The organism is Rhodoblastus sp. (assembly GCF_019449565.1).
Classification (GTDB): domain Bacteria; phylum Pseudomonadota; class Alphaproteobacteria; order Rhizobiales; family Beijerinckiaceae; genus Rhodoblastus.
Map to the genome: position 1 here is coordinate 1 of NZ_JAGRPM010000073.1, position 47926 is coordinate 47926.

At 62.6% G+C, this 47926-nt stretch carries 46 protein-coding genes; 30 read left to right on the forward strand and 16 right to left on the reverse strand.

Annotated features, from left to right (window positions below; translation table 11 throughout):
• Nucleotides 1–2447, reverse strand: a 2447-nt coding sequence (locus tag QZ409_RS16625; RefSeq protein WP_296713520.1) for a DNA translocase FtsK, incomplete at its 3' end; no start/stop codon positions are given.
• 284 nt (nt 2448–2731) lie between these two features.
• Nucleotides 2732–4030, reverse strand: coding sequence for a crotonyl-CoA carboxylase/reductase (gene ccrA, locus QZ409_RS16630; RefSeq protein WP_296713521.1), 1299 nt, complete (start codon nt 4028–4030; stop codon nt 2732–2734).
• A 427-nt stretch (nt 4031–4457) separates the two neighbouring features.
• On the opposite strand from ccrA, the gene QZ409_RS16635 reads away from it, so the two are divergent.
• Nucleotides 4458–6440 carry a protein meaA gene (locus QZ409_RS16635; RefSeq protein ID WP_296713524.1) on the forward strand — a complete coding sequence of 661 codons (1983 nt, stop codon included), beginning with the start codon at nt 4458–4460 and terminating at the stop codon, nt 6438–6440.
• 83 nt (nt 6441–6523) lie between these two features.
• Nucleotides 6524–7399, forward strand: a complete 876-nt coding sequence (locus QZ409_RS16640; RefSeq protein WP_296713526.1) for an undecaprenyl-diphosphate phosphatase — start codon at nt 6524–6526, stop codon at nt 7397–7399.
• Between the two features lie 34 nt (nt 7400–7433).
• On the opposite strand, the gene clpB is transcribed toward QZ409_RS16640, so the two are convergent.
• The 4 genes from clpB to htpG all read right to left on the reverse strand — a co-directional run bounded on the left by clpB (nt 7434) and on the right by htpG (nt 14412).
• Nucleotides 7434–10073 (reverse strand): ATP-dependent chaperone ClpB, encoded by a 2640-nt coding sequence (gene clpB, locus QZ409_RS16645; RefSeq protein WP_296713528.1) that lies wholly within the window; start codon nt 10071–10073, stop codon nt 7434–7436.
• Between the two features lie 199 nt (nt 10074–10272).
• Entirely contained in the window at nt 10273–11229 is a 957-nt protein-coding gene (locus QZ409_RS16650) for a DUF4167 domain-containing protein (protein ID WP_296713530.1), read from the reverse strand.
• Nucleotides 11230–11635: 406 nt separating this feature from the next.
• Nucleotides 11636–12478: a peptide chain release factor N(5)-glutamine methyltransferase gene (gene prmC, locus QZ409_RS16655; RefSeq protein WP_296713531.1), complete on the reverse strand. Its 843-nt coding sequence runs from the start codon at nt 12476–12478 to the stop codon at nt 11636–11638.
• A 41-nt stretch (nt 12479–12519) separates the two neighbouring features.
• On the reverse strand, nt 12520–14412 hold the full coding sequence (gene htpG / locus QZ409_RS16660) for a molecular chaperone HtpG (protein WP_296713533.1): 1893 nt from the start codon (nt 14410–14412) through the stop codon (nt 12520–12522).
• A 453-nt stretch (nt 14413–14865) separates the two neighbouring features.
• Between htpG and QZ409_RS16665 the strand changes: the two genes are divergently transcribed.
• Nucleotides 14866–15210, forward strand: a complete 345-nt coding sequence (locus QZ409_RS16665; protein ID WP_296713535.1) for a DUF2794 domain-containing protein — start codon at nt 14866–14868, stop codon at nt 15208–15210.
• A gap of 7 nt (nt 15211–15217) precedes the next feature.
• On the opposite strand, the gene coaA is transcribed toward QZ409_RS16665, so the two are convergent.
• From coaA to hisB, 7 genes are all read right to left on the reverse strand, one after another.
• Nucleotides 15218–16171: a type I pantothenate kinase gene (gene coaA, locus QZ409_RS16670; RefSeq protein WP_296713598.1), complete on the reverse strand. Its 954-nt coding sequence runs from the start codon at nt 16169–16171 to the stop codon at nt 15218–15220.
• A gap of 63 nt (nt 16172–16234) precedes the next feature.
• Complete coding sequence (locus QZ409_RS16675) at nt 16235–16558, reverse strand: phosphoribosyl-ATP diphosphatase (protein WP_296713538.1); 324 nt, start codon at nt 16556–16558, stop codon at nt 16235–16237.
• A 13-nt stretch (nt 16559–16571) separates the two neighbouring features.
• Nucleotides 16572–17345: an imidazole glycerol phosphate synthase subunit HisF gene (gene hisF, locus QZ409_RS16680; protein ID WP_296713540.1), complete on the reverse strand. Its 774-nt coding sequence runs from the start codon at nt 17343–17345 to the stop codon at nt 16572–16574.
• 32 nt (nt 17346–17377) lie between these two features.
• Nucleotides 17378–18127, reverse strand: coding sequence for a 1-(5-phosphoribosyl)-5-[(5-phosphoribosylamino)methylideneamino]imidazole-4-carboxamide isomerase (hisA, locus tag QZ409_RS16685; RefSeq protein WP_296713541.1), 750 nt, complete (start codon nt 18125–18127; stop codon nt 17378–17380).
• Nucleotides 18115–18765 (reverse strand): imidazole glycerol phosphate synthase subunit HisH, encoded by a 651-nt coding sequence (gene hisH, locus QZ409_RS16690; protein WP_296713544.1) that lies wholly within the window; start codon nt 18763–18765, stop codon nt 18115–18117. The genes hisA and hisH overlap by 13 nt, the downstream gene beginning before the upstream one ends.
• A gap of 2 nt (nt 18766–18767) precedes the next feature.
• Nucleotides 18768–19262 carry a DUF2628 domain-containing protein gene (locus tag QZ409_RS16695; protein WP_296713545.1) on the reverse strand — a complete coding sequence of 165 codons (495 nt, stop codon included), beginning with the start codon at nt 19260–19262 and terminating at the stop codon, nt 18768–18770.
• Between the two features lie 16 nt (nt 19263–19278).
• The gene (gene hisB / locus QZ409_RS16700; RefSeq protein WP_296713547.1) at nt 19279–19869 is read right to left on the reverse strand and encodes an imidazoleglycerol-phosphate dehydratase HisB; all 591 of its coding nucleotides are present in this window, start codon (nt 19867–19869) and stop codon (nt 19279–19281) included.
• A 247-nt stretch (nt 19870–20116) separates the two neighbouring features.
• Between hisB and hslV the strand changes: the two genes are divergently transcribed.
• From hslV to QZ409_RS16775, 15 genes are all read left to right on the forward strand, one after another.
• Nucleotides 20117–20686 (forward strand): ATP-dependent protease subunit HslV, encoded by a 570-nt coding sequence (gene hslV, locus QZ409_RS16705; protein WP_296713548.1) that lies wholly within the window; start codon nt 20117–20119, stop codon nt 20684–20686.
• Nucleotides 20687–20718: 32 nt separating this feature from the next.
• Nucleotides 20719–22020, forward strand: a complete 1302-nt coding sequence (hslU, locus tag QZ409_RS16710; RefSeq protein ID WP_296713549.1) for an ATP-dependent protease ATPase subunit HslU — start codon at nt 20719–20721, stop codon at nt 22018–22020.
• Nucleotides 22021–22119: 99 nt separating this feature from the next.
• Nucleotides 22120–23154, forward strand: a complete 1035-nt coding sequence (gene trpS / locus QZ409_RS16715; protein ID WP_296713551.1) for a tryptophan--tRNA ligase — start codon at nt 22120–22122, stop codon at nt 23152–23154.
• Nucleotides 23155–23256: 102 nt separating this feature from the next.
• Entirely contained in the window at nt 23257–23817 is a 561-nt protein-coding gene (locus QZ409_RS16720; RefSeq protein ID WP_296713553.1) for a NifU family protein, read from the forward strand.
• A 51-nt stretch (nt 23818–23868) separates the two neighbouring features.
• The gene (tsaB, locus tag QZ409_RS16725) at nt 23869–24558 is read left to right on the forward strand and encodes a tRNA (adenosine(37)-N6)-threonylcarbamoyltransferase complex dimerization subunit type 1 TsaB (protein WP_296713555.1); all 690 of its coding nucleotides are present in this window, start codon (nt 23869–23871) and stop codon (nt 24556–24558) included.
• Nucleotides 24555–25037, forward strand: a complete 483-nt coding sequence (gene rimI / locus QZ409_RS16730) for a ribosomal protein S18-alanine N-acetyltransferase (RefSeq protein ID WP_296713556.1) — start codon at nt 24555–24557, stop codon at nt 25035–25037. The genes tsaB and rimI overlap by 4 nt, the downstream gene beginning before the upstream one ends.
• A 61-nt stretch (nt 25038–25098) precedes the next feature.
• Nucleotides 25099–25893 (forward strand): lysophospholipid acyltransferase family protein, encoded by a 795-nt coding sequence (locus tag QZ409_RS16735; RefSeq protein WP_296713558.1) that lies wholly within the window; start codon nt 25099–25101, stop codon nt 25891–25893.
• 92 nt (nt 25894–25985) lie between these two features.
• The gene (miaB, locus tag QZ409_RS16740) at nt 25986–27413 is read left to right on the forward strand and encodes a tRNA (N6-isopentenyl adenosine(37)-C2)-methylthiotransferase MiaB (protein WP_296713560.1); all 1428 of its coding nucleotides are present in this window, start codon (nt 25986–25988) and stop codon (nt 27411–27413) included.
• Between the two features lie 2 nt (nt 27414–27415).
• Nucleotides 27416–28486, forward strand: a complete 1071-nt coding sequence (locus QZ409_RS16745; protein WP_296713562.1) for a PhoH family protein — start codon at nt 27416–27418, stop codon at nt 28484–28486.
• Nucleotides 28483–28986: an rRNA maturation RNase YbeY gene (gene ybeY / locus QZ409_RS16750; RefSeq protein WP_296713564.1), complete on the forward strand. Its 504-nt coding sequence runs from the start codon at nt 28483–28485 to the stop codon at nt 28984–28986. Before QZ409_RS16745 ends, ybeY begins: the two co-directional genes overlap by 4 nt.
• 88 nt (nt 28987–29074) lie before the next feature.
• Entirely contained in the window at nt 29075–30010 is a 936-nt protein-coding gene (locus tag QZ409_RS16755; protein ID WP_296713566.1) for a hemolysin family protein, read from the forward strand.
• 181 nt (nt 30011–30191) lie between these two features.
• Nucleotides 30192–31757, forward strand: a complete 1566-nt coding sequence (gene lnt, locus QZ409_RS16760; protein WP_296713567.1) for an apolipoprotein N-acyltransferase — start codon at nt 30192–30194, stop codon at nt 31755–31757.
• 56 nt (nt 31758–31813) lie between these two features.
• Nucleotides 31814–32227 (forward strand): helix-turn-helix transcriptional regulator, encoded by a 414-nt coding sequence (locus tag QZ409_RS16765; RefSeq protein WP_296713569.1) that lies wholly within the window; start codon nt 31814–31816, stop codon nt 32225–32227.
• A 318-nt stretch (nt 32228–32545) separates the two neighbouring features.
• The gene (metK, locus tag QZ409_RS16770; protein WP_296713571.1) at nt 32546–33742 is read left to right on the forward strand and encodes a methionine adenosyltransferase; all 1197 of its coding nucleotides are present in this window, start codon (nt 32546–32548) and stop codon (nt 33740–33742) included.
• 12 nt (nt 33743–33754) lie between these two features.
• Nucleotides 33755–34465, forward strand: coding sequence for a tRNA (guanine(46)-N(7))-methyltransferase TrmB (locus tag QZ409_RS16775; RefSeq protein ID WP_296713572.1), 711 nt, complete (start codon nt 33755–33757; stop codon nt 34463–34465).
• Here QZ409_RS16775 and QZ409_RS16780 read toward each other — a convergent pair.
• Both QZ409_RS16780 and mutM read right to left on the reverse strand, forming a co-directional pair.
• Nucleotides 34452–35309 carry a SprT family zinc-dependent metalloprotease gene (locus tag QZ409_RS16780; protein ID WP_342394855.1) on the reverse strand — a complete coding sequence of 286 codons (858 nt, stop codon included), beginning with the start codon at nt 35307–35309 and terminating at the stop codon, nt 34452–34454. The genes QZ409_RS16775 and QZ409_RS16780 overlap by 14 nt on opposite strands.
• Nucleotides 35306–36178 (reverse strand): bifunctional DNA-formamidopyrimidine glycosylase/DNA-(apurinic or apyrimidinic site) lyase, encoded by an 873-nt coding sequence (gene mutM, locus QZ409_RS16785; protein WP_296713574.1) that lies wholly within the window; start codon nt 36176–36178, stop codon nt 35306–35308. The genes QZ409_RS16780 and mutM overlap by 4 nt, the downstream gene beginning before the upstream one ends.
• 90 nt (nt 36179–36268) lie before the next feature.
• Here mutM and ubiE point away from each other — a divergent pair, with 90 nt between their 5' ends.
• The 9 genes from ubiE to QZ409_RS16830 all read left to right on the forward strand — a co-directional run bounded on the left by ubiE (nt 36269) and on the right by QZ409_RS16830 (nt 44222).
• The gene (gene ubiE / locus QZ409_RS16790; protein ID WP_296713576.1) at nt 36269–37060 is read left to right on the forward strand and encodes a bifunctional demethylmenaquinone methyltransferase/2-methoxy-6-polyprenyl-1,4-benzoquinol methylase UbiE; all 792 of its coding nucleotides are present in this window, start codon (nt 36269–36271) and stop codon (nt 37058–37060) included.
• A 17-nt stretch (nt 37061–37077) separates the two neighbouring features.
• Nucleotides 37078–38637, forward strand: coding sequence for a 2-polyprenylphenol 6-hydroxylase (ubiB, locus tag QZ409_RS16795; protein WP_296713578.1), 1560 nt, complete (start codon nt 37078–37080; stop codon nt 38635–38637).
• Between the two features lie 12 nt (nt 38638–38649).
• Entirely contained in the window at nt 38650–39882 is a 1233-nt protein-coding gene (gene coaBC, locus QZ409_RS16800; RefSeq protein WP_296713580.1) for a bifunctional phosphopantothenoylcysteine decarboxylase/phosphopantothenate--cysteine ligase CoaBC, read from the forward strand.
• A 1-nt stretch (nt 39883) separates the two neighbouring features.
• Entirely contained in the window at nt 39884–40345 is a 462-nt protein-coding gene (gene dut, locus QZ409_RS16805; RefSeq protein ID WP_296713581.1) for a dUTP diphosphatase, read from the forward strand.
• A gap of 105 nt (nt 40346–40450) precedes the next feature.
• Nucleotides 40451–41434, forward strand: a complete 984-nt coding sequence (gene cysK / locus QZ409_RS16810) for a cysteine synthase A (protein ID WP_296713583.1) — start codon at nt 40451–40453, stop codon at nt 41432–41434.
• A 66-nt stretch (nt 41435–41500) separates the two neighbouring features.
• Complete coding sequence (locus QZ409_RS16815) at nt 41501–42274, forward strand: enoyl-CoA hydratase (protein ID WP_296713585.1); 774 nt, start codon at nt 41501–41503, stop codon at nt 42272–42274.
• 155 nt (nt 42275–42429) lie between these two features.
• Nucleotides 42430–42702 carry a 30S ribosomal protein S20 gene (rpsT, locus tag QZ409_RS16820; protein WP_283367662.1) on the forward strand — a complete coding sequence of 91 codons (273 nt, stop codon included), beginning with the start codon at nt 42430–42432 and terminating at the stop codon, nt 42700–42702.
• A gap of 116 nt (nt 42703–42818) precedes the next feature.
• On the forward strand, nt 42819–43907 hold the full coding sequence (gene hrcA / locus QZ409_RS16825; RefSeq protein WP_296713587.1) for a heat-inducible transcriptional repressor HrcA: 1089 nt from the start codon (nt 42819–42821) through the stop codon (nt 43905–43907).
• 33 nt (nt 43908–43940) lie between these two features.
• Nucleotides 43941–44222, forward strand: a complete 282-nt coding sequence (locus QZ409_RS16830) for a SemiSWEET transporter (protein ID WP_296713590.1) — start codon at nt 43941–43943, stop codon at nt 44220–44222.
• A 3-nt stretch (nt 44223–44225) separates the two neighbouring features.
• Here QZ409_RS16830 and QZ409_RS16835 read toward each other — a convergent pair whose 3' ends face one another.
• Entirely contained in the window at nt 44226–44804 is a 579-nt protein-coding gene (locus QZ409_RS16835; RefSeq protein WP_296713592.1) for a L,D-transpeptidase, read from the reverse strand.
• A 97-nt stretch (nt 44805–44901) separates the two neighbouring features.
• Between QZ409_RS16835 and mepA the strand changes: the two genes are divergently transcribed.
• The 3 genes from mepA (at nt 44902) to QZ409_RS16850 (ending at nt 47849) form a co-directional block, all read left to right on the forward strand.
• Nucleotides 44902–45849, forward strand: a complete 948-nt coding sequence (gene mepA / locus QZ409_RS16840) for a penicillin-insensitive murein endopeptidase (RefSeq protein WP_296713594.1) — start codon at nt 44902–44904, stop codon at nt 45847–45849.
• Nucleotides 45850–46025: 176 nt separating this feature from the next.
• Nucleotides 46026–47414, forward strand: a complete 1389-nt coding sequence (locus QZ409_RS16845) for a malonyl-CoA decarboxylase (protein WP_296713595.1) — start codon at nt 46026–46028, stop codon at nt 47412–47414.
• A 174-nt stretch (nt 47415–47588) separates the two neighbouring features.
• On the forward strand, nt 47589–47849 hold the full coding sequence (locus tag QZ409_RS16850) for a hypothetical protein (RefSeq protein WP_296713596.1): 261 nt from the start codon (nt 47589–47591) through the stop codon (nt 47847–47849).
• Nucleotides 47850–47926: the final 77 nt, after the last annotated feature.

A 47926-nucleotide genomic window follows, 5' to 3' on the forward strand; every position in this document is an offset into this window, starting at 1 on the left:
GCGAGAATTGCGCGCTTTCCGGCGTGGTTGGCGGGGCCGACCACGCCTTCCTTCTCCATGCGCTCGACCAGTGACGCCGCCTTGTTGTAGCCCACCGAAAGACGGCGCTGGACATAGGAAGTCGAGCATTTCTTGTCGCGCAGCACGATCGCCACCGCGCGGTCGTACAGGTCGCCGCCCTCGTCGTCGGCTGCATAGGACGCAGCGTCGGCCTCGTCGTCGTCCGGCTCGTCCTCCACCGTCACCGAGTCGAGATAATCCGGCTGGCCCTGCATCTTCAGATGCGCCACCACCTTCTCGACATCGGCGTCGGACACGAAGGGGCCATGCACGCGCGAGATCCGCCCGCCGCCCGCCATATAGAGCATGTCGCCCTGGCCCAGCAGCTGCTCCGCGCCCATCTCGCCCAGAATGGTGCGGCTGTCGATCTTCGACGTCACCTGGAACGAGATGCGGGTCGGGAAATTGGCCTTGATCGTGCCGGTGATGACGTCCACAGACGGCCGTTGCGTGGCCATGATGAGATGGATGCCGGCGGCGCGGGCCATTTGCGCGAGGCGCTGGATCGCGCCCTCGATCTCCTTGCCCGCGACCATCATCAGGTCGGCCATTTCGTCGACGATGACCACGATATAGGGCAGGACGGAGAGGTCCATCTGCTCCTGCTCGTAGATCGCCTCGCCGGTCTCGCGGTCGAAGCCGGTCTGCACCACGCGCGAGATGATCTCGCCTTTGGATTTAGCCTCGGTCACGCGGGCGTTAAAGCCGTCGATGTTGCGGACGCCGAGCTTGGACATTTTCTTGTAGCGATCCTCCATCTCACGCACGGCCCATTTGAGGGCGACGACGGCCTTTTTGGGGTCGGTGACGACGGGCGTGAGGAGGTGCGGAATGCCGTCATAGACGGACAGCTCCAGCATTTTGGGATCGACCATGATGAGCCGGCACTCCTGCGGCTTGAGCCGATACAAGAGCGAGAGGATCATGGTGTTGATGGCGACCGACTTGCCGGAGCCGGTGGTTCCGGCGACGAGCAAATGCGGCATCTTGGCGAGATCGACGATGACCGGCTCGCCGCCGATGGTCTTGCCGAGCGCGATGGCCAGCTTGTGCTTGGTCTCGGCGAAATCGGGCGAGGCGAACAGCTCGCGTAGATAGACGGTCTCGCGGCGCGGGTTGGGCAGTTCGATGCCGATGGCGTTGCGCCCCGGCACCACCGCGACGCGGGCGGAGACCGCCGACATGGAGCGCGCGATATCGTCCGCCAGCCCGATCACCCGCGACGACTTGATGCCTGGCGCGGGTTCGAATTCGTACAGCGTCACCACGGGGCCGGGATAGACGCTGACGATATCGCCCTTGACGCTGAAATCCTCAAGGACTCCTTCCAGCAGCCGAGCATTTTGCTCCAGCGAATCCTGAGCGATGCCGCTGGCCACTTTCTTCCCGACAGCGAGAAGATTGATGGCAGGGGCAGTATAGTGGCCCGGTGGGGTGGCGTTCCGAATGGAGTCGCTCGCGTCCGGCGATCCGCGACGAGGCCTGCCCGCGGGGCGAGGGACGCGAGATTTCTCGCCCGGAAAGGCAGCCGCCCCCTCGTCCCCGAAGCCCGGCTCGCGTCTCTCCACATTCGAGCGGGCCAGCCCGAGTTCGTCGAATTGACGCGCGGCGATATCGTGCTCGACCGGCGATATCTGGCGCGCCTCTTGATGATTCCGGCGAAAAACGGACTGAAGCCATTGTTTCACCGGATGGCGCCTTGCGCCTTCAGGCGAAATCCTGGCCTCGGCGGCTTGATTGAAGATCGCCCTGTCATCGACCGGCGTCGCGACGAGGCCGGAGAACCGCGTGGACTGGCCAGAGTCTTCGGCATCATCGGGATCGAGAGACGGCTGGGCCCCCATGCCCAGTGAGGCGGACAAGGCGAGTATCGCGATCGAAAAATAGACCAGCCCGCTTAGAGTGAGTCCGAAAGGCGAAAAATAGCGCTTTGGCAAGGCGACGAGCGCGTCGCCAACGACGCCGCCAAGGCCCGTAGGCAGGGGCCACCCGTCGGTTGTCGGAAGAAGCGAGGCGACGGCCGCGGCGCTGAATGTTCCGACGAGCCAATAGGCGAGATAGCCGGCTGTGCTCCCGGTGCGGCGATGAGAAAGGACTTTCCAGCCGAGCAAGCCAAGCGGCGCAAGCAAGATAATCGAGCTGATGCCGATCAATTGCATGATGAGATCGGAAACCATGGCGCCCTTCACGCCGAGCGCGTTGCGGACCGGGGCGTCCGTCGCATGATTCAGGCTGGGGTCGGCGATCGACCAGGTCGCGAGCGCCAGGCCCAAGGCTGCGGTGAACGCAATGATCGACAGTCCGGCGACTTCCTGAAGCCGCCGTTGGAAGAATACACGCGCCGATTCGGGCAGCACTTCGCCGATCGGCAATGTCGTCGTGCGCATGGGGTAGGTTCCGACCCGCTCGAATGATAATGGCGGAGCAAGGTTAAGGGCGTTCAGTTAACTTTGGCTTAACCTTATCGAAATCGTAAATTTTCGCCGCTCGCGATGCAATTCGCGAGCATAGGATGCGGCGTCCTTGGAAGTTTGGTTTAATTCTGAAAAAAAGCATCGGAAAGCCGCCCGCTGAATTCGCGGTGGCGCGGTTCGTCATAGCTAAAAAGGTCGATTGGGCGTCGACTGAAAAGGGCGGGACTTCATCCCGCCCTTCTGTCTGATTTTTTTACTTAGCCGGCTTTTCCGGCGTCGATCACATCTTCCAGCGTGCGAAGTCCGGTCTGCGTCGCGTTGACCAGGACGGCCATATTGCCCGGCGCGTGCTGGTTCTTCCACATCTTGGTGTGGGCGAGCGGAATTTTCGCCCAGGGGAAAACTTCCGACATGCAGGGATCGACGCGGCGATCGACGACGAAATTATTCGCCGCCGCCGCTTGCTTCAGATGCGCGAAATGCGATCCTTGGATGCGTTTCTGCCGCATCCAGACATAACGGGCGTCGAAGGTCAGATTGAAGCCCGAAGTGCCAGCGCAGAACACGATCATGCCGCCGCGCTTGCATACGAGCGTCGAGACCGGGAAGGTCGCTTCGCCGGGATGTTCGAAAACGATGTCGACGTCCTTCTTGCCGGTAATGTCCCAGATCGCCTTGCCGAACTTGCGGGCTTCCTTGGTCCAGTCCGCATATTCCTGCGAATTGACCTTGGGCAGCTGGCCCCAGCATTTGAAGTCCTTGCGGTTGATCACGCCCTTCGCGCCGAGCGAAAGGACATAATCGCGCTTGGATTCATCGGAAAGGACGCCGATGGCGTTGGCGCCGGCCGCCGCGATGAGCTGAACGCCGAACACGCCAAGGCCGCCGGAGGCGCCCCAAACCAGCACGTTGTCGCCCGGCTTCAGCCGATGGGGCTCATGGCCGAACAGCATCCGATAGGCGGTGGCGAGCGTCAGCGTGTAGCAGGCGCTCTCTTCCCAGGTCAGATGCTTGGGACGGATCATCAGCTGGCGGTCCTGCACGCGGCAGAATTGCGCGAAGGAGCCGTCCGGCGTCTCATAGCCCCAGATGCGCTGGGAGGAGGAGAACATCGGGTCGCCGCCGTTGCATTCCTCGTCGTCGCCGTCGTCCTGGTTGCAATGCACGACGACTTCGTCGCCGACCTTCCAGCGTTTCACCTTCGAGCCAATCGCCCACACGATGCCCGACGCGTCGGAACCGGCGATGTGGAAGGGCTGCTTATGCACGTCGAAGGGCGAGATCGGCTCGCCGAGGCCAGCCCAGATGCCGTTATAGTTGACGCCAGCGGCCATCACGAGGACGAGCACGTCATGGCTGTCGAGGGTCCAGGTTGGAACCACCTCGAGCTGCATGGAGGATTCCGGCGGGCCATGGCGATCCCTGCGGATGACCCAGGCGTGCATATTCTTTGGCACATGGCCAAGAGGCGGAATCTCGCCAATATCATAGAGGTCCTTCAGGACCGGTTGGTTCGCGGCATTCGAGCCGCTCGCCGCTGGCGATGGATTGCTCAACGCTGACTCCTGTCATAAATGGCCATTATGGATGAAGTGGCCCGACCCCCATTGCGGGCTCCGGCGATGCTCGACTCTTCGTTCTCGGTCCACAATAGATGAATCGCCGCGCCCGAACTCCGCTCCGGTTCGTTTGCTCGCCTTGGTGCTTTCTGCGCCAATATACATAATATTGCCGCTTGGCGAGCGTCCGCACAATTTTTTTGCTTCGTGCTAAAGTCGGCCCTTGTTTTGTTCTCTTTGCGTTGTCGTTGAAGGTATGAAATATTGCTTTATAAATCAATTGGTTGTCGAGATGGAGTCAATATGGTCGGTTTTCGGCCCCGCCCCGTGAGCCGATTGTGCTCCGCACCAAAGTAAGGCAAAGCAATGGTCCGGTCTTTGGCCCGACGATAGAGCCCTGCACCATGATCAAAGTGAGGTTCCGATGACGAAGACAGCCACCGGTCGCGACAAGCCCTGGATTTTCCGCACTTATGCGGGTCATTCGACCGCGACGGAGTCCAACAAGCTGTATCGCGGCAATCTCGCGAAAGGCCAGACCGGCCTGTCCATCGCCTTCGATCTGCCGACCCAGACGGGCTATGATTCCGATCACCCGCTGTCCCGCGGCGAGGTTGGCAAGGTCGGCGTCCCGATTTCGCACCTCGGCGACATGAACACCCTGTTCGACGGCATTCCCATCGCCCAGATGAACACGTCGATGACGATCAACGCCACCGCGCCGTGGCTGCTCTCGCTTTATATCGCCGCGGCCGACGCCCAGGGCGCGCCGCGCTCCGTCCTTCAGGGAACGACCCAGAACGACATCATCAAGGAATATCTTTCGCGCGGCACCTATGTGTTCCCGCCCGGCCCGTCGCTTCGGTTGACCAAGGACGTGATCCTGTTCACGACCAAGGAAGTTCCGAAATGGAACCCGATGAACGTCTGCTCCTACCATCTGCAGGAGGCCGGCGCGACGCCGGTTCAGGAGCTTTCCTACGCCCTTGCCACGGCGGTCGCCATTCTCGACATGGTGAAGAAATCCGGTCAGGTCTCGGAGGAAGATTTCGGCGAGGTCGTCGGACGCATTTCCTTTTTCCTTAACGCCGGGATGCGCTTCGTCACCGAACTCGCCAAGGTTCGCGCCTTCACGGAATTATGGGATGACCTCACGCGCGATCGCTATGGCGTCAAGGATGAGAAGCACCGTCGCTTCCGCTATGGCGTTCAGGTCAATTCCCTTGGACTGACCGAGCCCCAGCCGGAAAACAACGTCTATCGCATTTTGATCGAGACGCTGGCCGTCGTCCTGTCGAAGAAGGCGCGCGCCCGCGCGGTTCAGTTGCCGGCCTGGAACGAGGCTCTGGGCCTGCCGCGGTCCTGGGACCAGCAATGGTCCCTGCGTTTGCAGCAGATTCTCGCTTATGAGACCGATCTTCTCGAATATGGCGACCTGTTCGACGGCAGCCTGGAGCTGAGCAAGAAGGTCGACGAGCTGAAAGCCGAGGCTCTCGCCGAGCTTGCCGCGATCGACGCCATGGGCGGCGCGGTGGCGGCGGTTGAGACCGGCTATCTCAAGTCCAAACTGGTCGAATCGAACACGCGTCGCCTCGAAGGCATCGAATCGGGCGATCAGATCGTCGTCGGCGTGAATAAGTTCCTTGAGACGGAGCCGTCGCCGCTGACGACGGGTGACGGCTCGATCCTGGTCGTGCCCGAACATGTTGAAGCGGAGCAGATCGAGCGCCTGAACGCCTGGCGCAGGCAACGCGACGCCAAGGCCGTGGCCAAGGCGCTCGAGGAGTTGCGCGCCGCGGCGGTCGAGGACCGAAACATCATGGAGCCTTCGATCGCCGCCGCCAAGGCTGGCGTGACGACGGGCGAATGGGGCCAAACCCTGCGCGAGGTGTTCGGCGAATTTCGCGCGCCCACGGGCGTCGGACGCAGCGCGCGCCAGGCTGGCGGATCGCTCGATCCGGTCCGCGCCGAGGTCGAGCGCGTCTCAAAGAAGCTCGGTCGCCGGATCAAGTTCCTGGTTGGCAAACCCGGTCTCGATGGCCATTCCAATGGCGCCGAGCAGATCGCCGTCCGCGCCCGCGACGCCGGCATGGAAGTGGTCTATGAGGGCATCCGCCTGACGCCCGCCGAAATCGTCAACGCCGCTCTCGAGGAAGGCGTTCATGTCGTAGGGCTCTCGATCCTGTCGGGCTCACATGTGCCGCTGGTTCGCGACGTGCTCGAGCGCATGAAGGCCGAGGGCATTTCGGACGTCCCGGTCATTGTCGGCGGGATCATCCCGCCCGAGGATGAAAAGTTGCTGCTCTCGGAAGGCGTCGCGGCGGTCTATACGCCCAAGAATTACGAATTGAACACGATCATGGCCGATATCGTCCGGGTCGTCGAAAGCCGCGCGGCGCAGGGCTGAGCCGGGTTCGCCGAGATTGAAAGCCTCCGACATGTTTGTCACAACGGTCGGAGGCTTTGTTTTGATTCGACAGGAGAAACCTTATGTCGGCTGAGGCCTGCACCCAGGGACTGGATACCGGATTCATCGAACTGGGAGCCGCGAAAGTCGCGGCGCTCGGCGTCGTACAGGGCATTACGGAACTCCTGCCGATCTCCTCGACCGCGCATATGCGGATCGTTCCGGCCCTTCTGGGTTGGCGCGACCCGGGCTCCGCATTCTCCGCGGCGATGCAGATGGCGGCGCTGGCCGCCGTGATCTCTTATTTCTGGACCGACGTTCGGGGATTCGTTTTCGGTTCGATCGCGGCCGTCCAACGCCGCGATTTCAAGGACTGGCAGTATCGCTTTACGACCTGGATTTTCCTTGCGACCCTGCCACTCGTCGTGTTCGGGGTCCTGCTGTCGAAAACGTTAAATACCTGCGGTTCGCCCTTGCGAAGCCTTTGGGTGATCGGCGCGGCTTGCATTGTCATGTCGGTCGCGCTGGCGCTGGCGGAAAAATACTGCACGCATCGGCGCACGCTCGACAATGTTTCGCTCAAGGACGCCATGCTGGTGGGGCTCGCCCAGGTCGGCGCGCTGATTCCCGGCGTGTCGCGGTCCGGCTCGACGCTGACTGCCGCCCTTTTCCTCGACCTCAAGCGCGAGGAGGCCGCGCGCTTCTCTTTCCTGCTGGGTCTTCCGGCGATTTTCCTCGCCGGCGTCAAAGAGTTTTACGAATTGTTCAAGGCGGGGCTTTCGGCCGAAGGCTGGATGATTCTCGGCGTCGGACTCTTCGTCGCCTCCATTTCCGCCTTTGCCGCCATCTGGGGCCTGATGCGGATCCTGGAACGCTTTTCGTCCTGGCCCTTTGTCGTTTACCGGTTCCTGATGGGCGTATTCCTGCTGACCGCCGTCTGGCAAGGCTGGCTGCAATAAGAAAGGGCGGCTCAGGCCGCCCTTTCTTGCTGGATCAATTCAGCCGCGCCGGAGGCGTCTCGAAGTCGGGTTCGGCTTTTGCGGACGCTTTGCCGATAGGCTTGCCGTCAAAGGTCAGTTCGCCGTTCGCGGCCGAAATGTCGAGGGTCTGGCCCTCGACGAATTCGCCTGACAGCAACATTTCCGCCAGCGGGTCCTGAACGTTCTTCTGGATGACGCGCTTCAAGGGACGCGCGCCATAGGCGGGATCATAGCCCTTCTCGGCGAGCCAGGCCCGGCCGGCCTCGCTCAGTTTCAGGGTGATCTTGCGATCTTCCAGCAGGCGTTCGAGCCGCTTGAACTGAATATCGACGATCGCGCCCATGTCCTGCCGCCGTAACCGGTGGAACAGGATGATCTCGTCGATCCGGTTCAGGAATTCCGGCCGGAAATGCGAGCGGACCACTTGCATGACCTCGCCATGGACCGCCGACGAATCCTCGCCCTCGTTCTGCATGACAAGGAATTCCGACCCGAGATTCGAGGTCATGATGATGACCACGTTGCGGAAATCGACGGTTCGCCCCTGACCGTCCGTCAGACGTCCATCGTCCAGCACTTGCAGCAGGACGTTGAACACGTCGGGATGAGCTTTCTCGATCTCGTCAAATAGCACGACCTGATAGGGGCGCCGCCGGACCGCTTCGGTCAAGGCGCCGCCTTCCTCATAGCCGACATAGCCCGGAGGCGCGCCAATCAGCCGCGAAACCGAATGCTTCTCCATATATTCGGACATGTCGAGACGCACCATGGCGGTCTCGTCATCGAACAGGAACGAGGCCAAAGCCTTGGTCAGCTCTGTCTTGCCGACGCCGGTCGGGCCGAGGAACATGAACGAACCGATCGGCCGGTTCGGATCCTGAAGGCCTGCACGAGCGCGACGAACCGCCGTCGCCACGGCCGCAACCGCTTCCCGCTGGCCGACAACGCGTTGCGCGATCGCGTCTTCCATTTTCAGTAGTTTGGCGCGTTCGCCTTCCAGCATCTTGTCGACGGGCACGCCGGTCCAGCGCGAAACGATCTGCGCGATATGATCCGGCGTGACGACCTCATCGACCAGGACTTCGCCGCTCTTCGCTTCAGTTTCGGCAAGTTTCTGCTCGAGCTCGGGAATGACGCCATAGGTCAGCCGTCCCGCTTCCGCATAATCGCCCTTGCGTTGGGCGATCAGCAGATCATTGCGGGCTGCTTCCAGCTTTTCCTTCATCTTCTGCGCCGCGCCGAGCTTGTCCTTTTCCGCGCGCCAACGCGTCGTCAGCTCAGCGGATTTTTCCGTGAGATCGGCCAGTTCGCCCTCAAGCTTTTTCAGGCGGTCCTTCGAGGCCGGGTCCGTTTCCTTCTTCAGCGCTTCCTGCTCGATCTTGAGCTGGATGATGCGCCGGTCGAATTCGTCGAGCTCCTCAGGCTTCGAATCGACCTGCATCCGCAGACGCGAGGCCGCCTCGTCGACGAGGTCGATCGCCTTGTCGGGGAGGAAGCGATCCGCGATATAGCGGTTCGACAAGGTGGCGGCCGCGACCAGCGCGGAATCGCTCACCCGCACGCCATGGTGCAGCTCGTATTTTTCCTTCAGGCCGCGAAGGATCGAGATGGTGTCCTCAACGGTCGGCTCGCTGACGAAGACCGGCTGAAAACGCCGGGCGAGAGCAGCGTCTTTTTCGACATGCTTGCGATATTCATCGAGCGTGGTCGCGCCCACACAATGCAATTCGCCGCGCGCGAGCGCCGGCTTCAGCAGGTTGGAGGCGTCCATCGAGCCGTCCGTCTTGCCGGCGCCGACGAGCGTGTGCATTTCGTCGATGAAGAGGATAATCCCGCCCGCCGCCGCGGTGACTTCATTCAGGACGGCTTTCAAGCGCTCCTCGAATTCGCCGCGATATTTCGCGCCCGCGATCAGTGCGCCCATGTCGAGCGCCAGCAGGCTCTTGTCGCGCAGGCTTTCCGGCACGTCGCCATTGACGATGCGCAGCGCCAGGCCCTCGACGATCGCCGTCTTGCCCACGCCCGGCTCGCCGATCAGAACCGGATTGTTCTTGGTGCGACGGGAAAGAACCTGAATTGTGCGCCGAATCTCTTCGTCGCGGCCAATGACGGGATCAAGCTTTCCCTCTCGCGCCGCCTCGGTCAGGTCGCGTGCATATTTCTTCAAGGCGTCATAGGCGTTTTCGGCGGAAGCGGAATCGGCGGTGCGTCCCTTGCGAATATCCTCGATGGCGCGGTTCAGACCCTGCGGATTGACGCCCGCATTGGCGAGAATCTTTCCGGCCTCGGAATTCGTGTCCATCGCCAGCGCAAGCAACAGCCTTTCCACCGTAACGAAGGAATCGCCGGCTTTCTGCGCGATCTGTTCCGCGGTGTCGAACAGGCGGGCTGTTGCCGGGGCGAGATAGAGCTGGCCCGCGCCCGCGCCTTCGACGCGCGGCAATTTGGCGAGTGCTAGCTCGCATTGCTGCAGGGCGTCGCGCGAACGACCCCCGGATTTGTCGATCAATCCGGCGGACAGACCCTGCTCGTCGTCGAGCAGCACCTTGAGAAGGTGAAGCGGCGTAAATTGCTGGTGACCTTCGCGAAGCGCCAGAGACTGCGCCGATTGCACGAAGCCCCGCACCCGCTCGGTCAGCTTTTCAATATTCATTACGATCCTCCTATGCCCACGTACGTCTCCCAGAAGGCGAGAACGCCGCGTCACCAATTTGGCCCCTGAACGGCGGCCTGACCGGTGATATGGGAACGCAATTCGAGCTTGAAAAGGTCAAGCCAAAGAATGGGAAGGCCGTCCTGAATAAAAAAAAGCGGCGCTCGAGGCGCCGCTTTTGATTAAGGATTAGGGGGGCTCATTCGGCATCAGCGGAATTTGCTTCGGCTGCCGGCGCCGCGGCGTCTTGCTCACCGGCGATTTCCGCCCGTGTGCGCCGGCGGCGGCGCGGACGCAAATGAAACCGCGCTTCGTCGGCCTCGCCTTGCGGCGCATTGAGCTCGGGCGTCTGGCCGCTGACCGGCGGCTGGGCGCCGAAGCCATCCGTCTGGGGCTCTGGCGCGTTGGCGGCGACGGCGTTTGTGGGGACCGGGGCGGCGGGAGGCGCGGCGACGCGGGTCGGAGCGGTGATGAAAGCTGGCAGGCCCGGCGTGACGGCGTCGAAATTCACGCGGGGTTGTTCCTGAGCCGCAGGCGGCGGCGCATCGAAGCGGGGTTGTTGATCGCGGAAGTTCTGCCGGCCTTGGCCCTGCTGATTGAAGCGCCGGTCATTGCGCGGCTGGCGTTCCTGACGCTCGCCGTGATGGTTGGAGTGGCGCTCGCCGGATCGTTCACCGGATCGTTCCTGACGCTCGGCGCGTTCAGGCCCCCGTTCCGCCATGTCCGTCCCATAGGCCGGACGGTCGAAATAAGGCTGAGGCTGGCCGGCCATGCCGACGGGGGCGATATTCGGCTGCGCCTGATGCGGAGCAGGGCTTGGCGCCTGGCGTTCCAGAGGCGAGGAGAAACGGTCGGGCAGCGCCACGAAATCGTCGTCGTCGTCGAGCTCTTCGAGCTCGTCGCCATTGCGGCCATAGCCCATCTGGGCTTGCTGCTGGGCGGTCTGAGCAGCTGCGATGATGCGGAAATAATGCTCCGCGTGCTGCAGTAAATTCTCGGCGACGACAGTGTCGCCGGATGACTGGGCGTCGCGCGCGAGCTGGAGATATTTCTCCGCGATGTGCTGGGCCGTGCCACGAATCTTGACGTCAGGTCCGTTCGATTCGTAGGTCCTGGTGAGGGGATTCGGACCCTTGCGATTATTACGACCACGCATACGCTTGTTTTGACCAGGTCTCATCGATAATCCCTGAGTAATAAAGTCGTCCGCGCTAGGATCCGCGCGACGCTTCACCGCTGTTTCATTGCAAATTTGGATGGCGCGGAAATCCCGGCGCCTTTGCCTCACCGGCCCTGTTTGCGGCTCTCCGCAAACTTGCTTTCAATCTTCCAGATCCATTGAGGGAAACGGCGATCGTACCACGTCGCTCAAACCGCATGCCTAAGTGGCCGGTCTTGGGAAGGTCTGAAACGCCGCAACGTGCGGAACCATTCTCCAGCCGAGCCTTGCTGCGGTCTAATCAAGCGCAACCAGGTATTTGCTGCGGTGCAGACTAAATGTTTTTTGACGCCGCGCCAAGTCCAAACTTTCCGGGAATGTCCAGAAAAGAGCGATTAGGCGCTCAAGGCCTGCTGAACGCGATGACGCGGTCGCGGCCGCCACTGTCCCGAGCGACTTCCGCGACGCCGAGCCCTTCGGCTTCGAAGATGTTCGCCACATCCGCCGCCTGCCGCCAGCCGATCTCGAAAAGCGCGCCGCCGCCCGGTTTCAGCAATCGCGGCAGGTCGGGGGCGAGGCGCCGATAACAGTCGAGTCCGTCCGAACCGCCATAAAGCGCCAATGCCGGATCGTGATCCGCAACCTCTTCCGCAAGTTCGCTCTTTTCCGTCAGCGCAATATAGGGCGGGTTGGAAACAATCAGGTCGAATGCTCCCAGGAGCGCTTCGGCCCAGTTTCCGCACATTATGGAGGCGCGATTCGCCAGACCGCATCGCGCGAGATTGGCTTGCGCGATCCGGCAGGCTGACGGCGAAAGATCGACGCCAATTCCAGTCGCATCGGGGAGCGCATCGAGCAGAGCGCATAGGATGGCGCCGGAGCCCGTCCCCAGATCGAGGATTTTCGGCTGCGTCCATCGGCGGGATCTCGCGAAATCGAGCGCGGCGTTGACCAGGGTTTCCGTATCGGCGCGCGGGTCCAGCACATCGGGGGTGACGAGCAGATCGAGCCCGTAAAATCCGCTGCGGCCGAGAATGCGCCCGACGGGCGCTCCGGCGATTCGGCACTCCATGAAGCGCTGCAAGCGTTCGGCGCGCTCAAGACCAAGAGGTTCGTCGCCGCGCGTCAGCAACTCAAGTGAATTCAGGCCTGACGCGCCCTCCAGCAGATGGCGCGCCTCCAGCGCGGCAGGCTCCTTGCCAGCGTCGGCGAGAGCCGACGCGAGCAGTTTGCGCGCCTGCGCCAAGGTGTCGCCGGCTGAGAAGAGGGCTGGCGGAGGCGACAGGCTCAGGCTCCCAAGGCCTTGCTAAGCATGCGCGTCAGGCGCGCCGCGAAGGCGGCGGTGTCTTTCGGGGGCGCCCCGTCGAGCAGGCGGGCCTCGTCGAAAATGAGCCAGACGGCGTCCTCGAACAAATTCCGGTCCGGTGATTTCGCCAGCGTTTCCAGCGCGCGGACCAGCGGATGTGAAGGATTGACCTCGAGCACCGGCTTCAACTCCGCAGGAGCCTGGCCATGAGCGGCCAGAATCTGCTGCAGTCGGAGGTCGGGGCCGAATTCCGGCGCTACCAGGCAGGCTGCGCTTTCCGAAAGACGGTCGGAGACGCGGACGTCCTCCACCACGGATTCGAGGGTCTGTTTGGCCAAGGCGACGAATTCACGGACCTCTCCCGTATCTTCGGGCGGCTTCCGGCTCTCGTCGAGAAGGTCAATGTTCTTGATGTCGGCGCCGCCCTGCGTGATCGACTTGAAGGGCTTGCCGTCATAGCCCACCGCAGTCTGGACCCAGAAGGCGTCGACGGGATCGGAAAGCAGCAGAACCTCGACGCCCCGGGCGCGGAAACCTTCCAGCTGGGGGCTGCCGGCGATACGCTCGGCATTCTCGCCGGTGATGTAATAGATCGAGGTCTGATTTGGCCGTAGCGCCGCGATGTAATCGGCCAGTGTTCTCTTGCCCTCACCGTCAGTGGTCGTCGAGAATCGCGCCATTTTCAGGAGGGCGTCACGGCGTTCCGGGTCCTCGTAAAGCCCCTCTTTCAGAACGGCCCCAAAGTTTTTCCAGATCGGGCCGAATTTTTCCGGATCGTTTTCGGCGAGCTTGCCCAGCTCCTGAAGCAGGCGGTTCGTGACGCCCTTCTTGATCGCGGCGAACAGCTGGCTCTCTTGAACCATCTCGCGCGAGACATTGAGCGGCAGGTCGGGCGAATCGACCACGAGGCGGATGAAGCGCAGATAGCCGGGCAGGAGATCGATCTCGCGGGAGATCAGCACGCGGCGAGAATAGAGCTTGGCGCGGCCCTTGCGCGCCGGGTCGAACAGATCGAACGGGCGGGATCCGGGCACGAAAGCCAGCACGGTGTATTCGGCTCGTCCTTCGGCGCGCCAATGCACGGTCAGCGCCGGTTCGTCGAATTGGCCCGCCAGTTCCTGATAGAATTCCTTATATTGCTCGTCCGTGATTTCGGCTTTCGGCTTGGCCCAGAGCGCGGCCCCTTCGCTGATGCGCCGCGGTTCGGCGTCTGGCTTCTCGATGATTTCGATCGGCGTGGCGACGGCGCTCGAATGTTCGTTGACGATCGATTCGATCTTGTGCGGCTCGAGATAGGCCTTGGAATCGTCATTGAGATGAAGAATGACCCGCGAGCCGTGCCGAGGCGCCTTGTCCGGGTCGAGAGGCGCGATTTCGAATTCGCCCTTGCCGTCTGAGCTCCAGCTCCAGGCCAGGCTCTCGCCGGCGCGCCGCGTTTCGACGACGACCCGATCGGCGACCATGAAGGCCGAATAAAAACCGATGCCGAACTGCCCGATCAGTTCCGCCGCGCCCGATTCGGACGCCTTGACCTTTTCGAGGAAGGCGCGGGTGCCGGAATTCGCGATCGTCCCCAGCGCCGAGGTCAGGTCGTGGCGCGACATGCCGACGCCATTGTCCTCGATCGTCAGCGTTCCCGCTTCGGGGTCCAGGGCGACACGGATGACGAAAGCTTCGCCGCTGTCGAGAAGCGCGGGATTGCTATTGGCTTCATAGCGCAGCTTTTCGCAGGCGTCCGCAGCGTTGGAAATCAGTTCACGCAGGAAAATATCGCGTTCGGTATAGATCGAATGAACCATGAGATGCAGCAGTCGCGCCACATCGGCTTGAAACACATGGCGTTCGTTGTCCATCGTCGCCGCTTCCTGCGTCATTTTTCTCGCTCTGGCTCGTTTGGGAAGGAAATTTGGGGCGTCTTGCCCCGGGCCGCTATATTGCGGCGGTTGAGCCGAGATTCAAGACCGCGACAATGGATCGAGCCGGATCGCGCGGCTGCGCGCGCGAAAAGAGCCGGCCGGACGACGCCGGCCGGCTCATGCCGTAAAGACCATTTGTTCAATTCCGGAAGCCGCCTCGGCTGGGGGGCTGCGTCAATGCGGCGAAATCCCGGGCAAAGGTCTCAGGCGCCCCTTGATTGCTCCGCAAAACAGCGGGCGCATGGCGTGATGGCGGCGAAAATGTGAATTCGCCTCCAGCGACGAAATCCAGCGCCAAGACGCGCTTTCTTTGCTTGCCTGGCGACGGAAACCGGGACATCATCATGATACAATCCTTGAATCGATGTCTTGCGCTTGAGCGAAAACCCGCCTGAGATAAACCTTCAAGTCTTGCGTTTGCCGGCGCCGGCTTCGACGCCGGGGGAGTCGGCAGGCCCGGTCGTCGGATTCGACCGCAACGAATTGCAAATCATCTTCAATCTCTATGGCCGCATGGTCGCGCAAGGCGTCTGGCGTGACTACGCGATCGATTTTTCGGCGTCACAGGCGGTTTTCTCGGTCTTTCGGCGCAATGGCGAGGCGGCCTATTTTCGCATCGTGAAAGAGCCGAAGGCGATCCGGAAACAGGGCGCCTATTGGGTTGTCGCCCAGACGGGGCTGATCCTGAAGCGCGGCCCCGAGCTTGCGCGGGTTGTCGCCGTGCTGGAGAAAAAGCCGAAACTGGTCATGGTCTGACCCGCTTTCACAATTTCCGCAGCGCAACTTCTTCAATGCGATGGCTTGACCCTTTGGTCAGCACCAGGCTGGCGCGCGCGCGGGTGGGCAGAATGTTCTCGTGCAGATTGCGCAGGTTGATCCGCTTCCAGATGCTCCGCGCTGTCGCCTCGGCGTCCTCATCGGGAATATCGGCATATTTCCTGAAATAGGATCGCGGATCGCGGAAGGCCGTCGAGCGCAGCCGCATGAAGCGTGAGACATACCATTTTTCGAGCTGATCCTCGTCCGCGTGGAGATAGACCGAAAAGTCGAAGAAATCCGAGACGAAAGGCGTTTCCTTGCCATCGCGCGGCAGGCGGCTGGGCAGCAGGACGTTCACGCCTTCGACAATGAGAATGTCGGGGCGGTCGACGCTCACGGTTTCGTCCGGGACCATGTCATAGGTCAAATGCGAATAAACGGGGGCCTCGACATGGCCGCGTCCAGCCTTGACGTCCGAAAGGAAGCGCAGAAGCCTGTTGGTGTCATAGCTTTCGGGAAAGCCCTTCCGGTCCATGAGGTCTTCCCGCTCCAGCTCCACATTGGGCAGGAGGAAGCCGTCCGTGGTGATCAGCTCGACCTTGGGCGTGTTCGGCCAGCGCGACAGCAGGGCCTGAAGCACGCGGGCGGTGGTCGATTTGCCGACTGCGACCGAGCCCGCGACGCCGATGATATAGGGAACCTTGCCATCGTCCGCGCCCAGAAATCGCTGGGTCGCCTTGAATAAGCCCTGGGTTGCCGCGACGTAAAGCGCCAGCAGGCGCGACAGCGGCAGGTAAATCGCGATGACTTCTTCGAGCGAAATCGGATCGTTGATCGATTGAAGCCGTTTCAGGTCGTCAATCGTCAGGGTCAAGGGCGTATCCGCGCGCAGTCGCGCCCATTCCTCCCGGGTGAAATGTCTGTAGGGAGAGAGATTGGGTCCGACAGGTTCGGCCATGTTTTCCGCGACGGACTGCCTGATGATGTCGTTCAACGCCGCCTCCAGGACGCGCCGAGCCCCCTAACTGGTGCGGGAGGCTTTCTCCTGATGGCCCGATTGCTGGGTGCGCCGGGCGAGTTCATCGATGACATCCTGCAACGAAACGCCGCCGTCTTGAAGCAAGACCAATAGATGATAGAGTACGTCCGCCGCCTCCATCTTCAGGGAGCCGGCGTCGCGCTCGGCCGCCGCGATCACCGCTTCAACCGCCTCTTCGCCGAATTTTTTTGCGATTCGGCCCGTGCCGGATTCGAGCAGGCTGCGCGTATAGGATTGGTCGGCGCTCGCCGCCGCGCGTCGGGCGATCAGGGCCGCGAGATCATCAAGCGAAAAGGCGTCGGTCATCGGTTGCGCTTCCTTAGAAAGCTGGGCGATCAAGTCGCATGGGAAGTCCCGCCTTCGCCATATAGTCTTTGGCGCCGCCAATGGTGAACTCGCCAAAATGGAAGATGGAAGCGGCCAGTACGGCGCTGGCGTGGCCGTCTCGAACGCCTTCGACCAAGTGTTCAAGCGTTCCCACGCCCCCCGACGCGATGACCGGAATCGAAACCGCATCGGCTACGGTCCTGGTCAGCTCGATGTCGAAGCCGGATTTGGCGCCGTCGCGGTCCATCGAGGTCAGGAGGATCTCGCCGGCGCCGAGCGCGGTGACTTCTTTCGCATATTCGACCGCGTCGATGCCGGTCGGACGGCGTCCGCCATGGGTGAAAATCTCCCAGCGTCCGGGCGCGACGTTCTTGGCGTCGATGGCGACGACGATGCACTGGCTGCCGAATTTTTCCGCGCCGCGCCGGACGAAATCGCGATCATGGACGGCGGCGGTCATGATCGAAGCCTTGTCCGCGCCCGCCAGCAGCAGATTGCGGATGTCGTCGAGAGTCCGGACGCCGCCGCCGACCGTGAGCGGCATGAAACACGCCTCGGCCGTCCGCTGGACGGCGTCGAACAGCAGGCCGCGTTCCTCGTGGCTGGCGGTGATGTCGAGAAAGCATAATTCGTCGGCGCCCGCGGCGTCATAGGCGATGGCGCATTCCACCGGATCGCCGGCGTCGCGCAGATTGACGAAATTCACGCCTTTCACGACGCGCCCGTCCTTGACGTCGAGGCAGGGAATGACGCGTGTCTTAAGCAAAATGCTGCTCCGTGCTGACGCTGGGCCTTTTTTCAGGCTTTGCGCTTGGCCTTGATGAGATTGAGCGCCTGCTGCGGATCGAGCCGGCCGTCGTAAAGGGCGCGACCGCTGATCGCGCCGGCGAGGCGCGCGCAATCCGGCTCCAGCAGCCGTTCGACATCGGCGATGGAGGCGAGCCCGCCCGACGCGATGACTGGAATGGCCAAGGCGTTGGCGAGGGCCAGAGTGGCCTCGATATTCAGGCCCTTGAGCACGCCGTCGCGGGCGATGTCGGTGTAGATGATCGCCGCGACGCCAACATCCTCGAATCTCTTGCCCAGTTCGACGGCGGTCAGTTGCGACGATTTCGCCCAGCCGTCCACGGCGACGAGGCCGTCGCGCGCGTCAATGCCGACGGCGATCCGACCCGGATGCAGCCGCGCGGCTTCACGGACGAGATCGGGGTCGCGGACCGCGGCCGTGCCGATGATCACCCGATTGACGCCCTTGCCGAGCCAGCCTTCGATCGTCCGCATGTCGCGGATGCCGCCGCCGAGCTGAACCTGCATTTTGGTCAACGCGGCGAGGACCGTTTCGACGGCGGCGGCGTTCATCGGCTTGCCCGCGAAGGCGCCGTCGAGATCGACGACATGCAGATATTCGAAGCCCTGAGTCTCGAAGGTCAGCGCCTGAGCCGCCGGATCGTCATTGAAGACCGTCGCCTGCGCCATGTCGCCGTGGATGAGTCGGACGCATTGTCCGCCCTTGAGGTCGATCGCGGGAAACAGAATCACGGGCGCCACCTCAGGAAATTGGAAATGAGCCTGAGCCCCATCGACTGGCTCTTCTCCGGATGAAACTGTACGCCGACAATCGTGTCCCGGCCGACCATCGCCGTCAAAGCGCCGCCATATTCGGTGGTGGCAATAACATCGTCAGGGTTCGAGGCCAACAGGTGGTATGAATGGACGAAATAGGCATTGAGCCCATCCGGCCCGGTCGCTATGCCCTCGAGCACGGGATGGGGCCTGTTCAGGTCAAGATTGTTCCAGCCCATATGCGGGATTTTGAGATTCGGATCGCTTGGCTTGATCGGGACGACGGCGCCGCCGATCCAGCCAAGGCCCGGCGTATCGCCATGTTCAAGCCCGCGTTCGGCCAATAATTGCATGCCGACACAGATGCCGAGGAAAGGCGCTCCGCGCTTGCGGACGGCGTCTTCAAGCGCCTCGGCCATGCCTTCGATTTCCAGAAGGCCGCGCCGGCAATCCGCAAAAGCGCCGACGCCTGGCAGGACGATGCGATCGGCCCGGCGCACGGCCTCGCTGTCAGCCGTGACAGAGATCGCCGCGTCTATGCCGCTTTCGCGCGAGGCGCGCTCGAAAGCCTTGGCCGCGGAATGCAGATTGCCGGATCCGTAATCAATGATGGCGACGTTCAAGACTAAGTCTCCCGAGACGGAAACAAGCCCAGCAGATCGGCGCCATCCGTTGCGCCGGCCGCGGGGGGCTTGGCGCCGTCGTCCCGGTTTTGGGCCGGCTGCGGCTTGGCGGCGAACAGATCGTCGGCGCGCTGGGCGAAATAGACCGTTTCCGCGTCGCCGACCGAATCGCCCAAGGTCAGGCCGTGGATCAGGAAGCCCGCACGGGACAGCCGGTGTTGCCGAAAGCGGTCGGCTTCAAGGCCGAAAGCCAGGGCGCCAAGATTATAAAGCAGGAAGGTCGCCGCCGGGCCGACATGGGCGAAGCCGACGAGAAGCCCGATGACGACGAGAAGGGCCATCCAGAGACCGAAGGCGAGCCAAAGGCCATGGCGGGCGGCCCAGAGAGGCGTAGCCAGAAAGGCGGGCCAGCAAAAGCCCAGTTTCACGAACCGGGCGTGTTCAAGCGTACGCGCCGTCGAGCCGCCCATCGGAAGAAAGACTGAATAAAGCTTCATGGCGTTCCGCGTCGCTTCAAAGCGCTCCCTTGGTGGAAGGGATGCGGTCCTTCTGGCGAGGATCGATCGCCAGCGCCGCGCCCAGCGCGCGGGCGACGCCCTTGAAACAGGTTTCAACGATATGATGGCTGTTCACGCCATAAAGCGTCTCGATATGGAGCGCGATCGCGGCGTGCTGGGCGAAGGCCTGAAAAAACTCCCGGACCAGCTCGGTGTCGAATTCTCCGAGCTTGGCTTGCGGAATCGCGGTGCGGAACACCAGAAAGGGGCGTCCCGAGACGTCAATCGCGACGCGCGTCAAGGTTTCGTCCATCGGCAGATGAACGTCGGAATAGCGAACGATGCCGCGCAGATCGCCGGCCGCCTGGCGCAGCGCCTGTCCGAGGGCGATGCCGACATCCTCGACCGTGTGATGCTGGTCGATGTGAAGATCGCCTTTGGCGGCGATTTCAATGTCCATCAGCGAATGGCGCGCGAGTTGATCGAGCATGTGATCGAAAAAGCCGATTCCGGTCGAGATCTTGCTGAGGCCGGAGCCGTCGATCGCAAGTTTCACGAAAATGTCGGTTTCTTTCGTCGTGCGCTTGATCTCAGCTTGGCGCGTCATATTCTTTCCCTTGCCGTCCGGGGCAGCGCGGATTGGCGAGTGCTTTTCCGCTAGGATATTGGTCGTGGCGCGTTTTTCAACGCGCCTTCGCCCTTACGGGGCATAAATTCTGACCTCGGATGCAACGGCTCATAGCAAAACGCCGCCTCGCGCGCCACTCTGTCGCCGAGGGCCTTGTAACATTAGCGTGAGCGCAATAGATGCGCTGGCGAGACAAAGCGACCCGCATCCCATCCGAGACGATTCGATGACCGACCACTCCGGCCCGCCTTCCATGCATGCGACGACGATCATCCTGGTCCGCAAGGGCGGCAAGACCGTGATCGCCGGCGATGGACAGGTCAGCCTGGGTCAGACCATCATCAAGGGCAACGCCCGCAAGGTGCGGCGTCTGGGCAAGGGTCAGGTCATCGTCGGCTTCGCCGGCGCCACCGCCGACGCCTTCACCTTGTGCGAAAGGCTGGAGGCCAAGCTCGACCAATATCCCGGCCAGTTGCTGCGCGCCTGCGTGGAGCTGGCCAAGGACTGGCGCACGGATCGCTATCTGCGCAGGCTTGAAGCCATGATGCTGGTCGCCGACAAGAGCGCCGCCCTCGTCCTGACCGGCAATGGCGACGTTCTGGAGCCCGAACCGGCCGCTGACGGCGTGGTGATGGGCATAGGCTCCGGCGGAAATTACGCTTTGGCTGCCGGCCGGGCGCTAATCGACAGCAGCCTCGACGCCGAGGCCATCGCGCGCCGCTCTCTCCAGATCGCCTCGGAAATCTGCGTCTACACCAATGCGAATATCGTCGTGGAAAGCGTCGACTCGCTTTGATCGCAATATTGGCCAGCCCCAGAGCCTGATTCATGACCGACCTTTCTCCCCGCGAAATCGTATCCGAACTCGACCGCTACATCATCGGCCAGAAGGACGCGAAACGCGCCGTGGCGATCGCATTGCGCAATCGCTGGCGGCGATTGCGGCTCGAAGGGATGATGCGGGAAGAGGTTTTACCCAAGAACATCCTGATGATCGGGCCAACCGGCTGCGGCAAGACCGAGATCGCGCGCCGCCTCGCGCGCCTCGCCAATGCGCCGTTCCTGAAGGTCGAGGCGACCAAATTCACCGAAGTCGGCTATGTGGGCCGCGACGTCGAGCAGATCGTGCGCGATCTGGTCGAGATCGGCATTTCTTTGGTCAAGGAGACCAAGCGAAAGGATGTCGAGGCGCGGGCCCAGCTTGCAGCTGAGGAGCGCATCGTCACAGCGCTGGTCGGGGCCAATTCGAGCGCAGCCACCCGCGACGCCTTTCGAAGGAAATTGCGGGCGGGCGAGCTGGAAGACAAGGAGATCGAAGTCGAGATCGCCACGTCCTCCGCGCCTGCGATGCCGATGTTCGACTTGCCGAACATGCCGGGGGCCTCGGTCGGCGCGATTTCGCTGGGCGATATTTTCGGCAAGCCGTCACGCGCCAAGCAGCAGAAACTGCTGGTCAAGGACGCACGCGCGCCGCTGCTGGCCGAGGAAAGCGAGAAATTGCTCGATCAGGACGAGATCGTGCGGCTGGCGATCCGCGAAGTCGAGAACAACGGGATCGTATTTCTCGACGAAATCGACAAGATCTGCGCCAAGGACGGCCGTAGCGGCGACGTCTCCCGCGAAGGCGTCCAGCGCGATCTCCTGCCCCTGATCGAGGGGACGACAGTCGCCACCAAGCATGGCTCCGTCAAGACGGACCATATCCTGTTCATCGCCTCGGGCGCGTTTCATGTCGCCAAGCCTTCCGACCTCTTGCCGGAACTGCAAGGCCGCCTGCCGATTCGGGTCGAATTGTCGTCGCTCGACGAGGATGATTTTCGCCGCATCCTCACCCAGCCCGAAGCGAGCCTCGTCAAGCAATATCGCGCCTTGCTGGAGACGGAGGGCGTGACTCTCGACTTTACCGAAGACGCCATCGACGCTCTGGCCCGGGTTGCGGTTCAGGTCAATTCGAGCGTCGAGAATATCGGGGCGCGCCGCCTGCAAACGGTGATGGAGCGGGTGCTCGACGACGTCAGTTTCGCCGCGGGCGATCATTCCGGCCAAATCGTCACGGTTGACGGCGCCTATGTCGAGGAACGTGTCGGCGATCTCGCGCGCAATGTCGATTTGAGCCGATTCATCTTGTGATCGAGCGGATTCGGCGGATGTTTCGCCGGTTCCGCCTCTTGCCAGAGCAATGGCGCGAAGCCATAAGACGGCGATCCCATTCTTCCCGCCCGGACGCCGATGACCTCATTTCCCGAACGTGTCTTTTCCGGAATTCAGCCGACCGGCAATCTTCATCTCGGCAATTATCTGGGCGCCATCGTCAAATTCGTCGCGCTGCAGAAGACGCATGAGTGCCTGTTCTGCGTCGTCGACCTGCACGCGATCACCGTGCCGCAGGAGCCGAATGAATTGCGCGCCGCGATCCGCAAGATCGCAGCAGCCTATATCGCTTCGGGCGTCGACCCGGTCAAAAACATCATCTTCAATCAAAGCCAGGTGGCGGAACACGCGGAGCTGGCCTGGGTCTTCAATTGCGTCGCCCGCATGGGCTGGCTCAATCGCATGACCCAGTTCAAGGAAAAGGCGGGCAAGGATCGCGAAAACGCCTCGATCGGCCTGTTCGCCTATCCGACCCTGATGGCGGCGGACATCCTGCTTTACCGCGCCACCCATGTTCCGGTCGGCGAAGACCAGAAGCAGCACATTGAACTGGCGCGCGATATCGCCCAGAAATTCAACAATGATTTCGCCGACTCCATCGCGGCCAATGGACATGTCGGCGGCTTCTTTCCCTTGCCGGAGCCCTTGATTCAGGGGCCGGCGGCGCGCGTGATGAGCCTGCGCGACGGGTCGAAGAAAATGTCGAAATCGGACCCGTCCGAATATTCGCGCATCAGCCTTTCCGACGATTCCGACACGATCGCGCAAAAGGTTCGCAAGGCGAAGACCGACCCGGAGCCTTTGCCGACGGATAAGGAGGGCCTGAGCGGCCGTCCAGAAGCGGAAAACCTGATCGGAATCTTTGCGGCTTTGAATGATTCGACGACTGAAGCCGTCTTGCAGCAGTTCGGAGGCGCGCAATTCTCGGCCTTCAAGCAGCAGCTTGTCGACCTCGCCGTGGCCAAGCTCGGCCCGATCGGCGCGGAAATGCGGCGCCTCGAACAGGATCCTGCCTACATTGATTCGGTCCTGCGCGACGGCTCGCAGCGAGCGCGGGCGATCGCGGGGCCGATCATGAATCAGGTCAAGGACGTCCTGGGTCTCATCCGCTGATTGAGGCGTGAGAGCCAATCAGCCCTTTTTATTGCGGCGCCAGAGGATTATCTTCTGTCCATTCCATCTCCGGCCTTGAACCGGATGATCCCGGAGGCATGCATGTTCATTCAAACGGAATCGACCCCCAATCCCGCCACCCTCAAATTCCTTCCGGGCGGACCCGTGCTGGAAAACGGCTCGCGCGACATGCCGAGCCTGGACGAAGCCAGGGCTTCGCCCCTCGCCAGCGCCCTTTTCACGATTGAAGGCGTTAGCGGCGTGTTTCTGGGGCCGGACTTCATCTCGGTCACGAAATCCTCCGGCGAATGGCAGCATCTCAAGCCTGCCATCCTCGGCGCCATCATGGAGCATTTCATGTCCGGGGGGCCGATCCTTTCCCCCGATGCCGCAGCGCCCGACGCGTCGCAACAGGAGTTTTTCGCTCCCGAACATGCGGAAACGGTCGTGGCGATCAAGGAACTGCTTGAGAATCAAGTGCGTCCGGCGGTCGCGAGCGATGGCGGCGACATCGTTTTCCGCGGGTTCAAGGATGGCGTGGTCTATCTCCACATGAAGGGCGCCTGTTCCGGCTGTCCCTCCTCGACCGCGACCCTGAAACGCGGCATTCAGAATCTGCTGTGCCATTACCTGCCCGATGTGAAATCGGTCGAGCAGGTCTGAAGCGGCGGTCGAGGACTTTCGCCCCTTTGATGCGAGCCAGACCATAGGCCCATGCGCATACTCGCCATCGATACCGCCTTGCCTGCCGTTTCCGTCTGTGTGCTCGATGCTGGCGAAAACCAGCCCGTGGCCAGGGAATCTGTGCCGATGGACAAGGGCCATGCCGAGGCGTTGATGCCTATGGTGGCGCGGGTCATGGCGCAGGTCGAGGGCGGATTCGTTTCGATCGACCGCGTCGCGGTCACGGTCGGCCCCGGCTCATTTACCGGCATTCGGATCGGCGTCGCCGCCGCGCGCGGCATCGCGCTCGCGCGGGGTATCGAGGCGGTCGGCGTTTCGACGCTGGCGGCCTTTGCTGCGCCGCTCCTGTCTGAGGAATCGGAAGGAATCGTCGCCGCCGCGATCGACGCACGGCATGGCCACGTATTCTTCACGGCCTATGGCCCCGCGGGCCGCATCCTGACCTCGCCCCGCATTCTCGCCCTTCGCGACGCCTGCCGCCTGCTCGGCGCCGGCCGCATTCGCGCGGTCGGTTCTGGCGCGATCCTGTTGCGCGATGAGGCGGCGATTTATGGCGGCGACATACATGTCGCCGACGCCTCTCCCGCGCCCGATATTCTCGCAGTGGCGCGGCTCGGCCTTGTCGCCGATCCGGCCAACGCTCCCGCGCGGCCGATTTACCTCAAGGCGCCGGACGTCAAGCCCGGCATCAAGCCGTCGATCCCGGTCGTCGCCTCATGAAGCCGCCCTTTTTCTGGCGCGCCACGTCGCAGGACGCCGCGCCGCGCCTGCTTCGTCCCGCCGATGCGACAGGCTGCGCCGATCTTCACGCAACCAGTTTCGCCCACCCGTGGTCCTCGTCCGAATTCGAGGCCTTGCTGGCCGATTCCGCCTGTTTCGGCGACGGGATGCTCGACCGGGCGAAAATGGCGGGCTTCATTCTGTCGCGCCGCGCCGCCGATGAAGCGGAGGTGCTGACCGTCGTCGTCGCGTCCTCCGCGCGCCGAAAGGGCTGCGGCCGCCGCCTTCTTGCCGCGCATCTGGCGCGGCTGGCCGCGCTCGGCGTCGCCAAGGTCTTTCTCGAGGTCGAGGAAGGCAATGCGGCGGCTCTCGCGCTCTATCGCCGTTTCGGCTTTTCCGTCGAGGGAAGGCGCAAGAATTATTACGCGAAGTCCGACGGCGGTCGCGGCGATGCCTTGATCATGCGGCGCATTCTTTGATGAATGTCGCTCCGATCGCCCTCGTCATAAATCGGTCATTGCTTCTGCCTAACCGGCGCCCATGCCCTATCTCCGCGCAGCTCTCCTGATCTTCGCCCTCAGCGGCTTCTATCTCATCGGCGTGCCGCTACAGCGGCTGGCGCGCCGGCGGGGCTGGGCCTTGTCGCGCGAGATTCCGCCGTTTTTCGCGCGCACGGTCTGCGCGCTCCTCGGTCTGCGCGTCCGGTTCGAGGGCGAGGAACTTGGGCCGAAGCCGCGCATGATCGTCGCCAATCATGTCTCCTGGAGCGATATTCTCGCTCTGGCCCGCCGGGAAACGCCCTGCTTCGTCGCCAAGAGCGAGGTCGCGGGCTGGCCGTTGCTCGGCGCCTTTGCCCGCGTCCAGGACACGATTTTCGTGCGGCGGGACAGCCGGACCGAGGTGCCGCGCGTCAATGCGGCCATGGCGGAAAAGATGGTGGCTGGCGAGGACGTCCTGCTATTCGGCGAAGGAACCTCCACCGACGGCGCGGGCGTCCTCAGCTTCAAGCCGTCGCATTTTGCGGCGGCGCGCGATGTTTTTCGGCTGTTTCCGGAAACATCCGCTGTGACGGTCCAGCCTGTGGCGATCACCTATACCCACGCGCGCGGCGAACCGCTCGACGAGGCGGGACGCCGGGCTCTGGCCTGGTTTGGCGACGCCGACCTTGCGCCGCATATCTGGCTGCTGCTGAAGAGCGCCCCGGTCGATTGCGTCATTGATTTTGGCGAACCTCTGTCCTTTGCGCCGGAGAGCGACCGCAAGGCTGTGGCGCTCGAAACGGAAGCGAGGGTGCGCGCGCTCGCTGAGGCCCAGATCGCCAGGTTGCAGGCCTGAACCAAAAATTACGCGCGCTTTCTTATCGGCGGCGGTAAAATCGGTTATTGGTGGAATGACTCCAGAGCCGTCCCGGAGGGACCATTTCAATTTTGCAGCCTGATCCCGATATCGCGCGCGCCGAAGCCGAGACTGTGCCGCCCCAAGGCAGAAAGCTTCTCGTCAAATCCTATGGCTGCCAGATGAACGCCTATGACGCGGCGCGCATGGCTGACGTGCTCGCGCCGGAAGGCTTTGTCGAAACCAGCGACGTCGAGGACGCCGACCTTGTCGTTCTGAACACCTGCCATATCCGCGAAAAGGCGTCGGACAAGGTCTTTTCGGAGCTGGGAAAGCTGCGCGTACTCAAGGAGGCCCGCAAGGCGGAAGGCAAGGCTCTGCAAATTGCGGTCGCCGGCTGCGTCGCGCAGGCCGAAGGCGCGGAAATCCTGCGCAAGCAACGCGCGGTCGATCTTGTCGTGGGGCCCCAGAGCTACCATCGCTTGCCCGAAATGCTGCGGCAGGCGGCCCACGGCCCGGTGATCGATACGGAATTTCCCGTCGAGGACAAGTTTGACCATCTGACCGAGCCCTCGGAAGAGAAGATCCGCCAGCGCGGCGTTTCGTCTTTCCTGACCGTTCAGGAGGGATGCGACAAATTCTGCTCTTTCTGCGTGGTGCCCTATACGCGGGGCGCGGAAACCTCGCGCGATGTAGGCAAGATCGTTGCGGAAGCGGAACATCTGGCGCGCTCCGGCGTCCGCGAAATCACCCTGCTGGGCCAGAACGTCAACGGCTATCATGGCATTGGCGAAGACGGCGGCGATTGGTCGCTGGCGAGATTGATCGAGCGCCTTGCCGGGATCGGCGGCCTCGCGCGCCTGCGTTACATGACCAGCCATCCGAACGACATGGCGGAAGACCTCATCCGCGCGCATCGCGAATTGCCGAGCCTCATGCCCTTCCTGCATCTCCCGGTGCAGTCGGGATCGGATCGGATTCTCGACGCCATGAACCGGAAGCACAAGGCCGACGACTATTTGCGTCTCGTCGAGCGCATCCGCGTGGCAAGGCCTGACATCGCCCTGTCGTCGGATTTCATCGTCGGCTTTCCCGGCGAGACGGAAGAGGACTTCAAGGCCACGCTGGCGCTTGCTCATGAAGTCGGCTTCGCTTCGACCTTCTTCTTCAAATATTCGGCGCGGGCCGGCACGCCGGGCGCCGAGCTGGACGACCAGATTTCCGAAGAGGTCAAATCGGAACGCCTCGCGCGCCTTTCGGAGGTGGTCGAGGCCCAGCGTCACGCCTTCAACGCCTCGATGGTCGGGCGCAGGATCGAAGTTCTTTTCGAAAAGGCGGGCAGGCGTCCGGGGCAGATCGCCGGGAAGTCGCCCTATCTCCAGCCTGTTCAGGTCGACGGGCCGGACGCGCTGATCGGCGAGACCGCGCTGGTCGACATCGTCGATTGTGGCACGAATTCATTGTTCGGCCGCCTTGTGGCGGGCGCGAGTCCGGCATTTCGCGCCGGGGAGGAAGTCTGAGCATGGCTCTTGCCGATGGCTCGTTCGGGAAAGCCGAGCAGAATGCAGACGGTGGATCGGTCGAATTGGCGCTGACGCTTGACGACAATCGGACGGCTTCGCTGGTTTTCGGCCAATATGACCAGAACCTCGCCCGCATCGAGCGCCGGCTGAATGTCGTTCTGAACACCAATGGCAATCATGTCGCCATCAAGGGGCCAGCCGAGGCCGCTGGCCATGCGCGCCGGGTGTTGCAGATCCTGTGCGATCGCGCCCGGAGCGGCCAGCTGGCGACCATGGGCGACGTCGATGGGGCGATTCAGGAATGCGCCCTTCAAGGCAATTTGTTCCCCAAGGAAGCGCCGACCCCGCGCTCGACCTTCGAGCAGATCGCAACGCGCAAGAAGGGCTCGGTGAGGGCGCGAACCGCCGCGCAGGACCTTTACATCCGGGAGTTGCGGCGTTTCGAGCTTGTCTTCGCGGCAGGCCCAGCCGGAACGGGCAAGACCTGGCTCGCGGTCGGCCATGCGGTCTCCCTCCTCGAACAGGGGGTGGTCGAGCGGCTGATCCTGTCCCGGCCGGCGGTCGAGGCCGGGGAACGCCTTGGCTTCCTGCCAGGCGATATGCGCGAGAAGGTCGATCCCTATCTTCGCCCCATCTATGACGCCCTGCAGGATTTCATGGATCCGCGCATGGTCGAGCGCGGCATGCAGACCGGGATGATCGAGGTTGCGCCGCTGGCCTTCATGCGCGGGCGCACCCTGACGAACGCCTGCGTCCTGCTGGACGAGGCGCAGAACGCAACGTCGATGCAGATGAAAATGTTTCTCACGCGTCTGGGCGAAGGCTCGCGGATGATCGTCACCGGCGATCCGACCCAGACCGATCTTCCTCCGGGCCAGCGATCCGGCCTGAGCGAAGCGATATCGCTGCTCTCAGGGCTGGAAGGCGTCGGCCATGTGACTTTCACCGACGAGGACGTCGTGCGGCACGATCTCGTGCGTCGGATCGTCGGCGCCTATGAGGCGGCGACGCGACGCGAGCGGGAGAGGCCCGCGCCGCCTTCGCCAATCGACAAGGATTGGTCGCCATGAGGCTGGCCATAGAAGCCGCTGTGGAATGTTCGCAGTGGGAAAAGCTGGCGAACCTGGACGGCTTTCTCGCCGAAAGCCTGCAGGCGGTCTTGGATGAAACCGGCGAGGACGTCCGGGAAGGCGCGGAGGTCAGTTTCCTGTTCTGCGACGACGCGCGCATCCGTGAGCTCAACCGTCAGTTTCGGAGCAAGGACAAGCCCACCAACGTCCTGTCCTTTCCGGGGCCAGAACCTCTGGAAGAGGCGCAATTCCTCGGCGACATCGCGCTAGCCTTTGAGACGATCGCGCGGGAAGCGCAGGAACAGGGCAAATCGCTCGAACATCATTGCCGTCACATGATCGTCCACGGATTTCTGCATCTTCTGGGCTATGATCATGAAGAATCCGTGGAAGCCGAACAAATGGAAGCGACGGAAATCCGGATTCTTCGGGCCTTAGGCGTTGAAGACCCTTATTGCGAAGACAACCATAGAGAGACCGAAGTCAATGGGCGCGCCTGAACGGGACATTGAGGAAACGCCTTCTGTCGAGCGAAGTCCCGGCAAACCGAGCGGCTCCGTCCTTGAACGACTGAGGTCCCTGTTCGGAATGAGCGGAGCCTCGATCCGCGATGATATCGAGGACGCGCTCGACGACGCCTCGGTCGCCGGCGATTTCAGCCCTCAAGAACGGACCATGCTCAAGAATGTGCTGGGTCTGCATGAGGTCAGGGTCAGTGACGTCATGGTGCCTCGCGCCGATATCCTGTCCGTGCCGATTGAAGCGTCGCTCGCAGCCGTACTTGCGACCTTTCGCACCGCTGGCCATTCACGTTTTCCCGTCATCGGCGAGACGCTCGACGATCCCCGCGGCATGGTTCACATCAGGGATTTCGTCGATTTCGTCGCCGCGGAGGCCGAGAAAAGCCTGGCGCAGCGCCGGATTAGATCAAATGGAGCCCCGGCGTCCGACAGTTTGGCGGACCCTGTGGCGAACGAAAACGCTCAGCTCATGCCGGTCGATCTCGGCATTTCGCTTGAGACGGCGGGCATTCTGCGCCCCGTCCTGTTTGCGCCGCCGTCCATGCCGGCTCTGGATCTTCTCGTCAAAATGCAGGCGACCCGCACGCATATGGCGTTGGTGATCGACGAATATGGCGGAACCGATGGCCTGGTCTCGATCGAGGACATTGTCGAAATGATTGTCGGCGATATCGAAGACGAGCATGATCTCGATGAAAGTCCGAAAATCGAACTGGTCGCGCCGGGAATTTTTGTCGCCGATGCGCGCGTGGGTCTCGAGGAGGCGTCCGAACGCACGGGGCTGAACCTGTCGGCTCATGGCGAACACGAAGAGGTCGACACTTTGGGCGGCCTCGCCGCGGCCTTCGCTGGGCGCGTCCCGATTCGCGGCGAAGTCGTCGCCAGTCCGGGCCGGGATTTCGAATTCGACATTCTCGACGCCGATCCCCGCCGGGTGAAGCGGCTGAAGCTGCGCCTCATCGACGAAAAATCGGCCGCCGCGCCCGAACCTCCGCCCGAATGAATTCGGCGCGGGGTCAGATCCCTCTCGCCCTTTCCTGGGGGAAAGTTGAACTTCGGCGCGGCCGAGGTTCGCATCCCCGCAATCGCCGAACTAGAATCCCGTTCGTTTTTTGATCCGCGCCCCGATCCGGTGAATTTTGCCGCGCGGCGTCGCCGGATCGCCTCCCTGCCGGGAACGCCCGATGTTTGTACTTGCCCAGCGCGTAATCCTTGCCGAGTCCTGGCGTCGCCGCCTGATCGCGTTTGGCGGCGGCGCCATCGGCGCCCTGGCTTTGGCCCCGGTCGCGTTTTTCCCGGCCTTTTTCGTGCCGATGACGCTCGCCGTCTGGCTGATCGACGGGTCCGGGGCGGATTCGGTCTGGTCGAGTTTAAGGCGCGCCGCTGGCGCGGGCTGGTGGCTGGGTTTTGGCTATTTCGTCGCGGGCCTGTGGTGGCTGGGCGCCGCCTTCCTGGCCGAAGCCGATCGCTTTGCCTGGGCTCTGCCTCTCGGCGTGCTCGGCCTGCCGGCCGTTCTGGCCGTTTTCACCGCTTTAGGCTTCATATTCGCGCGGCTGTTATGGTCGGCCGGGCCGGCGCGAGTCTTTGCGCTCGCAGCGGGGCTGAGCGCGGCTGAATGGCTGCGCGGCTTCCTTCTTTCCGGCTTTCCCTGGAACGATTTCGGGATGGTTCTCGGCGGGAATCTCATTCTTGCCCAGACCGCTTCGATCTGGGGCCTTTACGGACTGACGATCCTGTCGGTCCTGATTTTCGCTGCCCCCGCGCTGCTGGCGGGCGCAAGCGGCAGGAAAGTTCCAATTTCCGCGCTGGCTCTCCTGGCGGGCCTCGCCCTGTTTGGATCAGTTCGTTTGTCGGCGTCGCCCGGCGAGGTCAAGGGCGTCAAAATCCGGATCGTGCAACCGAATGTTCCGCTGGAGGATTTTCGCGCCGATCGCCGGGATCATCTGCTGGAGCATTACATCAGCCTGTCGGATCGCGCGACCTCGCCCCAGACCAGCGGAGTGGGCGACGTCACCCATCTGTTCTGGCCCGAATCCTCCTTTCCCTTCATTCTTTCCCGCGACGGAGCGGCGCTATCCCTGCTGGCGGCGCGGCTTCAGAACGCGGTTCTGTTCACCGGCGCCGCCCGCGCCGAGGGCGAGGGACGCAAAGCGCAATATTTCAATGCGATCCAGGTCGTTTTCGGCGGCGAGGTCAAGGAAAGCTATGACAAGAGGCATCTTGTCCCGTTCGGCGAATATCTGCCCCTCACCGGGCCGCTCGCACGTCTGGGGATTTCCCAATTCGTCGCCATACCGGGCGGCTTCAATTCGGGCCAGTCGTCGCGCTTCCTGACCGCGCCGGGCCTGCCTCCTGTCCTTCCAATGGTCTGTTACGAGTCGATCTTCCCCTATGAAATCGCGGATCGGATCGGTTCCCAGCCGTTGCGCCCCGGCGTGATGCTGAATGTCACCAATGACGGCTGGTTTGGAATCACTTCTGGTCCCTACCAGCATTTCGCACAGGCGCGGCTGCGGACGATCGAACAGGGCCTGCCCATGATTCGGGCGGCGAATACCGGCATTTCGGCGATCCTCGATCCCTATGGCCGGACAGTCGCTATGGCGCCATTGGGGATCGAGGCGGTCGTCGATGGAGCGCTGCCAAAAGCGATTCCACCAACATTGTTCTCCAGATATCCCTATGTCGCCCCGATCATCTTGTGGATTTTTGTCCTCGTCGGCGCCTTTATTCGCCCTCGCAGGATTTGACTTTAGGTCAGCGGCCATCGCAAACTAGGGTTGCAATCCTACAGGCGCGAATCTCCGTGACAAAAGTCCCAAATCCCATCGACAGACATGTCGGCGCGCGGGTTCGCATGCGCCGGATGCTCATCGGCATGAGCCAGGAAAAACTCGGCGAAGCCCTGGGGCTGACCTTTCAGCAAATTCAGAAATATGAAAAGGGCGCGAACCGGATCAGCGCCAGCCGCCTGCAGCAAATTTCGGACGCGCTGAGCACGCCCCTGGCCTATTTCTTCAAGGGCGCCCCGACCTCCGATGGCGTCGTTCACGGCGGATTCGCCGAGGCTGGCGCGGAAGAGAACAAGGTCAGCGATTTCGTGATGACCGCCGAGGGCCTGAGCCTCAACCGGGCTTTCGCCCGCCTGTCGGATCCCAAGGTGCGCAAGAGAATCGTGGATCTTGTTACCGTGCTCGCCGAGGCGGAAAACACCGGCTGAGCCCTGTTTCAACCCCGGGGATGAAAAGCGCCAGCGTTCGTTATATCGAACAAAACAACTCAAATCGCTTGACGAAACGAACGCCAGCTTTGTAATGGTGGGCTGTTCATTCGTTGCCGAGGTGGCGTGAAAGGATTTTGCGCAGTGATGCCGCGCGCTTTCTTCCCCGTTTTCGCGCAACGCGCCTTTGGTTCAGTCTGGCCCCGACATGAGGTCAGGCGCCTCGTTCCGCGAAGTGCGGAAGGCTAAAGGCGGAATGGAATCCCAGCCAGGGCGCCGTCCGCATCTCGGCCCCCGTCTTGAATTTGGAGAGCGTTCGTGGCCCGCAGCGATTTTCTGTTTACAAGCGAATCCGTGTCCGAAGGGCATCCCGACAAAGTCGCGGACCGGATTTCCGACGAGATTGTCGATCTCTATTACCGTGAGGCCGAGAAGGCCGGGATCGATCCGTTCCAGATCCGCGTCGCCGCAGAAACGCTGGTGACAACGAATCGCGTGGTGATCGCCGGCGAAGTGCGCGGCCCCAAGATTTCGCACGAGCAGATCGAAGAGGCCGCGCGCCTGGCGATCAAGGACATCGGTTACGAACAGACCGGTTTCCACTGGGACAAGGCGAAGGTCGAAATCCTGCTGCACGCGCAGTCGGCCGATATCGCCCAGGGCGTCGATTCCGCGGGCAACAAAGACGAAGGCGCGGGCGACCAGGGCATCATGTTCGGTTACGCCTCCAACGAGACGGCCGATCTCATGCCGGCGCCCCTTCATTATGCGCATAAGATTCTCGAATCGCTCGCCAAGGCCCGCAAGTCTGGCGAAGGCGATGCGATCAAGCTCGGCCCGGACGCCAAGAGCCAGGTCACGGTGAAATATGTCGGCGGAAAGCCGGTCGGCGTGACCCAGATCGTGCTTTCGACCCAGCACGTCGATGAGGACCTGACGTCCGAAGATGTTCGCAAGATCGTCGAGCCTTATATTGTCGCGGCCTTGCCGAATGGCTGGGTCTCCGACGCCACCGTCTGGCACGTCAATCCCACGGGGAAGTTCGTGATCGGCGGACCGGACGGCGACACGGGCCTCACCGGCCGCAAGATCATCGTCGACACTTACGGCGGCGCGGCGCCCCATGGCGGCGGCGCGTTTTCGGGCAAGGATCCGACCAAGGTGGATCGCTCCGCCGCCTATGCGGCGCGCTATCTGGCCAAGAACGTCGTTGCGGCGGGGCTTGCCGATCGGGTGACGATCCAGCTCGCCTATGCGATCGGCGTCGCCGAGCCTCTTTCGATCTATGTCGACGCCCATGGCACGGCCAAGGTCGACGAGTCGGCGCTGGAGGAAGTGCTGTTCAAGATTGTTCGGCTGTCGCCGCGCGGTCTCCGCGAGCACCTTCACCTCAATCGCCCGATCTATGCGCGGACTTCCGCCTATGGCCATTTCGGCCGCGCGCCCGACGCCGATGGCGGCTTCTCCTGGGAAAAGACCGATTTGGTCGACAAGCTCAAGGCGCATTTCGCCTGAATTCGGCTCCTGATGAACTCGGTTGATACGGAACAGCCGCGTCGCGCTCGTCGCGACGCGGGCCTCTACGGCAGGCGCAAAGGAAAGACCCTGCGGCCCTATCAGGCTGGCCTGGTCGAAAACCTGCTGCCGCAGCTCCAGATCGACCTCTCGCAGCGACTCGACGACCCGAAAGGGCTTTTTCCGGATCGCAAGAACGATCTGCGGCTGGAAATCGGCTTCGGCGGCGGCGAACATCTCGCCGCCGACGCCGAGGCGCATCCCGAGCGCGGCTATATCGGCTGCGAGCCCTTCGTCAATGGCGTCGCCAAACTGCTCGTCGAAATCGAGACGCGCGCTCTTTCCAATATTCGGATTCATCCCGGCGACGCCGGCGATTTGATTGACGCGCTGCCAGACAAAAGCCTGTCAGGCGTCTGTCTTCTTTATCCCGATCCCTGGCCGAAGCGCCGCCACAAGGAGCGGCGTTTCGTTTCGGACGCCCTGCTGGCCCGTCTCGCTCGTGTCATGCGGCCGGGCGCCGAATTGCGCTTCGCCACCGATATTGACGATTACGCGGGATGGACGCTCGCCAGAATTCTGCGGTCGCCCGATTTCATTTGGCCGGCGCGCAGCGTCGAGGACTGGATTCATCCTTGGGCCGGTTGGCCCGGAACGCGCTATGAAGCCAAGGCGCTCCGCGAAGGACGGCGCCCCGCCTATCTGAGCTTCATCCGGCGCTAGGACTGTCCGTGGCCCCGCCCGCTTTCCCTCCATAGCGATGCAATTGCGCGCCATAAGCCTTCAGCCAAGCTTCGGCCTTCGTGGTTTGCGGGCAAAGGCTTTTCGTCAAAGCCCAAAATGCATTCGAATGATCGTGATGGCTGAGATGGGCCGTTTCGTGGGCGGCGAGATAATCGAGAACGAAGGGCGGCGCGAGAATCAACCGCCAGGAGAAATTCAGGGCGCCCTTGGAGGAACATGAGCCCCAACGGCTCGACGTATCCCGCAGCGTCAGGCTGATTGGCCGGCGGCCGCTCTTCGCCGCATGAAGGCGAACCGCGCGTTCGAGGTCGCGGCGCGCCTCTTCCCGAAGAAAAGCGATGACCCGGCGCTCGAAATGGGTGATTTCGCCGGTCGCGCAAAGCGACAAGACGCCGTCGATTTCCTCGATCCAGACCGGTCCGCGCCGCACGCTCGGCCTCGGGCAATGGCGCAAGACATGCTCGACGCCGCGCAAAGGCAATTTCGCGCCGGGGACAATGAGGGCGCGCTGCGGCAAGCGCGCGATTCGGCTCGCCAGCCATCCGGCGTGAGCCTGCGCGAAATCCCGCGCCTGATCCAGGCTGGCGCGCGTGGGCATGGTCAGCACGATGTCGCCCGTCGCGCCCCGCACTCGGAGCGTGAAGCGCCGCGCCGCCCCGTTTCGCTTGAGCGCGATCTTGAAGGTCTGGTCCTGATGGGCGATGTCGATGGCGCCGATTTCAGCCGTATCGCTGCGGCGGAAAGCCTTGAACAGGGCGTCGAAGCCCATCGCTTTCTTGACCAGCCGCGCTCCCTTGGCCAAACGCGCGCTCCCGTCGTTCACTTCTGGCATTTCGGACAGAAAAAGGTCGAGCGGCCATTTTGCGCCCGCCGCTCGATTATTCCTCTGCATCCCGGCGTTGGACAAGCCTCTCCGACGCGGTTGTAAACACGAAAATTGTGCTGGAAATAGCCGAGCGAGCCATCCGCCTGCCGATGGTCGCGAAGCGACGATCCCCCTGCCAGCACGGCTTCCTCCAAGACGTCGCGGATGGATCGCGCCAGTCTTTCCGCGGCCTTTCCCGGCGCGCCGGCCTTCCCGACCACGTCGCCGGCCGGACGGTCGGGCGCCAGTCCCGCGCGATGCAGCGCCTCGCAGACATAGATATTGCCAAGACCGGCTATGAGCTTCTGGTCGAGCAGGGCGACCTTGAGCGAAGTTTTCCGTCCGGCGAAAAGCTGAGCGAGCGTTTCGGCATTGAATCCATTGGAGAGGGGCTCCACGCCCAGTTCCGCAAAAAAGGGATGAGACGCGAGAGCCTCCGTCGCGGCCAGCGTCATGAAGCCGAACCGGCGCGGATCATTATAGACAACGGATGATTCGCCGAGATGAATGACGACATGGTCATGGGCGGGATTCTTTGAGCGCGGAAGGGCGAAAGCGCCCGGCGGCTCCCCCTTCCCTTCGATGCGAAAGGAGCCGCTCATGCCGAGATGGGCGATGAGCGCGGCCCCGTCGTCGAGCGACGCAATGAGATATTTTGCGCGGCGTTCAAGGCCGAGAATGCGCCGGCCCTGCAAGAGCTTCGCGAAATCGGGCGGGAAGGGAAAACGCAAGTCGGGACGGCGCAATTCGACCCGGGTGATTCGGGCTCCCACGAGCGTCGGCGCGAGCCCCCTGCGGACAGTCTCCACCTCCGGCAATTCCGGCATGTCTTCCCCTTCATTTCCCACGCTTGACGAGATAGATAGCCATGCTGGAGCGACCGCGCTATGGTCCGCTCGTTTCTGGGAGTGGAATTCATGCAGGACGCGCACCCGTCAGACCCGGCGCCGGATCAGGACGCCGATGCGCGGACGCATTTCGGCTATGCGGAGGTGCGCCTCGACGATAAGCAGACTCTCGTCGACGACGTCTTTCACAAGGTGGCGCATCGCTATGACGTGATGAACGATCTGATGTCGGGCGGATTGCACCGCGTCTGGAAAGACGTCTTCGTCGCCAAGGTCCAGCCTTCGAAGCGCTCGCCCTTCAAGCATCTCGATGTCGCCGGCGGAACGGGCGACATCGCCTTCCGCGTCGCGCGCGCAGGCGGGCCGAAGACGGAAGTCACGGTCCTCGACATCAATCCCGACATGCTGGGCGTCGGCCGCGAACGGGCCGAGAAGAACGGCCTTGCCCGGCAGCTTAAATTTGTAGAAGCGAATGCTGAGGAATTGCCCTTCCCGGATGGGCAATTCGACGCCTATACGATCGCCTTTGGCATTCGCAACGTCCCGCGCATCGACAAGGCCCTGGCCGAGGCCTATCGCGTTCTCAAGCGCGGCGGGCGTTTCCTGTGCCTTGAATTCTCCCATGTCGAGGCGCCCGCGCTCGCCAGGATTTATGAATCCTATTCTTTTTCGGTGATCCCCGCGATCGGCCGGCTGGTCACCGGCGAGGCGGAGCCCTATCGCTATCTGGTGGAGTCCATCCGCCAGTTCCCCGCCCCGGAAGATTTCGCGGCCATGATCGAAAAGGCCGGTTTTCAGCGCGTGGGCTTCACCCGCCTCACCGGCGGCGTCGTCGCCATCCATTCCGGCTGGAAATTGTAACGAATCGAGCCTTTTCGGTGTTCGCCACTATCGGACATGTCCTTCGTCTCGCGCGCGCCGGCTTCATTCTGGCGCGGGAAGGCGTATTTTCCGGCGTCGACGCCGCGGCCCTGCCCGTCGAGGCGCGGCCGGCGCTCTGGCTCGCGGGGCTCGTCGCCCGCAAGGACGGCGGCATGGCCAGATTGGCCCCCGCGATCGCGCGGCTCGGCCCTTCCTATGTGAAGCTCGGTCAGACGCTCGCCACGCGGCCCGATGTCGTCGGAGTCGCCGTAGCCCGCGAGTTGGAAGCCCTTCAGGACCGCATGGAGCCTTTCCCGCGCGAAACCGCAGTGGGCGTCATCGAAAAGGCGTTCGGACGACCCATTGGCGCGTGTTTTTCGGAACTAAGCGAGCCGGTCGCCGCCGCCTCCATCGCGCAGGTTCATCGCGCCAAGGTCGTCGAAGACGACGTCGAGAAGCCGGTGGCGGTCAAGGTTCTGCGTCCCGGCATCGAGCGCCGGTTCCGCCGCGATCTTGGCGACATGTTTTTTGCCGCGCGGCAGGCCCAAAGGTTCTCGGCCGAAGCAAAAAGGCTGAACGCGATCGGCGTGGTCGACACCTTGGCGCGCTCCGTCAAGATCGAGATGGATTTTCGTCTGGAAGCGGCGGCAGCCTCCGAATTTGCTGAAAACACCCATGGCGACGATGATTTCCTGGTGCCGAAGGTCGATTGGGACCGCTGCGCGCGCGAAGTCATGACGCTGGAATGGATCGAGGGCGTCCCGCTCTCCGATGTCGAGGCCTTGCGGCGTTCGGGCGCCGACCTGCCGCGTCTGGGGCGCACCCTGATCCAGTCCTTCCTGCGCCATGCCGTGCGCGACGGTTTTTTCCACGCCGACATGCATCCCGGCAATCTCTTCCTCACGCCGGAGGGTCGTCTCGCGGCGGTGGATTTCGGCATCATGGGCCGGCTGGGGCTCAAGGAGCGGCGCTTCCTGGCCGAGATTCTCTATGGTTTCATCACGCGCGATTATCGGCGCGTGGCGGAAGTCCATTTCGAGGCGGGCTATGTGCCGGCCCATTACAGCGTCGCCGATTTCGCCCAGGCGATCCGCGCGGTCGGCGAGCCGATTCATTCGCGGCGCGCCGATGAAATCTCGATGGCCAAGCTGCTGACGCTGCTGTTCGAAATCACGGCGCTCTTCGATATGCATACGCGGATCGAGTTGGTCATGCTGCAAAAGACCATGGTCGTCGTTGAAGGCGTTGCGCGCTCGCTCGATCCGCGTCTCGACATGTGGTCCACGGCGGAGCCTGTGGTGCGGAGCTGGATCGAGGACAATCTCGGCCCGCGCGGCAAAATCGCCGACGCCAGCGAAAGCCTCGCCGCGCTCGCGCGTGTCGCCGCGAAAACCCCGGATATGCTCGCGCGCGCTGGCCGCATCGCTGAGAAGCTGGAGTCCATGGCCGAAGGCGGACTCGCGCTGGCGCCCCAGACGGTTCAGGCGATCGGCAGGGCCAATGCCGCCAGCCATCGCCTCTGGCGTTACGGTTTCGCCTTCGCCTGCATCATCATCATTGTCCTGCTCTTGCGTTGAGGACGCGCGGCCATGACGACGCCCATCGAACAACCGTCTGTTCTGCTGATCGTCGGAGGCGGCATTGCCGCTTACAAAAGCCTGGAACTGATCCGTTTGCTGCGCGGCGCCGAAATTCAGGTGCGAACGGTGCTGACCAAGGCCGGGGCGCAATTCGTGACGCCCCTGTCTCTGGCCAGCCTGAGCGGCGAGAAAGTCTTTGAAGACCTGTTCTCGCTGACCGATGAAACGGAAATGGGCCATATCGAATTGAGCCGGCAGGCCGATCTGATCGTGATCGCGCCCGCCACCGCCGATCTGCTCGCCAAGGCCGCGCATGGGCTGGCGAACGATCTCGCCTCGACCTTGCTGCTGGCGTCGAACAAGCCCGCGCTCGCCGCGCCGGCGATGAACTGGCGCATGTGGGAGCATCCCGCGACCCGGCGCAATCATGCGCAATTGCGCGCCGACGGCATGATGTTCGTGGGCCCGAACGAGGGCGCCATGGCCTGCGGCGAAACGGGTTTCGGCCGCATGGCGGAGCCGGACGAGATTTTCGCCGCGATTCGCGCCTATTTGGGTGGCGTACCCGAGACGCGCGGCCCGCTCGCGGGGAAAAAGATCGTCATCACGGCGGGGCCGACTCATGAGCCGATCGACCCGGTTCGCTATATCGCCAACAGGTCCTCCGGCAAGCAGGGCTATGCGATCGCGCGCGCGGCCCGGGCGGCAGGCGCGGAGGTCATTCTCGTTTCGGGGCCCGTGACGCTTCCGCTCCCGGATGGCGTGCCCGTCATTCGCGTCGATACGGCGCGGGAAATGGCCGCTGCCGTGGAAGCGGCCCTCCCCTGCGATATTTTCATTGCGGCCGCGGCCGTCGCTGATTGGCGCGTTGCCGGCGACCATGCGGAAAAGATCAAGAAGGGGAAGAAGGGGCCGCCAGATTTGAAGCTGGTGGAGAATCCCGACATTCTCGCCAAGGTTTCGCAACTTAAAAACGGCAGGCCGGGTCTGGTGGTCGGCTTCGCCGCGGAAACCGAAAAGCTGGTCGAACATGCGCGGCAGAAGCTCGCGCGCAAGGGGTGCGACCTGATCGTGGCCAATGACGTCAGTCCTGCGAGCGGCGTGATGGGCGGCGACCAGAACACGATGGTCATCGTCACCGCGGAAGGCGCGACATCCTGGCCCAAGCTGGACAAGGATGCGGCGGCGGCGATGCTGGTCGAACATCTCGTGGAAATTCTGGCGCAGCGTAAAGGGTTTTGAGGTGGAAATCAGGATCAAGCGCTTGCCGCATGGCGAAGGTCTACCGCTTCCGGCCTATCAAAGCGAGGGCGCGGCCGGTTTCGATCTCGTCGCCGCCGTTCCGGCCGACGCGCCCGTCGTCTTGCCGCCCGGCGCGCGAACCTTGGCGCCGACCGGACTCGTGCTGGAGCTTCCTCAGGGTTTCGAGGCGCAAGTGCGTCCGCGCTCAGGCCTGGCCCTGAAACATGGCGTGACGGTGCTGAACACGCCGGGCACAATCGACTGCGATTACCGTGGCGAAGTGGGCGTCATCCTCATCAATCACGGCGACCGGCCCTTTGAAATTTCGCGCGGCGACCGGATCGCGCAACTGGTGGTGGCGCCAGTCATTCAGGCCCGTTTGATCGTGGCGGAGGCGCTTTCGGATACGGCGCGCGGCGCCGGCGGTTTTGGCTCCACCGGGCGGGAGTCCGGTTCGTCGTAAACATGACAAGCCATGCGGTTTCTTTGGGCAGAGCTTTAGTCGACAGCATATATCAGGTTTGTTATTTTCACCGCGGCGAAAGTGACGCCGACAGGGAGCACCGTGATGACGAACGCCACCAGCCCGGAAACATCGGCGAAAAAGCCGGGTCGCGGGAAGATCTACGATTCCATCACGCAGACCATCGGCGACACGCCTCTGGTGCGGTTCGATCGCATCGCGGCGGCGCGCGGCGTCAAGGGCAAGCTGCTCGCCAAACTCGAGTTTTTCAATCCGATCGCCTCGGTCAAGGATCGTATCGGCGTTTCCATGATCGATACGCTTGAGGCCCAGGGCAAGATTACGCCCGGCAAGTCCGTCCTGATCGAGCCGACCTCGGGCAATACCGGCATCGCTCTCGCTTTCGTCGCCGCCGCGCGCGGCTATAAGCTGCAGCTCGTCATGCCCGAGTCCATGTCCATCGAGCGGCGCAAGATGCTGGCGCTGCTGGGCGCCGAGCTCGTGCTCACGCCGGCGGCGCAGGGCATGAAGGGCGCGATCGCCAAGGCGGCGGAGCTTGTCGCCTCGACGCCCGGCGCCATCACGCCGGCGCAGTTCGAAAATCCCGCCAATCCCGAGATTCATCGCCGCACCACCGCCGAGGAAATCTGGAACGACACCAATGGCGAGGTCGACATCATCATTTCTGGCGTCGGCACGGGCGGCACTATCACAGGCGTTGGCGAAGTGCTCAAGGCGCGCAAGCCCAGCGTGAAGATCATCGCGGTCGAGCCCGTAGAGTCGCCGGTTCTCTCCGGCGGCCAGCCGGGTCCGCACAAGATTCAGGGCATCGGCGCCGGCTTCATCCCGCCTGTGCTGGATCGCGCCGTGATCGACGAAGTCGTGACGATCGACAGCGCCACGGCGATCGAGACGGCCCGCCAGGTCGCCCGGATCGAGGGCGTGCCGGTCGGCATTTCCTCCGGCGCGGCCGTCGCGGCGGCGCTTCAGGTTGCAGCGCGTCCGAGTTCGGAAGGCAAGAACATCGTCATCATCATACCCTCTTTTGCCGAGCGCTATCTCTCGACCGCGCTGTTCGAAGGCCTCTGAGGGCGCCCCTTTCCAATCCGGTCCGGCTCCGATAACCATTTGGCGACGGAGCCGGAAGGGTGATTCATGACCTTTGAAAACATCATCGTCGAAATCCACGGCTCGGTGGGGCTGATCCGGCTCAATCGTCCCAAGGCGCTGAACGCCCTGAATTCCGGCCTCATCCAGGAATTGAACGCGGCTCTCGTCACGTTCGAGAACGATCCGACCATCGGGGCGCTGGTCCTGACCGGGTCGGACAAGGCCTTTGCCGCCGGCGCGGACATCAAGGAACTGCAATCGCTGACCTATATGGACGCCTATCTCAGCGATTCCATCCGCAGCTGGGAGAGGCTTTCCTTCTTCCGCAAGCCGGCAATTGCTGCGGTCGCGGGCTTTGCCCTGGGCGGCGGATGCGAACTGGCGATGATGTGCGATTTCATCCTGGCTGCGGAAAACGCGAAATTCGGCCAGCCGGAAGTCAAGCTGGGCATTCTCCCCGGCGCCGGCGGGACGCAAAGGCTCGCGCGCTTTGTCGGCAAGGCCAAGGCGATGGAGATGTGTCTCACTGGCCGCATGATGGACGCGCAGGAGGCGGAGCGCTCCGGCCTTGTCTCCCGCATCGTTCCCGCGGAGCAATTGGTGGACGAGGCGCTGCGTACGGCGGCGACCATCGCGTCCATGTCTCTTCCCATCGCCATGCAAATCAAGGATTGCATCAATTCCGCCTATGAATCGACCTTGACCGAAGGCGTGAAATTCGAGCGGCGGAATTTCCATGCCGCCTTTGCGACGCATGATCAGAAGGAAGGCATGGCGGCTTTCATCGAAAAGCGTCAGGCCAATTTCAAGAATCGTTGACCTCGTCAAGGCGGGCGCCCAAAATCCCGCGTTGACGGATCGCCCCTTTCGCGCTTATAAGCGCCTTCACACGCGGCGCCTGCTTGAGGCGCCGTCATCATTTTTAGACGGCGCGACCGCTGACATGAGGCGCGCGCTTTCGTCCGGGGATTAGCATGGCGAATACCAAATCGGCCAAGAAGGCCGTCCGTCAAATCGAGCGCCGCACCACGGTCAATCGCCAGCGTCGCAGCAAGATGCGCACCTTCGTCCGCAAGGTCGAAGAAGCGATTGTCGCTGGCGATCAGGTTGCCGCCAAGACCGCTCTGGCAGTCGCCGAGCCGATCCTGATGCGCGCCGCGCAGAAGGGCATTGTCCACCGCAACACGGCGTCGCGCAAGGTTTCGCGCCTGACCGCTCGCGTCGCGGCGCTCGCCGCCCAGGCCTGACATTTCTTTTATTCTGAAGTTTTGGCCCCGCCGATCCGTTCGGCGGGGTTTTGGTATTTGCGCTTTCCGCTTCTCGGCGGCTTGCGCGCCAGCGAATGGCGCGTAAATATCATTTCATGGCAGCTTATCCAGAATTTCCCGTCTCGGGCGCCGGGGCGCTGACGCGTCTCAACGAAAGGTCGCGCGAGATCTTCAAAAATATCGTCGAAAGCTATCTCGCCCATGGCGAGCCCGTCGGCTCGCGCCAATTGTCGCGCATCCTGCAGATGCCGCTCTCGCCTGCGTCGGTGCGCAATGTCATGCAGGATCTTGAGGAGCTGGGGCTGGTCTATTCGCCGCACACCAGCGCCGGCCGTTTGCCGACCGAGCTGGGGTTGCGTTTCTTCGTCGATTCTCTGCTGCAGATAGGCGACCTGACCGATCAGGAACGCAGCCAGATCGAAACGCAGATATTGGCCGCCTCGCGCAAACAGACGGTGGACGAGGCGCTCGCCGACGCGGGTCTTTTGCTCTCGGGCCTGACGCGCGGGGCTGGCGTTGTCCTGACCACCAAGGAGAACAACCGGCTCAAGCAGGTCGATTTCGTTCGCCTTGAGGCCGAAAGAGCCTTGGCGATCCTGGTCTCGGAAGACGGGTCGGTGGAAAACCGCATCCTGCCGGTGCCGTCGGATCTGCCGCCTTCGTCATTGATCGAGGCGGGCAACTATCTCAATGCGCGGATCCGAGGCCGGACCTTGACCCAGGTGCGCGGTGAAATCGAAATGTCGCGCGCGGCCGCTCAGGAAGAGCTCGATTCCTTGACCGCGCGCCTCGTCAGCGCAGGGCTTGCGAGCTGGGGCGGTCCCGACGGCGCCGCGCAGAATCTCATCGTGCGCGGCCAGGCCAACCTGCTCGAAGATGTCACCGCCACGACCGATATCGAGCGCATTCGCCTGCTGTTCGATGATCTCGAAACCAAGAAGGACGTGATCGACCTGCTGGCGCGGGCCGAGGACGGCGAGGGCGTTCGCATTTTCATCGGCTCCGAGAACAAGCTGTTCTCGCTTTCTGGATCGTCGATGGTCGCGGCGCCGTTCCGCGACTCGCAGCGCCGCATCGTCGGCGTTCTCGGCGTTATCGGACCGACGCGTTTGAATTACGCGCGGGTCGTGCCCATGGTCGATTATACCGCCCGGGTGATGGCGCGGTTCTTCGGGGGCGTTTAAGAGAAGCGATCGCTCCAACGCGAGGACGAACGCGTGACGTTTGAAACGGAAATCGTCGGCTTTATGGCGGGAACGCTCACGACCTTGTGCTGGGCTCCGCAGGCGCTGAAGCTCATACGCAGCCGTGACGGCCGATCCATCTCCCTGATCACTCAGGCGACCTTCGTGACGGGCTGCGTCCTGTGGCTGGTCTATGGCGTGTTGCTCGGCTCGGTCTCGATCATTCTGTTCAACGTGATCACTATCGCGCTGAACATTTTGATCATCGTGCTCAAGCTGCGCTTCGACGAAAGCGTCGAAAGCGACGCGACCTGATCCTCATTCACCCATGATGGCGCTGAAAATTCCCGTCGCGACATGATGTTGCGTTGGCGCGTAGGACATGACCGGCGACGGAGCGCCTTGATGACTCATCGCGTAACGGTGGTGCTGGCGCTGATGGCGATGGGTTTCGCTCGCAAAATGCTGGCTCGGCGGAGGAGAGCCGCTGATCGAGATGGTCGCGCCTTCCGCCCGGACAAGGGAATAAAGCTTCGCCGCATGGGCCGGCGAAATGCGGACGCAGCCATGCGAGGCGGGGCGGCCCAGCGCAGCGGTCGCATAGGTGCCGTGGATCGCATAGCCGCCGCGGAAGAAAATAGAGTGCGGCATCGGCGAATTATGATATTTTTTCGAATAGTGCATCGCTTGCAGGCTCTTGGCCGAGTAGACGCCCCGCGGCGTCACATATCCGGCCCGTGCGGAAGAAATCGGCCATGAATAGCTCTCGCCATTCGAGGCCTGCACATTCATCGTCTGCCTCGACAGGTCGATCGAAACCCGCACTTTCGCCTCGGCGGCGGCGGGAAGAAATAAAAGCGTAACGAACATGCAAAGGAATTGAGCCAAATTACGCATGGCAGGCTCCCGGGGAACTCGAACTGAAAAGATCTTGCTTGAGCATTTCAACTCCGGGCGGCGCAGTAAAGTTCGAACTGAAATAAAGGTTGACGAAATGCGGTCGAGAAAAGCCTCCCATCGCCGAGTCCTGCGCCTCCTCGCGACGCTGTCCCTCGCGCTTCCGCTCGGTCTTTCCGCCCGGGCGCAGGAAAAGGGATCGGTCGATCCAAAGCCGCTGCCGCCCCTGGCGCGTCCCAACGATCCGGCGACGCCGGCGAAGGAATTGTTTGGCCGGGCGACTGAGCCCGCTGATCTGGCCGCGCGCTCGATCGGCTTTTACTCGCATGGCTGTCTCGCTGGCGCCAAGGCGCTCCCGGTCGATGGCGAAACCTGGCAGGTCATGCGGGTCTCGCGCGACCGCAATTGGGGCCATCCCAATCTCATCCGGTTTCTTGAACGCCTTTCCTCACACGCGCCTGCCGAGGCGGGCTGGCCGGGCATCCTCGTCGGAGACATCTCGCAGCCGCGCGGCGGGCCGATGATTACGGGCCATTCCTCGCATCAGATCGGCCTCGACGCGGACATCTGGCTCACGCCCATGCCAGACCGCAGACTGTCGCGCCGGGAGCGGGAGGAAATGTCGGCGGTCAATATGGTGCGCCAGGATGGCCTCGACGTCGATCGCTTGGTCTGGACGCGCGGCCAGCTCGCGATCATCCGGGCGGCGGCGCATGATCCGGTCGTGGAGCGCATCTTCGTCAACGCTGCGATCAAGAAAGCCCTGTGCCGCGACACGACCGGCGACCGCTCCTGGCTGAACAGGGTGCGCCCCTATTACGGGCACAATTACCATTTCCATGTGCGGATCGCCTGTCCGGATGGCGGCGCCGCCTGCCAGGAGCAGGATCCCGTGCCGCCGGGCGACGGCTGCAACGCCTCGCTCGACTGGTGGTTCCGGGATTCGATCCTCCATCCGAGGCTCAATCCAAACGCCAAGCCGAAGCCGCCGATCACCATGGCCAATCTTCCCGCGGAATGCCGTCAGGTCCTTATCGCGAGATGAGCGACGGCGGGCCGCCGGAAACCCGGCCTTAATTTCACGCGTTTTAGGCTTGAGACTGCTCCGGCGCAGTCAACAGAGCTGCGGCCAGTTTGCGAAGGCGGGTCCGGTTTCGTTCCGGTTCCCCTTGCGGGTGGCACGGGAGGGGCGTCGGTGGCTGATGACGGGAGCGAGCCCTTATGAGCAATGCGTTCTTTTCAGACCTGTTGACGAGCATCGCCGAACGCGGGCGCAGCCTGCTTGACCGTGGCGTCTGGTCGCTCGGCGAAGCGCCTGTGGCCGCCACGGACGTGCTGTCGCTTTGCGAGGCTCTGCTCTCTGGCCGTGGCGAGGCGACGGGCGCCCTGATCGCCCGCGAGACGCTGAACGCCTATGCGCGTCTGCCGGAGGCGGCGCGCGGCGATTTTTTCGAAAGCCTGGCGCGTGATTTCGGCCCCGACCTCGACCAGCTTGACGAGGCTGTCGCCGCCTATGACAGCAATCCGGACGCCGCCGCGGCGTCGCGACTGCATTATCTGACCGAGCCGCGTCGGCAGGAATTGTTCCGCCGGCTCAATCGCGCGCCGGGGGCGACCCGCGATCTGGTCGCCATGCGCGCGGATTTTTTGAAATTCAGTCGCGGCAATCCGGATCTGGCTCTGCTCGATGCGGATTTCGTGCATTTGTTCGCATCCTGGTTCAACCCCGGCTTTTTGGTCCTACGCCACATTGATTGGGGAACGCCGGCGAATATTCTCGAAAAGATCATCCGATACGAAGCCGTCCACCAGATTCATGATTGGGACGATCTGCGCCGGCGTATCGATCCGCAGGACCGGCGCTGTTACGCCTTCTTCCATCCCGCGCTTGTCGACGAGCCGCTGATTTTCGTCGAGGTCGCGCTCACCGCCGCGATACCTGATAATGTCCAGAGCCTGCTGGCGGTGGACCGGACGCACGAAAATATCGAAAAGGCGCGGACAGCGGTCTTTTATTCGATTTCCAACTGCCAGCAGGGACTGGCGGGCGTGTCCTTCGGCAATTTCCTGATCAAGCAAGTGGTCGAGGAATTGCGCCGCGAGCTTCCGCGCCTCGATCAGTTCGTCACTTTGTCGCCTGTGCCCGGTCTGATGAAATGGCTTTCGGCAGGCGAGAACGCTCCCCTCACGAAAATCGATCCAGCCTTGCGGGAGATGCTCGCAAATCAGGAATGGATAGAAGCCGAGGACAAACGGGAGTCCTTGCGCCGGGTGCTGGAGCCGCTCGCCGCGGAATATTTCCTGAAGGCCAAAACACCCAAGGGGCGGCCGGTCGATCCCGTGGCGCGCTTCCATCTCGGAAATGGGGCGCGCCTTGAGCGAATCAACTGGCTCGGCGATCTTTCCGCCAAGGGGCTGCGCGAATCGGCGTCGATCATGGTCAATTACCTCTATGATCTCGACGAGATCGAGGCGAATCACGAGGCTTTCGTCAATAATGGCGAGATCGTCGCGGCCGGCGCTGTGAAGAAGCTTTTGCGCGGCGAAGCCCGGTCGCTGTTTCCGTCCAGACGCCCCCGCAAAGACAAGAGCGAATCCAGCGCGGCGTGAAGATCCCTCGTGGCCAGACGGAGAGACGCGGATCGCATCTGCTGCGGCTGCAAAATTTAGAACTATTCTAACCCGTGCCTTTTTGCTCGCCATCTACGCCTTTGAACAACAAGGTCGCAGATGTTTTAACCGAGCGGCGGGGCTTTGCCGATGCGACATCAAATAATTAGCGAAATGATCGATGGCTGCGAAAGCTGCGATACCGAGGAAGGCGCGGAGCGCTTTGATCCCATTGGCCGCCATATGCGCGCGAAACTTCAGATGGCGGCCCTCGACGCCACGCCCCAGAGGCTTGCTTTATGCAGCCTCTTGTTCATGGCGAGCGACCGCCATGTCACCGCCGAGATGCTGAGCCGCGAGGCTAGCGCTATGTGCGAATTCCGATTCAATCCGGCCACCGATTCCGATTTGAAGCCGGCCGTGCTTCCGATTTGATGTCGGCCACCATTCCGAAATGAAGCCGGCCACCTGAGCCGATCTTTCGGCTCTCAAAGTTTGCTCCCCGCAGGTCA

What these genes read in the sequence shown, in the direction of transcription:
- QZ409_RS16635 (WP_296713524.1), top strand. Translation starts at nt 4,458, where the DNA reads ATGACGAAGACAGCCACCGGTCGCGACAAGCCCTGGATTTTCCGCACT.
- QZ409_RS16640 (WP_296713526.1), top strand. Translation starts at nt 6,524, where the DNA reads ATGTCGGCTGAGGCCTGCACCCAGGGACTGGATACCGGATTCATCGAA.
- clpB (WP_296713528.1), bottom strand. Translation starts at nt 10,073, where the DNA reads ATGAATATTGAAAAGCTGACCGAGCGGGTGCGGGGCTTCGTGCAATCG.
- QZ409_RS16650 (WP_296713530.1), bottom strand. Translation starts at nt 11,229, where the DNA reads ATGCGTGGTCGTAATAATCGCAAGGGTCCGAATCCCCTCACCAGGACC.
- htpG (WP_296713533.1), bottom strand. Translation starts at nt 14,412, where the DNA reads ATGACGCAGGAAGCGGCGACGATGGACAACGAACGCCATGTGTTTCAA.
- coaA (WP_296713598.1), bottom strand. Translation starts at nt 16,171, where the DNA reads ATGGCCGAACCTGTCGGACCCAATCTCTCTCCCTACAGACATTTCACC.
- QZ409_RS16675 (WP_296713538.1), bottom strand. Translation starts at nt 16,558, where the DNA reads ATGACCGACGCCTTTTCGCTTGATGATCTCGCGGCCCTGATCGCCCGA.
- QZ409_RS16695 (WP_296713545.1), bottom strand. Translation starts at nt 19,262, where the DNA reads ATGAAGCTTTATTCAGTCTTTCTTCCGATGGGCGGCTCGACGGCGCGT.
- hisB (WP_296713547.1), bottom strand. Translation starts at nt 19,869, where the DNA reads ATGACGCGCCAAGCTGAGATCAAGCGCACGACGAAAGAAACCGACATT.
- hslV (WP_296713548.1), top strand. Translation starts at nt 20,117, where the DNA reads ATGACCGACCACTCCGGCCCGCCTTCCATGCATGCGACGACGATCATC.
- hslU (WP_296713549.1), top strand. Translation starts at nt 20,719, where the DNA reads ATGACCGACCTTTCTCCCCGCGAAATCGTATCCGAACTCGACCGCTAC.
- trpS (WP_296713551.1), top strand. Translation starts at nt 22,120, where the DNA reads ATGACCTCATTTCCCGAACGTGTCTTTTCCGGAATTCAGCCGACCGGC.
- QZ409_RS16720 (WP_296713553.1), top strand. Translation starts at nt 23,257, where the DNA reads ATGTTCATTCAAACGGAATCGACCCCCAATCCCGCCACCCTCAAATTC.
- tsaB (WP_296713555.1), top strand. Translation starts at nt 23,869, where the DNA reads ATGCGCATACTCGCCATCGATACCGCCTTGCCTGCCGTTTCCGTCTGT.
- rimI (WP_296713556.1), top strand. Translation starts at nt 24,555, where the DNA reads ATGAAGCCGCCCTTTTTCTGGCGCGCCACGTCGCAGGACGCCGCGCCG.
- QZ409_RS16735 (WP_296713558.1), top strand. Translation starts at nt 25,099, where the DNA reads ATGCCCTATCTCCGCGCAGCTCTCCTGATCTTCGCCCTCAGCGGCTTC.
- QZ409_RS16745 (WP_296713562.1), top strand. Translation starts at nt 27,416, where the DNA reads ATGGCTCTTGCCGATGGCTCGTTCGGGAAAGCCGAGCAGAATGCAGAC.
- ybeY (WP_296713564.1), top strand. Translation starts at nt 28,483, where the DNA reads ATGAGGCTGGCCATAGAAGCCGCTGTGGAATGTTCGCAGTGGGAAAAG.
- QZ409_RS16755 (WP_296713566.1), top strand. Translation starts at nt 29,075, where the DNA reads ATGAGCGGAGCCTCGATCCGCGATGATATCGAGGACGCGCTCGACGAC.
- lnt (WP_296713567.1), top strand. Translation starts at nt 30,192, where the DNA reads ATGTTTGTACTTGCCCAGCGCGTAATCCTTGCCGAGTCCTGGCGTCGC.
- QZ409_RS16775 (WP_296713572.1), top strand. Translation starts at nt 33,755, where the DNA reads ATGAACTCGGTTGATACGGAACAGCCGCGTCGCGCTCGTCGCGACGCG.
- mutM (WP_296713574.1), bottom strand. Translation starts at nt 36,178, where the DNA reads ATGCCGGAATTGCCGGAGGTGGAGACTGTCCGCAGGGGGCTCGCGCCG.
- ubiE (WP_296713576.1), top strand. Translation starts at nt 36,269, where the DNA reads ATGCAGGACGCGCACCCGTCAGACCCGGCGCCGGATCAGGACGCCGAT.
- coaBC (WP_296713580.1), top strand. Translation starts at nt 38,650, where the DNA reads ATGACGACGCCCATCGAACAACCGTCTGTTCTGCTGATCGTCGGAGGC.
- cysK (WP_296713583.1), top strand. Translation starts at nt 40,451, where the DNA reads ATGACGAACGCCACCAGCCCGGAAACATCGGCGAAAAAGCCGGGTCGC.
- QZ409_RS16815 (WP_296713585.1), top strand. Translation starts at nt 41,501, where the DNA reads ATGACCTTTGAAAACATCATCGTCGAAATCCACGGCTCGGTGGGGCTG.
- rpsT (WP_283367662.1), top strand. Translation starts at nt 42,430, where the DNA reads ATGGCGAATACCAAATCGGCCAAGAAGGCCGTCCGTCAAATCGAGCGC.
- hrcA (WP_296713587.1), top strand. Translation starts at nt 42,819, where the DNA reads ATGGCAGCTTATCCAGAATTTCCCGTCTCGGGCGCCGGGGCGCTGACG.
- QZ409_RS16835 (WP_296713592.1), bottom strand. Translation starts at nt 44,804, where the DNA reads ATGCGTAATTTGGCTCAATTCCTTTGCATGTTCGTTACGCTTTTATTT.
- mepA (WP_296713594.1), top strand. Translation starts at nt 44,902, where the DNA reads ATGCGGTCGAGAAAAGCCTCCCATCGCCGAGTCCTGCGCCTCCTCGCG.
- QZ409_RS16845 (WP_296713595.1), top strand. Translation starts at nt 46,026, where the DNA reads ATGAGCAATGCGTTCTTTTCAGACCTGTTGACGAGCATCGCCGAACGC.
- QZ409_RS16850 (WP_296713596.1), top strand. Translation starts at nt 47,589, where the DNA reads ATGATCGATGGCTGCGAAAGCTGCGATACCGAGGAAGGCGCGGAGCGC.